The 57,671-nt window shown below is 37.1% G+C and carries 46 protein-coding genes (2 of these 46 running past the window's edge); 18 read left to right on the top strand and 28 right to left on the bottom strand.

The genetic code is table 11. From position 1 onward, the window contains the following. A protein-coding gene (locus tag EHQ70_RS06485) for an ATP-dependent Clp protease adaptor ClpS (protein ID WP_135584679.1) crosses the window boundary here: on the top strand, window positions 1-133 show its final stretch. The gene continues 152 nt to the left of window position 1, outside the view; 133 of the gene's 285 nt are visible here — the last part of the coding sequence; its start codon lies off the left edge, out of view; the stop codon is at window positions 131-133. Here EHQ70_RS06485 and EHQ70_RS06480 read toward each other — a convergent pair. Both EHQ70_RS06480 and EHQ70_RS06475 read right to left on the bottom strand, forming a co-directional pair. Then, window positions 117-1,340: a site-2 protease family protein gene (locus tag EHQ70_RS06480; protein ID WP_135584677.1), complete on the bottom strand. Its 1,224-nt coding sequence runs from the start codon at window positions 1,338-1,340 to the stop codon at window positions 117-119. The two genes, EHQ70_RS06485 and EHQ70_RS06480, sit on opposite strands and share 17 nt — an antisense overlap. A 39-nt stretch (window positions 1,341-1,379) precedes the next feature. Further along, window positions 1,380-3,440: an adenylate/guanylate cyclase domain-containing protein gene (locus EHQ70_RS06475; protein WP_135584961.1), complete on the bottom strand. Its 2,061-nt coding sequence runs from the start codon at window positions 3,438-3,440 to the stop codon at window positions 1,380-1,382. Window positions 3,441-3,486: 46 nt separating this feature from the next. On the opposite strand from EHQ70_RS06475, the gene EHQ70_RS06470 reads away from it, so the two are divergent. The 3 genes from EHQ70_RS06470 to EHQ70_RS06460 all read left to right on the top strand — a co-directional run bounded on the left by EHQ70_RS06470 (window position 3,487) and on the right by EHQ70_RS06460 (window position 6,892). Continuing rightward, window positions 3,487-4,806: a class I SAM-dependent RNA methyltransferase gene (locus EHQ70_RS06470; protein WP_135584675.1), complete on the top strand. Its 1,320-nt coding sequence runs from the start codon at window positions 3,487-3,489 to the stop codon at window positions 4,804-4,806. A 49-nt stretch (window positions 4,807-4,855) separates the two neighbouring features. After that, window positions 4,856-5,983: a SpoIID/LytB domain-containing protein gene (locus EHQ70_RS06465; protein WP_135584673.1), complete on the top strand. Its 1,128-nt coding sequence runs from the start codon at window positions 4,856-4,858 to the stop codon at window positions 5,981-5,983. A 66-nt stretch (window positions 5,984-6,049) separates the two neighbouring features. Further along, window positions 6,050-6,892, top strand: coding sequence for an HDOD domain-containing protein (locus EHQ70_RS06460; RefSeq protein WP_135584671.1), 843 nt, complete (start codon window positions 6,050-6,052; stop codon window positions 6,890-6,892). A 27-nt stretch (window positions 6,893-6,919) separates the two neighbouring features. Here EHQ70_RS06460 and EHQ70_RS06455 read toward each other — a convergent pair whose 3' ends face one another. The 7 genes from EHQ70_RS06455 to EHQ70_RS06425 are packed head-to-tail and all read right to left on the bottom strand — an operon-like array spanning window position 6,920 to window position 14,852. Then, window positions 6,920-8,155 carry an adenylate/guanylate cyclase domain-containing response regulator gene (locus EHQ70_RS06455; protein WP_135584669.1) on the bottom strand — a complete coding sequence of 412 codons (1,236 nt, stop codon included), beginning with the start codon at window positions 8,153-8,155 and terminating at the stop codon, window positions 6,920-6,922. Window positions 8,156-8,163: 8 nt separating this feature from the next. After that, on the bottom strand, window positions 8,164-8,979 hold the full coding sequence (locus EHQ70_RS06450; RefSeq protein WP_135584667.1) for an NADH-quinone oxidoreductase subunit B family protein: 816 nt from the start codon (window positions 8,977-8,979) through the stop codon (window positions 8,164-8,166). After that, window positions 8,976-10,406, bottom strand: a complete 1,431-nt coding sequence (locus tag EHQ70_RS06445) for a hydrogenase large subunit (RefSeq protein WP_135584665.1) — start codon at window positions 10,404-10,406, stop codon at window positions 8,976-8,978. The genes EHQ70_RS06450 and EHQ70_RS06445 overlap by 4 nt, the downstream gene beginning before the upstream one ends. Then, complete coding sequence (locus tag EHQ70_RS06440; protein WP_135584663.1) at window positions 10,394-11,611, bottom strand: proton-conducting transporter transmembrane domain-containing protein; 1,218 nt, start codon at window positions 11,609-11,611, stop codon at window positions 10,394-10,396. Before EHQ70_RS06440 ends, EHQ70_RS06445 begins: the two co-directional genes overlap by 13 nt. Further along, window positions 11,608-12,219, bottom strand: coding sequence for a formate hydrogenase (locus EHQ70_RS06435; RefSeq protein WP_135584661.1), 612 nt, complete (start codon window positions 12,217-12,219; stop codon window positions 11,608-11,610). The genes EHQ70_RS06440 and EHQ70_RS06435 overlap by 4 nt, the downstream gene beginning before the upstream one ends. A gap of 8 nt (window positions 12,220-12,227) precedes the next feature. After that, complete coding sequence (locus EHQ70_RS06430) at window positions 12,228-13,106, bottom strand: NADH-quinone oxidoreductase subunit H (protein WP_135584659.1); 879 nt, start codon at window positions 13,104-13,106, stop codon at window positions 12,228-12,230. Next, window positions 13,107-14,852, bottom strand: a complete 1,746-nt coding sequence (locus tag EHQ70_RS06425; protein ID WP_135584657.1) for a proton-conducting transporter transmembrane domain-containing protein — start codon at window positions 14,850-14,852, stop codon at window positions 13,107-13,109. It lies immediately after the preceding gene. 382 nt (window positions 14,853-15,234) lie between these two features. On the opposite strand from EHQ70_RS06425, the gene EHQ70_RS06415 reads away from it, so the two are divergent. The 3 genes from EHQ70_RS06415 to EHQ70_RS06405 are packed head-to-tail and all read left to right on the top strand — an operon-like array spanning window position 15,235 to window position 19,341. Then, entirely contained in the window at window positions 15,235-15,939 is a 705-nt protein-coding gene (locus EHQ70_RS06415; RefSeq protein ID WP_135584653.1) for an ABC transporter ATP-binding protein, read from the top strand. Further along, window positions 15,936-18,395, top strand: a complete 2,460-nt coding sequence (locus tag EHQ70_RS06410) for an ABC transporter permease (protein WP_135584651.1) — start codon at window positions 15,936-15,938, stop codon at window positions 18,393-18,395. The genes EHQ70_RS06415 and EHQ70_RS06410 overlap by 4 nt, the downstream gene beginning before the upstream one ends. A 37-nt stretch (window positions 18,396-18,432) precedes the next feature. Next, complete coding sequence (locus EHQ70_RS06405) at window positions 18,433-19,341, top strand: hypothetical protein (protein ID WP_135584649.1); 909 nt, start codon at window positions 18,433-18,435, stop codon at window positions 19,339-19,341. 8 nt (window positions 19,342-19,349) lie between these two features. Here EHQ70_RS06405 and EHQ70_RS18730 read toward each other — a convergent pair whose 3' ends face one another. Together EHQ70_RS18730 and pyrE are read right to left on the bottom strand one after the other, a co-directional pair. Beyond that, on the bottom strand, window positions 19,350-20,102 hold the full coding sequence (locus EHQ70_RS18730) for a hypothetical protein (protein ID WP_135584647.1): 753 nt from the start codon (window positions 20,100-20,102) through the stop codon (window positions 19,350-19,352). After that, window positions 20,102-20,659, bottom strand: coding sequence for an orotate phosphoribosyltransferase (pyrE, locus tag EHQ70_RS06395; RefSeq protein WP_135584645.1), 558 nt, complete (start codon window positions 20,657-20,659; stop codon window positions 20,102-20,104). Before pyrE ends, EHQ70_RS18730 begins: the two co-directional genes overlap by 1 nt. A gap of 271 nt (window positions 20,660-20,930) precedes the next feature. On the opposite strand from pyrE, the gene EHQ70_RS06390 reads away from it, so the two are divergent. Continuing rightward, window positions 20,931-21,572, top strand: a complete 642-nt coding sequence (locus EHQ70_RS06390; protein WP_135584643.1) for a TetR/AcrR family transcriptional regulator — start codon at window positions 20,931-20,933, stop codon at window positions 21,570-21,572. A 14-nt stretch (window positions 21,573-21,586) separates the two neighbouring features. Here the strand turns inward: EHQ70_RS06390 and EHQ70_RS06385 are convergent, their stop codons facing one another. Then, window positions 21,587-22,573, bottom strand: a complete 987-nt coding sequence (locus tag EHQ70_RS06385) for a cytochrome-c peroxidase (protein WP_135584641.1) — start codon at window positions 22,571-22,573, stop codon at window positions 21,587-21,589. A gap of 281 nt (window positions 22,574-22,854) precedes the next feature. On the opposite strand from EHQ70_RS06385, the gene EHQ70_RS06380 reads away from it, so the two are divergent. Beyond that, window positions 22,855-23,202, top strand: coding sequence for an LEPBI_I2431 family sigma-54 regulated protein (locus tag EHQ70_RS06380; RefSeq protein ID WP_135584639.1), 348 nt, complete (start codon window positions 22,855-22,857; stop codon window positions 23,200-23,202). Window positions 23,203-23,288: 86 nt separating this feature from the next. Further along, entirely contained in the window at window positions 23,289-24,221 is a 933-nt protein-coding gene (locus EHQ70_RS06375; protein WP_135584637.1) for an ornithine carbamoyltransferase, read from the top strand. 53 nt (window positions 24,222-24,274) lie between these two features. Here the strand turns inward: EHQ70_RS06375 and EHQ70_RS06370 are convergent, their stop codons facing one another. Beyond that, window positions 24,275-25,000, bottom strand: coding sequence for a hypothetical protein (locus EHQ70_RS06370; RefSeq protein ID WP_244288237.1), 726 nt, complete (start codon window positions 24,998-25,000; stop codon window positions 24,275-24,277). Between the two features lie 126 nt (window positions 25,001-25,126). Further along, window positions 25,127-25,567: a globin domain-containing protein gene (locus tag EHQ70_RS06365; RefSeq protein ID WP_135584635.1), complete on the bottom strand. Its 441-nt coding sequence runs from the start codon at window positions 25,565-25,567 to the stop codon at window positions 25,127-25,129. Between the two features lie 282 nt (window positions 25,568-25,849). Here EHQ70_RS06365 and EHQ70_RS06360 point away from each other — a divergent pair, with 282 nt between their 5' ends. After that, window positions 25,850-26,842 (top strand): HpcH/HpaI aldolase/citrate lyase family protein, encoded by a 993-nt coding sequence (locus EHQ70_RS06360; RefSeq protein ID WP_135584633.1) that lies wholly within the window; start codon window positions 25,850-25,852, stop codon window positions 26,840-26,842. Between the two features lie 486 nt (window positions 26,843-27,328). Next, window positions 27,329-29,155 (top strand): alginate export family protein, encoded by a 1,827-nt coding sequence (locus EHQ70_RS06355; protein WP_135584631.1) that lies wholly within the window; start codon window positions 27,329-27,331, stop codon window positions 29,153-29,155. A 75-nt stretch (window positions 29,156-29,230) separates the two neighbouring features. Here EHQ70_RS06355 and EHQ70_RS06350 read toward each other — a convergent pair whose 3' ends face one another. From EHQ70_RS06350 to EHQ70_RS06340, 3 genes are all read right to left on the bottom strand, one after another. Continuing rightward, entirely contained in the window at window positions 29,231-31,303 is a 2,073-nt protein-coding gene (locus tag EHQ70_RS06350; RefSeq protein WP_135584629.1) for a methyl-accepting chemotaxis protein, read from the bottom strand. Window positions 31,304-31,571: 268 nt separating this feature from the next. Continuing rightward, entirely contained in the window at window positions 31,572-32,705 is a 1,134-nt protein-coding gene (locus EHQ70_RS06345) for a FecR family protein (RefSeq protein WP_135584627.1), read from the bottom strand. A gap of 249 nt (window positions 32,706-32,954) precedes the next feature. Further along, a complete protein-coding gene (locus tag EHQ70_RS06340; protein WP_135584625.1) occupies window positions 32,955-34,250 on the bottom strand; it encodes a chloride channel protein in 1,296 nt (431 codons plus the stop codon). A gap of 111 nt (window positions 34,251-34,361) precedes the next feature. On the opposite strand from EHQ70_RS06340, the gene EHQ70_RS06335 reads away from it, so the two are divergent. Then, on the top strand, window positions 34,362-34,703 hold the full coding sequence (locus EHQ70_RS06335; protein ID WP_135584623.1) for an ArsR/SmtB family transcription factor: 342 nt from the start codon (window positions 34,362-34,364) through the stop codon (window positions 34,701-34,703). Continuing rightward, the gene (locus EHQ70_RS06330; protein WP_135584621.1) at window positions 34,696-35,184 is read left to right on the top strand and encodes an SRPBCC family protein; all 489 of its coding nucleotides are present in this window, start codon (window positions 34,696-34,698) and stop codon (window positions 35,182-35,184) included. The genes EHQ70_RS06335 and EHQ70_RS06330 overlap by 8 nt, the downstream gene beginning before the upstream one ends. A gap of 24 nt (window positions 35,185-35,208) precedes the next feature. On the opposite strand, the gene EHQ70_RS06325 is transcribed toward EHQ70_RS06330, so the two are convergent. The 5 genes from EHQ70_RS06325 to xerA all read right to left on the bottom strand — a co-directional run bounded on the left by EHQ70_RS06325 (window position 35,209) and on the right by xerA (window position 41,723). Beyond that, window positions 35,209-35,988, bottom strand: coding sequence for a lysophospholipid acyltransferase family protein (locus EHQ70_RS06325; RefSeq protein ID WP_135584619.1), 780 nt, complete (start codon window positions 35,986-35,988; stop codon window positions 35,209-35,211). 93 nt (window positions 35,989-36,081) lie between these two features. Further along, a complete protein-coding gene (locus tag EHQ70_RS06320) occupies window positions 36,082-38,238 on the bottom strand; it encodes a PAS domain S-box protein (RefSeq protein WP_135584617.1) in 2,157 nt (718 codons plus the stop codon). 151 nt (window positions 38,239-38,389) lie between these two features. Beyond that, complete coding sequence (locus tag EHQ70_RS06315) at window positions 38,390-39,832, bottom strand: nitrilase-related carbon-nitrogen hydrolase (RefSeq protein WP_135584615.1); 1,443 nt, start codon at window positions 39,830-39,832, stop codon at window positions 38,390-38,392. A 44-nt stretch (window positions 39,833-39,876) separates the two neighbouring features. Next, window positions 39,877-40,566, bottom strand: a complete 690-nt coding sequence (locus EHQ70_RS06310) for a TetR/AcrR family transcriptional regulator (protein ID WP_135584613.1) — start codon at window positions 40,564-40,566, stop codon at window positions 39,877-39,879. Between the two features lie 221 nt (window positions 40,567-40,787). Next, window positions 40,788-41,723: a site-specific tyrosine recombinase/integron integrase gene (gene xerA, locus EHQ70_RS06305; RefSeq protein ID WP_135584611.1), complete on the bottom strand. Its 936-nt coding sequence runs from the start codon at window positions 41,721-41,723 to the stop codon at window positions 40,788-40,790. A gap of 301 nt (window positions 41,724-42,024) precedes the next feature. Between xerA and recA the strand changes: the two genes are divergently transcribed. Together recA and EHQ70_RS06295 are read left to right on the top strand one after the other, a co-directional pair. Then, the gene (recA, locus tag EHQ70_RS06300; RefSeq protein ID WP_135584609.1) at window positions 42,025-43,188 is read left to right on the top strand and encodes a recombinase RecA; all 1,164 of its coding nucleotides are present in this window, start codon (window positions 42,025-42,027) and stop codon (window positions 43,186-43,188) included. Window positions 43,189-43,367: 179 nt separating this feature from the next. After that, complete coding sequence (locus tag EHQ70_RS06295; RefSeq protein WP_135584607.1) at window positions 43,368-44,411, top strand: hypothetical protein; 1,044 nt, start codon at window positions 43,368-43,370, stop codon at window positions 44,409-44,411. Between the two features lie 26 nt (window positions 44,412-44,437). Here the strand turns inward: EHQ70_RS06295 and EHQ70_RS06290 are convergent, their stop codons facing one another. Continuing rightward, on the bottom strand, window positions 44,438-45,265 hold the full coding sequence (locus tag EHQ70_RS06290) for an aldo/keto reductase (protein WP_135584605.1): 828 nt from the start codon (window positions 45,263-45,265) through the stop codon (window positions 44,438-44,440). 76 nt (window positions 45,266-45,341) lie between these two features. Next, window positions 45,342-47,729 (bottom strand): ATP-dependent Clp protease ATP-binding subunit, encoded by a 2,388-nt coding sequence (locus EHQ70_RS06285; protein WP_135584603.1) that lies wholly within the window; start codon window positions 47,727-47,729, stop codon window positions 45,342-45,344. A 223-nt stretch (window positions 47,730-47,952) separates the two neighbouring features. Between EHQ70_RS06285 and EHQ70_RS06280 the strand changes: the two genes are divergently transcribed. Next, the gene (locus EHQ70_RS06280; RefSeq protein WP_135584601.1) at window positions 47,953-49,884 is read left to right on the top strand and encodes a SpoIIE family protein phosphatase; all 1,932 of its coding nucleotides are present in this window, start codon (window positions 47,953-47,955) and stop codon (window positions 49,882-49,884) included. Here EHQ70_RS06280 and EHQ70_RS06275 read toward each other — a convergent pair. From EHQ70_RS06275 to EHQ70_RS06260, 4 genes are read right to left on the bottom strand one after another with little or no spacing between them, the layout of a single operon-like run. Beyond that, on the bottom strand, window positions 49,881-52,052 hold the full coding sequence (locus tag EHQ70_RS06275; RefSeq protein WP_135584599.1) for an ATP-binding protein: 2,172 nt from the start codon (window positions 52,050-52,052) through the stop codon (window positions 49,881-49,883). The genes EHQ70_RS06280 and EHQ70_RS06275 overlap by 4 nt on opposite strands. Window positions 52,053-52,096: 44 nt before the next feature. Continuing rightward, complete coding sequence (locus EHQ70_RS06270) at window positions 52,097-54,022, bottom strand: hybrid sensor histidine kinase/response regulator (protein ID WP_135584597.1); 1,926 nt, start codon at window positions 54,020-54,022, stop codon at window positions 52,097-52,099. An 8-nt stretch (window positions 54,023-54,030) separates the two neighbouring features. Further along, entirely contained in the window at window positions 54,031-54,897 is an 867-nt protein-coding gene (locus EHQ70_RS06265) for a patatin-like phospholipase family protein (RefSeq protein WP_135584595.1), read from the bottom strand. Between the two features lie 37 nt (window positions 54,898-54,934). Further along, window positions 54,935-57,445 (bottom strand): cation-translocating P-type ATPase, encoded by a 2,511-nt coding sequence (locus EHQ70_RS06260; protein ID WP_135584593.1) that lies wholly within the window; start codon window positions 57,443-57,445, stop codon window positions 54,935-54,937. A gap of 54 nt (window positions 57,446-57,499) precedes the next feature. Here EHQ70_RS06260 and EHQ70_RS06255 point away from each other — a divergent pair, with 54 nt between their 5' ends. Beyond that, window positions 57,500-57,671, top strand: partial view of a C69 family dipeptidase gene (locus tag EHQ70_RS06255; protein WP_135584591.1) — the 5' portion only. It continues 1,175 nt past the right edge of the window; the window shows 172 of its 1,347 coding nt (coding positions 1-172); it begins with the start codon at window positions 57,500-57,502; its stop codon lies off the right edge, out of view.

The following is a 57,671-nucleotide window of genomic DNA, read 5'->3' as shown; positions in this document are numbered from 1 at the left end:
AGATGCCAAAAAAATTGCGATGGAAGCGCACACCAATGGCAAAGCTGTTTGTTTCCAAGGTAGTATGGAAGAATGTGAAACTGTTGCCGAGAATATGACCAATGCCAACCTAACGGTCATACTTGGTGTATAAAATCATTCCAAAAAGTATCACTAAGAGATAAGTCTTTTTCGTTGAGCCGAAAAAGTTTATTAAAAATATACAAAACTTCATATTTAATTTCATTCTTATGGATTTTAATTAGATTTTTATACTTACCAAAGTTATGTAAATCATTCGTTCTTTGATAAGCAAAACACAAAAAAATATAACTAACAATATTTAAATCCTCACCGAAACTCAATTGATTCATGAGTTTAATGGATTTCTGGAGTGTGGAAATCCCTTCTTTAAATTTTTCGTTTTGGATTAATAAACATCCATACGTGGATAAAGCGATGGGATCATTTTTACCCAACTCTACGGCCATTTTAGAATATTCTTCTCCCTTAGGATCTCCCGTAAAAAAAGAGCTACATGCGATTTCGTTATAGGCTAACTTTAAATAAAAATTATTAGGAATTTTATAATTCAATACACTGTATGCAATTTCCGATGAAGTTTCAAATTCCAAAAGCATTCTTTTTGCCGAGGACTTTAATATGTTTAAATAAACATTTTCTGGATATTGACTTAACAAAGGTTTTAATAACTCAATATATTCGTTCGGATCATCTGCAATCTTGGCTTTAGGTAAATTGTAGGAAATATATGCGTCTTCCTTTATTTCGTTTATAAATTGGTTTCCTTTTGAAGCCAATTTATATAGAAGCATTCCATCGCTGTCAATATTTAAGATACTGAAGGAAACGTTTGTCGGAATCAAATTCTGAATGACAAGGAATAAATTGATTAGGTAAAAAACAATAATGTAGCCGTAAAGGTATTGATTTTCATAAAGAATATTGATTAAGAAAAATACAAAGAAGAAGAAAAAATTTAATAAAATCCCGCCGGAAAGATATAAACCGTAATTTAGCTTCGTTAAGTCTTTCATTGAATGATAGTCTAAATACGTAAAACCTCCATCAATTGCGTTTGTAATCGATACCGACGTCTCAAAAATTTTAAAATTAAGTATATTTTTTTTACCATTCCCAATGATAATCCGATCTACCTTGAGGTGAGAGAGTTTCGCAAATAGGAGATGGCCAAATTCATGAATATATATGGAAATGTATAAAAATAACAATCCTGCGAATAAATGAGAAAGGGAAAAAATATTTATATATGTTCTCGCAATATAGATTCCAATGAATAAGCCAAAAACAATATAAACAATAAATTTAATTTTTCCCATATTTCCTTTAGTTCAAAATCATAAACTTACCCTTTAAACTCAAATCCCTGGCCTTGGTTTAACCTTAGTAACAAAGTACACTTTGACCGGCTCTGCTTTCCCTTTAAGTGTCAGTTCCTTGATGTCTTCATATTCAATGTATTCACTCCCACCGGCCGCAAGAAAGGCGGCTTCCGAAACAGCTACTTTTCCTGGAATACCATGACTTTCTAACCTTGCCGCTGTATTAACAGCATCACCGATAACAGTGTAGTCCATTCGTTTGATGGATCCAATGTTACCCACAATGGCTTCTCCAAAATTAACACCAATCCGCAATCGGAAGGTTCCCGGCGGAAGGCCAAGGTCACGATTGATTTCTTCCATTTTTTTCTGCATATCCACAGCACAAGCAACAGCTTTATAAGCATCTAGTTCTGTTTGTTTGGGTGCGCCCCAAAATGCCATAATGGCATCCCCGATGAATTTATCTAAGGTAGCAGAATAATGAAAAATCAAATCCGATAAGGATTCAAAAATTGTGTTTAGGTTTTGAAGGACAACTCCTGGTGGATTTTTTTCTGCAAAAGTGGTAAATCCAACAATATCGGAAAATAAAGTAGCAATTTCTCTTTCCTCACCACCTAACTTAATATTGTCGGCAACAATGGTTTCCATTACAGCAGGAGAAAAATAACGAGAAAGTCTGTCTTTTTCTTCTCTTTGTTTTTCCACAAGCCTTCTGGAATCAATCATGTTCTTTACGATGGATAAAGCCACAGACACTGAGAAAGCAGCAAAAGCGTAATCCTTTAAAAAAGTATGGCTCGGATACCATTCCCATTGCATTTCCACAAAGATATCATTTAGAATCAGAACGATAAAAGCCAAAAATCCAAGAGAAACCGTTCCCATAGACGGAACTTTTCTTCCGAGGAAAATGATATAAAACAGTGCTCCGCCAAGGACAATCGTTACGAAACTCCAATAGAAAAAAAACTTAGATAGGAAAAGGAAATTTGGGGTAAACAAAACAGCTACAATTGAAAGAACACCAGCGATGTCTATATAACGGTTGGTGATTTTGATCCAACCTTGTCTAACATGTGCAAATCGAACGATAAAATTAAAAAGTAAATGTACAAGGCCGATCCAAGCGACATACTCTATTTTTTTAATCCAAAATCCGTCACCAACTACGGAATAAATAATTTGACTCTGAAACAAAGTATTCAGTGCCATAAAAATGGAACCTAATGCAAAGTAAACGGTAGCATCATCTTCGTTTCGAAATAAGAATTGCCAATATAAATAAAAACTACCAAGTAACAAAGTAAGTACGATAACAAAAATCTTTTTGAAATCATTCCAATACTCTGCTCGTTCCGAATATTTTACAGAAGATACATAAAACTTATCGTGCGACAAACCTGGACTCAAAGGATACTTTGCATAAACTCTGACAGCAAGGATATTGGGTTCATCGGTTTTTAAACTATCGATTGGGATTTGGTAAAAACGAACTTTATCGCTATACAGAGATTTGTCTTCTAACTGAACGTTCTCTTCTGTATCCAAATGAAGGCCAGTCCCACCAATGAACTTTCCATTCCAATAAACAGCATCCGCTTGGCTGATTTGTCCGAGGCGCACCGTTAAGTTTCGCGATTTGAATCGAGTTCGGATGTCTTCTTCGGTAATTCGAATTTCCGTTCGGTACCAAGCATATCCTTTGTAAGATTCCAGATATTTGGAAAAGTCAGGAAAATACAATTCTCCATCCCCATCTTTCACCTTGTCCCAAGCGGTTTGGACTTGGAATCCAGAGATCCATCCATTTCGAACAGATTCCCCCAACTGGATTTGGGCATGTGCAAATCGTAGTGCTCTCGTTTGTCCGTTTTCTTCATCTAAATATACATCATCTTCATTCGTTTCTGCCACGAGGGGAGAATCTCCCGGTTTAAAACTCCACTTGTGGACCGACTGGCCAAAAGAAGTTTCTGATCTAAGATCCAAAATTTGGTTGGTGAGGAGGACCTGTGCGGTTACGGGTGAGAGAAATCCCGCAATGAAAAGGAATGTACACAGGTAACAAAAGAGTCTTTTCGAAAAAACCATGTCGGAAATCTTATAAAAATCAAAAGGAACTGGCAAGTATAAAACAATGGACAAAGTCATTGTGGAAAGTTTAGATTCTGATTTTTCAGGAATCATCACGGCACCTAACGGAAAAAAGGTGAACGTTTTTTTTGCCTATCCTGGCGATGAACTTCAAGTCGAATATGTCAAACGTAGACCAAGGCAAAGGTCTTTACGAATTTTAGAAACCATCCGTAACCATGATTGGAAACTCGTCCAATGCGATGTGTTTGGAGAATGTGGGGGTTGCACTGGCCAACACATAGATTACAAAAAACAATTAGAACTTAAATTTTCACCCATCCTCGAATCTTTCCAAAAAGATTTAGGAATATCCGTCACTCCTCTTCCTTCTCAACAAATTTACAAGTACCGATCGCGAATGGATTTCTCTGTTTTCCCTGGTCCTATCATCGGACAAAGGCAAAGGGGAAACTTTCGAAAGGTTGTTCCCATTACCTCTTGTTCCATCCAATCCGATTGGGCGAATGATGCCCTAAAAGATGTACAATCTGTACTAAACCAAATGCCAGAAGTGATTTGGGACAGGAGAAGCGAAGAAGGAGGACTCAAATACCTCACCATTCGTAAGGCACAAAATACAGATGATGGAATTTTAATTTTTACCTTTACCGATGGATATGAATCACATCCATCTATGGAAAATTTTCGTAACCTATGTTTGGAATCCTTAAAACAAAATTCATTATTATTTTGTTATAACAGACCTAAGTCGGAGGTTTCTGCTTTTGGAAGACCTGAAATCTTAAGAGGTAAGTCTACTTTTACAGAACAAGTTTTGGGAGAAACCTTTCAAATTCCTTTTGATTCTTTTTTCCAGCCGAATCCAACGGGGTTTTTACCAATCCTTTCTTTTATCAAAGAAAGATTGCCTAAATCAGGAAACAATCTCATCGATTTATTTTGTGGAAATGGTTTCTTCTCTTTGTTATATGGTGATTCTTTTAAAAATATAGATGGATATGAACTGACCGAATCCTCTATAACAATCGCATCTGCAACCTTTGAAAATCGTTATCCAAACAAATCCCATTCATTCCAAATCGCAAATCTATTTATGTCCACAGAACTTCTGAAACAAAAAGAAAACGCCACTTTGATTTTGGATCCTCCTAGGGCCGGTGCTGGGAAATTAGTAACTCAATGGATTCGTGATTTTGGGCCAGAGTTTGTATTCTATGTCTCCTGTAACCCTTACTCCCAAAAGGAAGATGTATCAACCTTCCTTCCGAATTATGATTTTGTGGATGGAATCCTAATTGATCCCTACCCGCACACTCCCCATACAGAATCGGTGCTTTTCTTTCGAAGAAAGACAGTATAAATCCCTTCACCAATTTTGAATTTCCTCCGAAATTAGAAGGGAGGGTACTATGAAGATTCAAAAATCGATTTTATTTTTATGTTTGGCCATCTTATGGCAAATCGGTTGTGCGAGTGTGATGGTAACCAACTGGACACCAGAAGATTCAGGTTTTAAAACAAAACCAGTTCGTGTATTACTCGGTTATGCGACCGATGAAGAAGTGTTTAAATCGACGGGTGAAATCATTGTTCGAGATGCAAACGACCTTACGATAAAAAAAGTTTACGACTTTTTATCTTTAAACCCCACGGCATTGAAAGCACCAATTTCCATTCAAAGCAATTCAGAATGGATCGAATACAAAGGTGTGAGTTACAGAGGCACAATTCTTCTCAAACCCATTGATGGAAAAATATTTATTATCAATTTAGTTCCTGTGGAAGCCTATTTATTATCAGTTGTTCCTTCTGAAGTAAGTGCTTCTTGGCCTAAAGAAGCGCTCAAAGCACAAGCGATTTGTGCTAGAACTTATGTTGTAAGAGAAATGTTAAATCGCAAAAAACTAGAGTTTGATGTAGATACTTCTACCAATACCCAAGTATACAAAGGAAAAAACAAAGAACATCGTAATACTTCGGAAGCAGTTTTTGAAACAGAAGGTCTTATCCTCATTCACAAAGGCCAACCGATCCAAAGTTTTTTCCATTCCAATGCTGGAGGTTATACGGAAGACCCAGCTAATGTTTGGGGAAGTCCTGTAGAATATTTAAAACCAGTTCCATCTGAATATGATAAAGATGGAGAGCAATATTCCTGGGAAGAAAAATGGAAAACAGATTTTATAAATACCAACTTACGCGATTTAGGTGTAGGTGAGATCCAAGATATTATTGTGAGTAGCCGATTCCCCTCTTCTCGTGTGAATGAAATAGAAATCATCGGAGCTTCTGGATCTAAAAAAATCAAAGCTACTGAGTTTCGAAAAAAGTTGGGAGCCACCAAATTAAAATCTACACGATTTGGAATTCGAAGAGAAGAGTCTGGTGAGTTCTATGTGAAAGGACTTGGCTCAGGACATGGAGTGGGAATGTCACAGTGGGGAAGTTTTGCCATGGCAAAAAGTCAGTTCAACCACAGGGAAATCCTACAACACTACTTCAAAGGAATCGAATTTGCAAGGATTGTAGCTAGGTAGTTTTTCCCCGTTTTTCGGTTTCCCTTTGTTCCTGGTTTAGGAATCTGACTTTAGGTTCCTAATCTTATGGCTACAGTTGAAGAATACCTCTCCCAAATCAAAGACCTGACGATTGTTCCGCCGGTCTTACTTTCCGTACTTTCCCTAGATGATGATAACGAACTCTCCTTTGGGGAATTAGAAAAAAAAGTCCAATCAGACCAAGTGTTAGTAGCAAGACTTTTGAAACTTGCGAACTCACCATTTTTCTCTAGAGGAAATCCTGTAGCTAACATGAAACAGGTGATCACTCGTCTGGGGTTCAAAACCGTTCGAAGTATGGTAGCGATGTCTATGACAGACTCGTTGTTTAGCCAAGGTAATTATAAAAAATTTAGAGATGAAGTTTGGGATCATTCTGTTGCCAAAGGAATTTTTGCACAAATTCTTTGTGAAGAAAAGAAATTCAAAAAAGAAGCAGAACTTGCCATCACTTGTGGGCTTATGCAAGATCTTGGAAGAATCGTACTCAATACGATTGATAGGACAAAATACATAGAAGTGTTAACGGAATTCCAAACCTCCGATGTTAGTTTGATTTCCTTAGAGAAAAAATTCTTTGGAGTGGATTCCTATGAAATGGGAAGTGCTGCGGCCAAACTTTGGAAAATGCCAACCATCATCATTTCTTCGATTGAGGATCTTTCCAAACCAGTTGCAGAACAATCAGCTCTCGGACAAATCATTGGATTTGCTGGTGTGATTGCAAAACTAACTGGTCATGGCAAACAAGAGCCAGGAACGGTAGAAAAATTAGAAGAATACAAATTGGCTCTTAGTCTTGAAATAGAAGACCAAAAAGCATTTTTAGCAGCGAAAGACGAAAAACTGAAAACAAACGAATTGTATCAGTTTTGTAGTACACTTTAAAAGTTTTTCCGGGAAACTAAACTTATCTTACGAGAAGGGTTTTACACTGAGAATTCTGTGTAACCCTTCTTTCCCCTTAATTTTTACAGGTTCCAATTCTTCATAACGGTATTTGTTCGCGTAATCTTCTGGAAGAAAATTATACAAACCTTCTGATACATATACATGCATTGGTTTGGCGATAGACTCAAGCCGGCTTGCCATATTCACAGTGTCACCAACGGCTGTATAAGATAGTTTTTGAAAGGAACCCACGTTTCCTACAATGGCTTTTCCCGAAGCCAATCCAATTCCTATCTGCGGAGTGAATCCATAAATCTGCAACCACTTAGGTTGCCAAAGTTCAAACACTTGCACCATTTCCACAGCACAATCCAATGCATTTTGTCTATGATCTTCTTGAAAAACAGGAGCACCAAACAAACACATAATGGAGTCACCGATGTATTTATCAATCATACCACCGTATCCCAAAATAACTTCTGTCATCGCGGTAAAATATTCATTTAAAAAAGAGATTACTTGTTCTGGTTTCATTTTTTCAGAAAGAGTCGTATAACCACGAATATCCGAAAATAAAACGGAGACTTCTTGTTCTTTTCCTTTTTGATCCAGAGAAAGAGTATTATTCATCAAACTTTCAACAATGATGGGGTCAACATACATACCGAAAACGTTTTGCATTTTCTTTTTTTCGGTTTCTAAATTCAATTTTTCTTCATATTCTTTTTCCAATTCCTTTTTGAACTTTTTAACCATCGTGTTCAAATCTTGGATTTCGGATTGGTTCATTCCATATAAATCTTGGAATCGTTTCAAACTATCATCCATTTGAATGGAAACTACTTTTTTACGGTATATCTCTCGGAACAAATTTCTAAATCGATGTTCCAAAACATTTTTCTTTAACCGCCGTTTGCTGAAATATTCATTAATTCCTAGTTGGAAGGCGTGGATAGGAAGTTGTTTTCCTTCGGCTTTTGTAAACACAACTACTGGAAGTTCAGAAGGGCCTGCAAGATCCATGATTGATTCTAAAACAGATTCAAGTGGATCTTCCAATTCTGGAAATTGGATTTCAGTGATTAGTAAATCATACTCTGCTTTTTTGATTTCCTCGGCGCCGTTTTCAAAAACAGAACGCCAAGTGAGTTCGATATAATCCCCAAACCACTCCACAAGTAGTTGGGAAATGGTATCATAAGATTTTTTTTGCGGTTCTAAGACCAGGACACGAACGATTTCTTCTTTTTCTAAATCCACGCGCCTTATTATTCATTCTCTAAAATTTTGTGAAGCGCCTCTTGAAACCGGAAGGAAAATCTTCCCATTAAAAGACGAAAACCTTGTAAAATCACGTCTGGTCTTGGGGGATCTCCTGAAATATAAAGATCTGGTTCCGCAGGTCGGTTCCCCATGGGAAATAGTCCCCCACTCACCGCTTCCGTCCCGCAGGCAATGAGTGCCTTCGGTTCTGCCATCACTTCCCAAGCTGTCTCCAGTGGACCCACCATATTCTTTCCGACAGGCCCTGAAAAAACAATAGCATCCGCATGTTTGGGACTTGCGACACAACGAACCCCTTCTCTTTCGGAATCAAAAACTGAATTAAAAGAGGCATTCAGTTCCGATTCCACAGTGTTGTTTCCTGCAGCGGCAACCTCTCGGTATAGGAATCCTCTTTTTTTGGTTAATTCTCGGAACTTCTCTTGATTTGCAGTCAGTGAAGAAGGTAAGTCGCTTACTTTTTCCATTCGCCCAGAAATGTAAGTGACTTTCAATTCATCACGACTTAAGGCAAAGGTATAAATAAAACCAGAGTTCCTAAGTTTTCCATCCGAACACTCTGTACAAAGTCCACATTGCAAACATTTACCGTAATCAAATTGAACTTCTGTTTCCGATACAATTCGAATTGCTTTTGTAGGACAAACTTCTGCCGATGAGGATAAGGATTTGTTTCCCTCCTTCAACTTTGCCGTAGGAACGGGAATTCCGCGACTTGTAGGATGGATGGGAGAAGCTGTATTAAAATTTAATACATTTTTTGGAAAAACAAAACTTTTTAGTTCATATAAAAAATTCATAAATCAAACCCAACATAACTAAGATTAAACGATTTATTGTTCAAAGGAAAATCACCAACTTGTTCTCCACGAACAGCGAGTTCAAGTGCATGCCAATTTAGAACCGATGGATCACGGATATAAGAATTTTTTACAAATCCATTGGTATCAAAATCTAAAGAAACAAGAACTGGGCCTCGCCATGCTTCCACACTTGCCGTATAAATTCCCGCTTTTGGTTTCCATTCTTTCCACTGACTTGGTTTGCCAGCAGAATCATTTTCCGACCATAAAGATTCAAAGTCCAAGTCATCCAAATGTGATTCGATCCATTTTAAGGATTGTTCAATTTCCGTATAACGAATGTACATACGAGCCCAAACATCTCCATTATAATGATGATGTTCTTCCTTTAGTGGTAAAGGAACCCAACCTGGATAATCAGGATTCCCGATTCTTAAATCATCACTGACTCCGGCCATTCGAGCCACCATTCCCGAAAAGCCATGTTTTTCTACATCCAGTTCGGAAATAAAACCACAACCTTGCATTCTTTCTTTTAAAGTAGAAACAGAAAGGGCCCGTAAAATTTGAGGACGAACTTTCTTAAAATAAACCTTCTTTAAATTGAAAAAAGCATCTTTTGCTTGTTTGGCGGATATACGTCCATTGACACGAACTCTTCCTGGACGAACTGCAGCTTTTCCAAATCGATTTCCAGTCCATGTTTCCATAAGACCAAGGGCAGCCCCTCTATCTGTGACACAGACACCATACAACGGATAATATCCAATATCCTCCGAAATACCACCCAAGTCACCGATATGAACAGCAATTCGTTCTAATTCAACGAGAAAGGAACGAAATAAGCTAATATCTTTTGAAATTGATATTCCATACATTTCTTCGTAGATTTTACTAAAAGCGGTCGCATAACCAACACTAGTATCACCTGAAATTGTCTCTGAAAACGGCATAACTTCCAATACAGATTTACCAACCATTTTTTCTCGGATGGCTCTGTGTTGGAAACCCAATCGAATGGTTAGGTGACGAATCACTTCTCCTTCCACCACAAAACGAAAATGTCCAGGTTCAATGATTCCCGCATGGATTGGACCTACTGCATGAGAATAATTTCCTTCATGAAAAGGAACATGTAGTCCATGATAACTCAGATCCCTCACAACACCGGTTTTTTGATGGAGAGAGAGAGTTTTTCCTCTGTTATCAGATAAATAATCTTCTTCTTTTAATTCAGAATAATCTTCAAGACCCATATCCTGTCCAAAGGCATGACGGACAAGCCAAACTGGATACTGAGGATCTAACAAAAAATCAATATTACTTTTTTTAGATTTTACTTCTTCCCGAATCATTTTTTGATCGCGGATGACAAACTGGTGATAAACACCATCAAAATTAGTAAGGCCTGTTATCTTTTCCATATATATTCTGCCAATAAATAGGTTAAACCATATGTACCAACACATACAGTGAACAAAAAACTAAACCAAAAGAATACCAAACGAGTTTGTAATATTCCGTAAACACCCGGTTCAAAATTGCGATTGGGCAACCGAACAAGAGGTAAAACTTTATTGAGTGCAATAAAGAAAAAGACAGCACCTACAATTGGAAAAAGAAACAAAAAGAACATTTTCTGTTTGATGGCGATTTCAATAACTTTTAAATCCAAAACAAAAACTGGAGACAAAGGAAACACAAAGGCAACCAGTAGAGCCAGTAAATACATATACAACGCTTTATGACTGAGAGAAGATGTTTCTAAAATCTGAGAAATATTCCTTTTACCAGCATCCATCCGCAAAATTCCCATAGAAAGAAAAACTAAAAGTTTTACGAGAACCGTTGTTGATAATAAAAAATAAAACATATCATCAGTTACATCTAACCATAAAAACAAAGTTAACATCCCTGTATGGAAAAGAGCAACTTTTGCTGATATTCTACGAATGTCTTCACGAGAAAATAAAATCAATGTAGAATAAAGGATGGTTAAAATTCCAATAAAAAGAATTCCGTTGGCTGCATTGATCGCATGGGGATTAATTTCCCTTTCTAACTGAACGAGTGGCCGAATGGCAAGAACCACACTCACTGGCACAAAAGACGCAATCAATGAAGAGATTTGGCTTGGACTCTCAGCATAAGTATCCCCTACCCAAAAATGGTTTGGCACAAGTCCCAGTTTTCCACTGTATCCATAAACAGTTAGCAAAATCCCAGTTTCAATCAAAAGTCCACTTTGACCCACTAACCCTTGTTTTAGAGAATTAAAATCTAAATTTTCCAAAGGAGTTGATGCAAAAAGTAAGATCACAATTCCTAAAAATGCTAAACCAAGTGCAAAGGAGTTGATTAACAAAAACTTCCAACCAACGTGAAATGAACGTTCTGTTCCACTAGAGGAAATCAACAAAGCACCAAATAAGGTTGAGGCTTCTATCAAAATCCATTTCAGAACAATGTTGTCAGTAAACCAAGAATAGAATAATGAAACAAAGAAACCAATTTTCAAAAGGCTCCAAAGCCAGATCCGAGTTTGTCCCTTAGTTGGTGCAAAGATCGAAACAAAAAAGATTACAAGAAAGGCAATGACACCTGAAAGATAAAATAATTCTTTCATCATAGTTTTCTCTCCTTGGTATGCATATGCGGAGAGAGTTGTAAAATTCCTCCAGAGACAATAACAAGAATAGCATCCAAAAAAGATCCAAACTCAAGTCCAACAGGAAGGCCTTTATCCAAAACCATGGTAAGGACAAAAATTCCATTTTCAAAAACACAAAATCCGGCGATGAGAGCAAGCCAGTTTCGCCTAACAACAAAACAAAGGATGCCAACATACACGAGTAAAATTACGTAAATGAGTCCAATTTTATGAACAGGAATAGAAAGAACAGAAACTCCTTCTGTAATTTTGACAGCAAGGACAAGCCCAAGCACCATAAAAAGCAAAGTTGCCAAGTATCCAAACCTTGGTGCTGTACTTTCGTTCATTTTGGATTTATTCGCAGTCCAGTTAAGAACCCAAGGAGTGAGAATTCCTTTAAACAAAACGACCATTACAATGAGTGAAATTGCATGTTTCCAATCTTCTTTATGAGTTTGCAAAACAGGGAAAACTAACAGAAATCCTTGTGCGCTCAAAAAAAATATAATTCGACTCAATCGGTTTTCAACCAAAACAACAACACCGGTGAGGAGTAACAATAGATAGATAAAATCGTATATCATAATCAACCTTAAGACAATTTAACCAAAGTTCCCAATATCAAAATTGCTATAAAAGTAAGCCCCATAAACTCAGGAATCCAAGTCCATTTCCTTCTGACACTATTTGATTCCCAAAACCCAAGAATGATCGCAAGTAGTATCACCATAGGTGCAATCATGAGTTCACGTGCAAAAATACCTAATCCTTCATTTTCAAATAACTTTGAATGTTCCAAAGCCAATTTTACCAGAAAAACAAGCAAGGTGGATAGTTTTATAGAACTTGCCAAATCAAATGCACCCAACTGTTTTCCCGATGCTTCCAAAATCATTGCTTCATGGACCATGGTTAACTCCAAATGAGTTCTAGGATCATCAAACGGAGGTTTTGCGAGTTCAGCCAAAATAGCAATAAAAGATAAAGAAAGAAAAAGTAATCCAATCAATGCCCCTTGTGGGCTCACTGAAATTTCTATATGAGATTGAGCAGCAAGGATCATTAAGATAAAGGTAGGTTCTGCCATCACAGAAAGTAAAATTTCCCTACCAGAGGCCATACCTCCAAAAGAGGACGCTCCTTCCATTGCAAAACTCACGTAAGCGAATCTATAAAGTGCAAGGAAAAAAGGAATCAGAATGAAAGGAGCCCATTCAAAAAGAACCACACTCCAAATCATTAACGCCGAAAACAATGCCACCCTCGGTGCCAAATGTGTAAAATCAGATAAATTAGTATGGGAAATCGGAGTTTTCCGTAGCGATTTATCAACTTCCCAAAAGAACTGAAGTAACTTTGGACCCCGCCTACCTTGTGCGAATGCCCGAACCTTCCGAATAATGCCCGTTAGCAAAAAAGGAAGTATCAGAAACAAGGATATTAAATAAATATAATATAATGTATTTTCCATCTATAGTCCCCCAAAATCGCCCAAAATCAGAAGAGAAAAAATAAAAATCAGAAACATAGAGGAAATTGCCAAATATTTACTAACGTCTTCATCTTTCGGATGATTGGTTGCTGAAACAAACCTTGTCCCTAATTTAAAAAAATATGTAATTCCTTTGATTAGGAATGTATCTATTTTGGATTCCCCAAGTTTATTTAAAAAATACCTACCGAGAGAATTTCGCAAAGGTTCCGAAAATACGGAAGTTGGAATGGAAAGTTCGTGACCACTATACCCTCCTCCACAATCCCAATTTTTTGTTTTTGGTTCCCCGTATCGTTTCAACTGATAACGGTCATACATGCGGAAAACAAAAATAGTCCCAACCGTAATATAAGAAACCAAAGATACTATCCAAAACCATTCACTTAACATTTCATCAACGAATGGACTTAACATTGGTAACCTTACAAAGTATGGTAATACTAATGGGAAAATAAAAATGACTAAAGCCAAACTAAACAAAGAAATGATTACCCATGTTCGTTGTTTTGGGCCAAATGGTTGGATATTAATATCTTTACTCGGAGTTGACAAAAACAAACTCATAAAGAGTTTTATATGCGCAAATCCGCCTAATACAATCCCAAAGAAAATAAAAATCATAGAAGGTAGAAGGAAAACGGAACGACCAATGGGAAGATCCAATATTCGAGCATTCAAATAAAAGTATGTTGCTTCCGAAACAAATCCCAAAGTGCCAGGTAGAACGGCATAACTAAATGTTCCGGCCCCAACTAACAAAGGAGATATACCAAGCAACCGACCAATTCCTTTTAATTCATCACTAGAACTTGAATTCTTGAGCCTAGCAACCATACCTATCGAAAACAATTGAAAGGTTTTAGAAAAACAATGATGAAACAAACTTAAGAAAAATAAAATTCGAAAGGAATTACTTAAATTCATAAGTTCCGCATCTACAGAAAACTGAAACATTCCCGCGATAATCAAACACAACCAAAGAAAATTGATCGATTCAACCGAACTATAGGCTAAAGAAATTTTAGGGTCTTTATGAAAGAAACTAGTGATTCCGCCGAAAAAAATCCCGAGAGCAGCAAGTGGGAATAAAATTTGATATATGATAGGATCTAACTGGTTAGGTAAAACATAACGATAAAAAAGTAATAAAGGGAAAACTTCCAAAACACCTGCAAACGAACCCAATGCATGTGACGGCCCACCTTCATTCACTTTAGGGATCCATAAATGAAATCCAGAAAATCCAGATTTAATCAAAAGACCAATTAGTAAAAGTATAATCCCTACGTTGTCACCATCGGGTAACATGACCCAAGCGGATAAAAATAAGGCGGCAATTCCAGAAGCCAACAATAAGGAACCTAAACTTTCAATTTGTTTTTTTCCAAACTCCGTTCCTGAATAAATTAGAATCGTCGAGAAGGATGTTACTTCCAAAGCAATGGGAAGAATGAGTGATTTGCCAGATAAATAACAAACACCAAGAGCAGACCAAAAAATTATATAACCAATGGTGACTTTATTTTTTTCCTTTGGTTCATACGACTGAACCAACATAAAAGAAGAAAAGCCGATATAAGCCTGAATGACAAGACCAACCAAAATCGGAAAATCAACCGACAAAACATCATAATTAGAGCATAAGAATATAACTAACGGAGAAAGCGCAGATATACCCACCAAAACAGACCTGAAGATTGAAATCCTTTCATCTTCTAACATAACTACCTCAAAAACTAAATTTTTAGAGAAAAAATAATGTTATGTGAAACTGGGTGGACCACGGCGGTCAGGAAATTTGAAAGAAATATAACTAGGAGAGCGATGTGTAGAAATTAGGGAAATAAAGGAAAAACTAACAGAAATGTAAACAGGTAGGGACGAAATGTGCAGGAAACTTTCTTCTTCCCCAGGAGATTCTTCCGAATTTTTTTCATTGGAAAAATTTTCACCAGACTCCGCAAACTCCACAACAGAAACCCAAGGTTGTGACTTCCCGATAATCGAAACTGATATTAGCAGAATGAAAAATATACGTGCTACCAATCAGTTTGACCTCTATCTTGATAATCCCTATGGTCTTATAAATGGGAAGTTATTTTTAATGGACGAACAAAAAAAAGAATCAACAACGAAAATTGCCATAAAAATGGAACATGTAGATAAAACCTTTAGGCAAGGTGAACTAACTTTTCCTATTTTGAAAGATATCTCCCTTGAAATTGCTGAGAAAAAACTAGTTACCCTTATGGGTCCGTCGGGTAGTGGGAAGTCAACTTTACTCAACATCCTGTCTGCAATTGAAACTGCAGACTCAGGTAAAATCGAAGTTTTTGGAAACCAGTTGTCCGAAACAACAGAACAGGAACTTACAAATTACAGACGCAAAACAATTGGTATAGTCTTTCAATTTTTTCACTTATTTCCTTATTTATCAGCACTTGATAATGTAGCTTTGCCTCTTCATCTCTCTGGACTCACAAATTCCGCTGCCAAAAAGAAAGCAAAAGAAACCCTTTCGTTAGTTGGGCTAAGTCACAGGCAAGAATTTACTCCTAAAGAAATGTCTGGCGGGGAAAAACAAAGAGTGTCCATCGCAAGGGCAATCGTCCACCAACCAAAGTTAGTTTTTGCTGATGAACCCACTGGAAATTTGGATTCATCCTCTTCCGAAATGATTATGAAATTATTCGAAACTTGTGTTAAAGAGTTGGATATATCTGTATTTCTTGTGACTCATAACGAACAAATTGGACAATCTGGTAACATAAATCTTCATCTGTTGGATGGGAAAATTCAATCAAAATGAAAAACGTTTTTTACGGATTTATCTTTGGATATTTTAAGGATCATATCCCAAAAATTGGATTATCAATCCTTGGAATTAGTTTAGGAATTGCTCTTTTTGTAAGCACACAAATCAATTCTTGGCGAGCCGAACAAACGGTCATTGATCAAATGATCGGCTACTCTTCCGAAAATTTTATAGGGCGTTATGTAACCAACAACCAAAACCAAGGAGCCTCTGAAGATTTTTTAAAATTACTCGATTCGCAAATATCAGAAAATTTAAAACTTGAACCAGAGTTACAAACTAAAGCGATTCTCACTCTACCCAATGGCCAAATCATTAGTCTTCCCGTTATCGGAAAAGATATTCTTCTTTCTCAAACCTTACTACAACCTCAAAACAGAAAGGATAAAATTCCCAAGTATCTGATCAGCCAGGCACTTGCTGACAAACTCTTATTGGCAGAAAACAAAGAAATTATATCTATCTGCGACAACGATATTATCATAAAAAACGAAGACTTTCATATCTTACCCGCCGATGGTATCTTCCTAGTTATGGACATTGCAAGATTACAATCAATTTGTAATCTCAACCATCACATAACTTCAATATGGTTGATTCAGGACAAAAACAATCATTTACCCAAAAATATCCAGCCAATTCATTCAGAAGATTGGACTTATGAATCAAAAGAAACTTTGATCGAACGTGCAGGAATTGCATTAAGTTCTTTAAAAATTAACCTAACAATTGTATCTCTAGTTTCTGTTTTAATTTCTTTTTTTATGGTATCCAATATGTTTACCGGAATTTATCTCGAAAGAAAATATGAATTCGGAATTTTATTATCGATAGGCACAAACAAAATCACCAATTTTTTATTATTTTTAACACAAGCCATTGTCATCGGATTTTTGGGTGGAGTGGTGGGAACACTATTCGGAATTTTCATTGCAAACACAAACCTCATCACAACGGTTAACACAATTACTGACTCCAATCAAATCCGATCCTATAGGGACATTCCACTCTCCATAATTTTTACAGGACTCAGTATTTCGATTTTTGGTTCCGTATTGGCATCCATTTACAATTCCTATAAAACAATCCAGATACTTCCCATTGATCTTATCCGAGAACGTGATCTTCAAAAAGAAAAACCATTTTTAGGACTTTCAAAAAGAACAAACTTCTTAATAGCAATTTTATTCATCAGTTTTGGAATTATCTTTGGGTTGATTCGATTTGCAAAACAAATGGCTCCCGGGATGGTTGGAGTCGGGTTTGTCATCATTGGTTTTGTTTTATTAATTTTTCTAATAATCCCTTTTTTAATTAGTATTTTAGACAAAACTCTTTCTAAGTTTCATTTTTCCCCAAGTATTGAAATTGGGATCAAAGAGATTGGAACCGAACCATGGAAATATGGCCTCACGGCATCAACCATCATGCTATCAACTTCTCTTGTTCTCACGTTAACCAGTTTAACTGATAGTTACGAACATTCTTTGGTTCGCTGGGTTGATGCAGAAAACAAATCAGACTATTCATTAATTAATGAAAAAAAATTAAATTCGGGTGACCCAGGTGTTCCGGTTGCATTATTCGAATCCATGAAAGTAAACCAAAACTTTCAGTCTATAGAACCTTTCTATGTTGATTCCAAATTCATTGTCAACGGAAAGTATTTCACCTTACACGTATTAAATTTTGAAAACAACTATGACAAAAACCAATTGATCGTTTCAAAAAACCTTTGTTTTTTAGAGAAAATTTGTAAGGGGGATTTCGTAAAAATTAGTACAGACTTAAACTCTCAGGTCTCAGTAAGAATCCAAGACCAAAAAGAACATTTTTTCTCAGAAAGAGGAACGATAATGATGGATTATTCCTTTTTTCAAAAGAACTTCAATTCAAAGTTCCTTAATTCCATTCGAATTTCGAAAAGCAGCCAACTAACGCACGAGGAAACAAAAACAATTCTTCAAAAATTAGCAAAGGAAAATGAATTAAAATATATAAATATTATTGAACTTAAAAAACTATATTTAGAGGGAATGAACCAAGTATTTTCAATCTTAGATACATTAAAAGTTTCAGCTCTTATCATTTCAATCCTTGCCTTAACCACCTCACTGGTATATTTTATAAAAGAGAAATCAAAAATTTTAGCAGGACTCAAAGCAATTGGAATGGATTCGTTTCAAATGTTTCAGATGATTTATTCCCAAGCATTGTTCCTGGTTACCTTAGGTTTTTTTGCAGGTATATTCAATAGCCTCATCCTCTCCCCTATAGTCATTTTTGGAATCAATCGAAATGCCTTTGGATGGATTCTCGATTTCCAGTATCCGCTACAGTTTGTAGTAAAACTCCCGATTCTAATCCCCTTAATCACATTTTTTATTTGTCTTCTACCATTCTACTTTCTAAAACGAATGAAAATTTCAAAAGAACTAAAATATGAATAATTCTTTACCGAAAAAGCGCTACTCGTAACTTCTATTCATGGCCGGAAGTATCAAAGTTTGTTTGGAACTCGCAGATTTGATTCGAAAAGAAAATCTCGAATCAAGAGAAAAAATCCCAACATCAGATACACATTTACGAATATGGTCTTCTCAACTGTCGAGAACAGAGGAAGACTTAAGAAAATTACTTACAGCATTAAGAGACAGCCATCATATTTTTATTGTGTCAGTGGTTGCTCCCGATCCGAACTTATTTGTTTATGGAGAAGATGCTTACGTTTTTGCAGAACCATTCATTCTAAACGAATTAAAAAAACACTCCGAAGATAACCTGGAAAAACTTTACGAGGCGAGTAACTATAAAAGAAAATCTGCATTCCAAATCACAAGAGAGTTATTTCCTAAAATCAAAGAATTCAACAACACTCCCCTAGGTAGATCTATCAACGTCTCTGTGATGTTAGAAGAATTCCAAAGGATGCTTACGGCTCAAAGTTATGAATACACTGACCAATGGCGCCGAAACAAACTTCAAGAAATTTTTAAAGATGAAATTAACGCTGCAGAAGAACTAGCAAACACAACTTCGACCAGAGATTTTGACCCCACTAAACGTGCCGTAGACCAACTAAAAGAACAAGGTCCAAAAGAAAAAATTGATCAAAACTGGGTGAAGGCAAAAGAAAACTTTTCTACCGAATTTTTATTGCGGGTTCATTTTAGAAAATATGAGTTTGATATTGTTAAAAAATTAATCCAATCGGGAAAACTGAAAGATGAAAAAGACATCAAATACGTTCGTGACACTCTCCAATTGATGGAGAACCGATTAGAAGAAGACAACCTTTTGAAAAGATATGCAACAGAGATGATCGAACTCAGAAGATATGCCCAAGCAAAATTAAATATGCTTAGGCAAGGCGTTGGCTCAAAACAAGAAAATTAATTCTAAAATTAGCTTTTAAGCCAGCCCGATTTATCTAACTGAATATATACTTGGAAGAAAAACACTACTAAGCTGATAAAAATCATTCTTCGTTTCAATGAAAACTGGCTAATTGTATGATTTTGTTTTTCTGGCAAATAAAGAAGATAAATGATTAAATTTATATTAAAAAATAAACCTAAAAACTCTGGTGAAAGTATTGGTAATTTCTCTTTAATAACCGGTATGTACATTCCAATGAGTACGAACAAACTAGGAAAAAAGTATATCGGTGTTTTTAGATTCCATAATCTATCTTCCGTTAAATCAACAACTCGTTTGAGACCAGACTCTTTTTCTAAAGTAGAAACAAGTTCTTCCTGTAATGCAACATTCACAATAGGGTGAATTTTTTCTGTTGTTTCCAAAACTACACGATCATATCCACGAAATTTATCGGTGGTAATCGACTCTAGGTCTTTAATTCGAATTGTCGCACAATTTCCATTTGCGTCGAATTGTTTAAGCGATCCACCTTCGAGCTCAATTCTTCCAGAGGAAAGGATTTCAACTTGTTTAAGAAAGTTTTTCCTCAAAAACCAAAAAAACAAAGCCAACATCGGAAGGAAAATAGTAAAAAATTGAACTCTTCCTTCTTTTGGCACCTGTAAACTGTTATATGAAACAAAAATTACGAAAAGGGCAATCACCACCCACGTTCTTCTTAATAATTTGTTTCTAAACAAATTTACATCGTAATGAAATGTCTTTTGTATACTCATTAAAAAAACTCACTTTTGCGAAAGATTGACTCCATTTGAATTCCAGAGTTTTCTAAGTTTTCTGCACCACCCTCTTCCCGATTCAATATGCAGATACCTTTCGTCACTGAAATTCCAACTTCTCTCAAAACTTGGACTGCCTTCAGAGTAGATCCACCTGTAGTAATTACGTCATCAACGACCAAACAAGATTTTATTTCCTTCCAGAACCCTTCAATTTGTTGGCCAGTCCCATGACCTTTTGCTTCTTTCCTTACCACCAAAGGGTAAACGAGTTTCCCTTTCTTCTGATAAGCTAAAGCAATTGAATAGGCCAAAGGATCTGCGCCAAGAGTGAGTCCCCCCACTGCCTGGAATTCGACATCCAGTTTCGGAATGATTTCTTCTACAAAACACTCAGCTAATATGGCCAACCTTTCCGGATGGAGAGTGATTTCCTTACAATTTAAATAATGTTGGGATTCTAGGCCGCTGGCGAGTCGAAAAGGAGTCTCTGAAAAGCGATATACATACGATTTCATCCACTCAAAGAGTTGATCACGATACTTTTGGGACATATTCCAATTATTTTTCCAATTCCGCCTCGGGAAGTATAATTTTATCTTGAAGAGATTAAATAACTGACTAAAAAAGGTAAGTGACTTACTTTTTACAGTCACTTTCGAATGTAAGTGAGTTTATAAAGAAAGCCACTATATAAAGTAAGTCACTTTCAAAATAAAGCGACTTACCTAATTTCTCTCTCAAAATTTCATCCAAATTCCCGATTTGATCTAAATTTGATCGAAGGGAACTGATTTTGGACCAAAACGGAGAAGGAAAACCTCTATGGAAATGATCACAATGAGAATCCCTCTAAGGGAACGAAAGAAGCAAACCATTCAGACTTCAGTTTTGGAAGCGGCAAAGGAACTATTTCAAAGAAAGGGATACTCGGCTGTCACCGTATCGGAAATTGCCGACCATGCAGATATTTCCGTAAAAACACTTTTTACTTACTTTCGATCCAAGGAAGATCTCGCCTTCCAGGATGAAATATTATTTTGCGATGAACTCATTCAAAGCCTACTCGGGAGAAAAAAAGGGGAAACGCTATTCGAAGCATTCAAACAATTCCTCTGGAATTTAATCCAATCGATCGACCCCGAAGATCTAGTGGATTCTTTGCCTGGTTTTCATCCGTGGATGGATAGTCCTGAGTTAGAACAAAGATATTTATTACTTTGGGAACATTATGAAGTGAGACTAGCTGACGCCTTACAATTAGAAACTGGTGGCGGGGAATTCAACCCAGTTTTGAGGGTGGTTTCTGGTCAAATGGTGTCCGTTATACGGATATTAGGTTCAAAGGCTTTTAAAGACTATTTAAAACCAATCCCAATTGCACTTAGACACCGTGCTTTGGAAAAATGGTTACTTGGATCCTTAGAAATGGTATCTGGGATCCAAGCTTATTCCAATCAATACTGATGATTCAGTATTGATTAATCAACGCGTGTTTTATCTGCTAAAGTGCCAAGGAAAAGAACTATTTTTTTGGTCTCTTCGTCAGAAAGATCCATTCCTAATTGATGGAAAGCCATCTTTTGAACAGCTTCATCTAATGTTTTCACTTGACCGTCATGAAAATATGGTCCAGTGAGTGTAATATTTCTAAGGCTTGGTACTTTGAAGAAAAACTTATCTTCCGACTTTTTAGTTACATTATAAAGTCCAAGGTCAGCTGTTTTGTATTCATTTACTTGACCAATCTTTCTGTAAGAATTTGCTCCAAGTAAATTTCCAGAATGACAAGATGTACATCCTGCTGCTAGAAAACTTTTGAATCCCTCTTGTTCTTCTTTAGAAATACTTTTATAGTCACCATTGATAAAATCATCAAATCGAGAAGTTGTCACAAGTGTTCTTTCGAATGCCGCGATCGCACCTGCTAAGTTTTCGTAAGTCACTGGAGTTTTATCACCAGGAAATGCTTTTGCAAATAGGGTTGGGTAGTCAGCATCTTCATTAATTCGTTTTAAAACTTCTTTTTCTGAAGGCATCGCCATTTCCACAGGATTGAGGATCGGTCCTTTTGCTTGGGCTTTTAAGTCTGCCGCACGGCCATCCCAAAATTGAACAAAGTGAAAACCTGCATTTAAGACAGTAGGAGAATTTCTATCTCCATTTTTACCGAAAGCCCCAGGGGAAGTGGATAGATTGTCCACACCAGCGCCCTTACCTTCCACATTGTGGCAGGAATTACAGGATTGGGTTTCATTTAGAGATAACTTTTTCTCGAAATAGAGCTTTTTCCCAAGGGAAATTAGTTCTTCTGTATCATTTTCGGAACCAGGCATTTTTGCCGGTAACGCACCGATGATTTGTTTTGCTTTCACTTGCAAATCTTTGGTTTCTTGCGATGGCCCACAATTTGCGAGCGATACGAATAGAAGGGAGAGAAGAAAAGGTGTAAATATTTGTTTGAGCATATCGATCCTCTAGACGGATAGTCCCAGAATTTAGGCGGAATCGGCAAGTTAGAAATATTATACAATGAGTCTAAAATTAGAATCATATTAATTGTATCCAAACTGAACAATTTGAATGGTTCTAACCCAAGTGCAGACCCAAAAAAGATCAGGGAATCATCAATTTACGGCAAATGGATGTCCCATCGGTTAAATCTCGGTGACAAACAGGAAAAACCAACCCACTTTCAATATTGGCACGATTTATGCTTATAGTTTCTTGAGAATTTTAGGAGCTATTTATGTTGAATACAAGAAGAACTGACCGCATTGAATCATTGGATTGGGACGATTTGGTTTTGAAACTTTTTTCAATCAATGAGAACCCTGAATTCCTAATCGCAAAAATTGGAAATATTTCGGAACTCGGTGTGAGCGGAAGTTTGGTTCAGGACATCCATCTCAAAGATCGTGATTATGTTACCGGAATCATTGAAAGTGATCTGACTCGATCCAGAATTTCCTTTAAAGGCAAAGTGGCTTGGATCAAAGAAACAAACCAAGGTTCGCATTTTGGAATCAAATTTTTGGAAGAATTGATTTTACCTAATTTTATCATCGCTAGATCCATCGCAGAATCAGCCGCCTAAGGGCAAAAAAATCAAGATTCAAAGTCGGATTCTTACGAGAATCTCTCGATTTGCGAGAAACTTAGTCCGATATTAATGGGGAAGCTATGTCCCAAGTCAAACATTTGATATCCTGGCAAGATTGGAGTGATGGAGAAATCCAAGAACTCCTAGAATTTGCAGTTTATGTAAAGAAAAACCGAGTTTATTTTTCCGGACATATGGCAGGCCGTTCGCTTGCGATGTTATTCCAAAAAACCTCAACAAGAACGAGGGTTTCTTTTGAAGCAGGAATGACAGAACTCGGGGGACATGCAATTTTCCTGGATTGGATGGCTTCCAACTTCCTTTTATCTGATATCGATTTCGAAGGGAAATACCTTTCTAGTAACGTTGCTGTCATCATGGCAAGACTAAAAAGACACGAAGACTTATTGGTATTAAAATCCGGTTCTACTGTTCCTGTTATCAACGGATGTTGTAATTTATTCCATCCATGCCAATCTCTTGCGGATATACTTACAATCGTTATGGACTCACCAAATGATTGGAAAAAGAAAAAACTTTGTTATATTGGCGTACATAATAACGTAGCAAACTCCTTGATTGAAATTACGGCTGCACTTGGAATCCACCTAACTTTAGTAACTCCTATTGCTTCTGATGAATCCATTGTAAAAGCATCGATCGAAAGAGCGAAACAAAAAGGAACTATATCATGGGAAACAGATGTTAAAAAAGCTGTTTCTGATGCTGACTATGTGTATACGGACACTTGGGTAGATATGGAATTCTTCAATGATCCGAAATTCCAAAAGGAAAAAGAAGAAAGAATCCAATTGATGATGCCCTACCAAGTAAATGCAGAACTACTTAAAAATACAAAAGCAAAAGTTATGCATGATATGCCGATTCATTCTGGTTATGAAATCACTAGAGAGATGGTAGAAAGTGATCGTTCGATTATTTTTACGCAGGCAGAAAACCGACTTGATGCTCAAAAAGCAATTATACTGAAACTTTTAGAAAACCACGGTTAATCCCACCTAAACTTGATAAAACGAATTATCAATTTAGGTAGGTAACTTTTTGATTAATTCTTCAATAAATAGATCTGAATTGATGAATTTGATTTAGAATCACTAGAAGATTCTTTTTCCCCAATAATAGGCAAAACGGAATTGGAATCTAAAGATTCTTTTGCTATCATTGATTTGATTTCATCATAGCGGCGTTTGAGAAGTCGAACCTGAAAACCAACATCACCCGTTGGATTCACTTTACCATACAAAACAATTTGAACTTTTTCTTCAGATTTTAAAATCTTTTGGCTTAGTGATACCAATTTATTCTCAGAATCACTTGTTAGTCGATGATCATCAGGTTCAAATGAAATGGTTTCGACTGGATCAGCATTCCCCACAGATTTCCAAAAAGCAAGTTTTGACTTTGTTAGATTTCCATCCCCTTCTCCCACTGATTTCATCGATTTTTCTACTTGGTCCCAAGGACAAGACCGAATGTAATCTGTAGATGAATTTAGGGAAACCAGAAAACCAATAGCTGTAATTCCAATGTCCCAAGGTTTTGCATAGGATTTTGTTTCAAATACATATTCGTTATTTGTAATATCAAAAGATTTTGTTCTATAGAACGGCAAAAGGAACAAAATCCTGTAAGTCCGAATTTCAGTCTCTGTAGGCTGGCACTCGGGAGTGGAGTTTACTTTAAGATGGGAACGAGTTTCTAGTGGAATTCCTTTCCATGCACAGGAAAGAAAGGTAAAAAGGAATACGAAGATGGAAAGTTTTTGAGCCATACAAATCCTAAAATCAAAGAATCTTGTTCATATAATGTTTGTAATGTTGAATTAGACAAGCAATATTTGAAATGTAAACTTAAGATAAACTAGTTTTATATTTTATTATAAACGAAATAACAACTGCTAAATTGAATCTTCAGCAGAATCTTTACGATTGATCATCCATCCACTAAACCCATCTAAAAAGTATAAAAAATCTATTTTATCATCGTGATCAAAATCAAATTTCTGCAAGGCTTCATCGTAACAACGAAACCAAACTGCCCTTTCTTTTTCAGAAATCGGAAATATGAAATGCCGCATCCGCATCCGAGCCGGACCCCATTTTTCGATATATATACTTGGGCCACCTAACACCTGGATCATAAAATCAGCCTGTTTTTCTTTAGCTAAATCCCAATCACCTTTAAACATCCATTTGATTTCTGAATTCGCCACCAGATCATAAAAATCAGAAACAAGTTTGCGAATTGCTACCTCACCCCATTTTTCAAAAAGGAATTTAACGTTCGGGCTAGGGGGAGGTGGTCCACCGGGGGGAGTGTAAATATCGTTCGGATCCAAATCGATAGTCAGTATCGCGAAAGGGACAGGAAGGGGAAGTCGAATTTTCGACCGGAGCCGAAGGCGGAGCCCGGACTTGCCCGGCCCCGAGGGACGAGGGGTTCGCCCCCCAAAATCCAAAATAAATCATCTAAGTTTCTATGGGAACCAGCTGTAAAAAGTAACTGACTTTCCTTTTGTGATTTCTAAGAGGAGAACCTCCATTCGGATTTTGGGATTAATTCCTGGACGATAGGTAAAATTCGCAAAACTTGGTAAAAAATTCCGAAAAAGGTATACTAAATGGCACTGACTCACCCGCAATCCGCACTCTTTGCAGGAGAAAAACCTTTCCCTATCATCCCTGCTTGTGAACACTTCGCTGGATCTGAAAAACTCATCACGAAAGCTCTCGAGTTACAAAATAAACTCGGTGGACTTTTCGATATCACGATGGACTGCGAAGACGGTGCCCAAACGGGGAAAGAAAAAGAACACGCAGAAATGATTGTTCGCATTCAAAATTCTGAACTCAACAAACACAAAATGAGTGGTGTTCGTATTCATGATTATACTAACGAACATTGGCGCGGTGATGTTGATATCATTGTTCCAGGTGCAGGAAATGTAATTGCTTATATCACCATTCCAAAACCGACAAAAGCAAGTCAGGTAAAAGAACAAATCACTTACATCCAAGATGCTTGTAAAAAGGCAGGGATCAAACGCGAAATTCCAATCCACGTTTTGATTGAAACTCACGGTGCATTGAATGAAGTATTTGAAATTGCGGCTCTTCCTTGGTTGCAAGTTTTGGATTTTGGTCTAATGGACTTTATTTCCGGACACCACGGTGCAATTCCTGCATCTTGTATGAAATCACCTGGTCAATTTGATCACGAACTCCTTCGTCGTGGAAAAGCAAACCTAGTAGCAGCTGCTCTTATGAACGGTGTGATTCCGGCTCATAACGTAACTCTTGACCTTAAAAATATCTACCAAACATATGCAGATGCAAAACGTGCACATGATGAGTTTGGTTTCTTACGTATGTGGTCCATTTATCCTGCACAAATCCAATCGATTTTGGATGCAATGGCTCCTAACTTTGCTGAAACTCTCACTGCTTGTGAAATTCTCATCAAAGCTCAAGACGCAGAATGGGGACCAATCCAACATGACGGGGATTTACATGACCGTGCGACTTACCGTTATTTCTGGGAACTAGTCCAAAAAGCAAAACTCACAGGACAAAAACTTCCAGAAGAAGTAGAGAAGAGATTCTTTTCTAAATAGTAGAAACAAATAAGATCGGACTGGATTTGGTAAGCAGGTAACCTTGGTGACTTGGTTTACTTTTACAGTCCGATTCCTTTTTTACTCCCTTACTTTGGTAAGGGAGTTTATTTGGAAAGTGACTTACCTTTTTCACTGGCTCACATTGGAAACTGACTCACTCCAAACTCATTTCCTCAATCTTCATCAAAACCAATCTCTTTCTCTTCTCATTCGCTTCATTGACCAACCGCTAATTCAATAAACCCTGAACCAATCTTATCTCCTTCGCTCGCTTCCCTTGTTTCTCATTGTTTTTCATTCTTTATGGAACCTGGAAACTACCCCCAAAATGATCCGTATGCTCACCAAAGTCTTCGTTTTTCCCTAAAAAAAGGACTAAAGCAAACAGGAAAGCAGACAAATTTCCGTTTTTACGAACATATCATCTAATATGTTGATTTTTTGTTTGCAATACTGGAATTCGATTGGTTATTGTCCTAAATTATGAACAAGCGAATATCTAAACCCCACTCCTCTCTTTCCCTTTTCATCTTCCTTACCTTACTCGTAAGTACGGGAACTGCGATTTATAGCCAGGTGGCGGAACCAACGACAACTCCCAAAGTAGAGGCCGTCGTGGAACCTCCCCCTCCTCTTCCCCCACAACCGAAAGAGGAAAAAAAGGACGGGTACACCAGTCCACAAATTGGAAATCTTTCAGGAGAATATTTGCGAACCTTGCAAGTGACGAGCAAACAGAGAAAGGCTCTTCAAGAAAACAAAGGACTATGGTTTGCCGATAAGTTTCGCGTTGGATTTGGTATTCGTCCAAAAGTGGATTCGTTAAATAATACGGACTTTGATAAATCTACGCCTGACAATAGAAACAATGCCTTAACTCAAACTCAGTTTTATCTTTTAGGTGACATCAATGAAAATGTTCTATTCAAAATAACGTTACAAGACGTACGCCTTTGGGGAGGTGAAGTTGTCTCCAATGGAACTGCCGATCAAAAGTATGGAGCCATCGCAAATGCCGGCACAACAATTGATACAAGCAAACAAAAGGACGTTGCGTTAAATAATTTCACAGGACTTCGTGAAGCATTTTTAGATTTAAAATCAACAAACCAAAACTTTCGACTACGAACAGGACGTCAGATCTTAGAGTTTGGTGACGGGCGAATTCTTGGTTCCAGAAACGATAGTTTGAATGGTAACTCATTTGATGCCCTTCGATTTACTGGTAAAATCAGTAGCCATACATTAGATTTGTTTGGATCAGTAATCGGTGCAGAAAATAATTCAAACAGTATTGTTTCAAATAACTCCACAAAATTAGGTGGAATTGGTGATTCTTATTATGGTGGTGCACATTATAATTGGAAAGTTGCTGATTGGTTGGGTGTTGACTTATACAACTATAGTTTATTCAAACAACAAAGAAAAGCAACTGCACCTTCCCCACTATCGGAAACAAGAAGTTATCGTGGAGACGACCAATTGAACACATCAGGTTTTCGATTCACAAATAGAACCAAAAACAATGCATTACCTGATGTTACCGGAATCGATTGGATGGTAGAGGCGGCTTGGCAAACAGGATTTACTGGCGAACGAGTCACACCGGATTGGTTAAATCAAAATGGAACATATACAACGAACCAAAAAACAGGAGAACCGCCTCCTTTGTCTGAAGCAGTAAGATACAAAGCAAATATTGTTGCTGTACAACTGGGATACACTCCCGTAAAAGAATTTCGGATTGGAGTACAATATGTCCAAGCATCGGGAGATCCCAATCGAAATGATTCTAGTGTAGGAACATATAATCCTTTATTTGCAACAAGACGTATGGCCGGTGGGTCTTTGCCATTTGCTGGTAACGGAAACTCAGGACTTGTTTTTTGGCAAAATATTAAAGACTATTCCCTACATTTAAAATATGAAACTTCAAATTATGGAACGTTTATTTTAAATCCACACTGGTATTACAAGGTTAAATTGCAAGATGGGTATTATGATAATAACAACTATGTAAGCGGTAGCAAAGCTACTGGTGAAACTGCTTCCACAGAAGACTATGACAATACAGATGCATATAACGTAAATAAACCTAAGTTAGGAAAACTTGTAGCAACTGAAATTAACTTTATCTATATCATCACTCCATTTGAAAATGTATCCTTCTGGTTTGGAGCGACGGTGATTAAAGCTGGTGATGCCATTCGTAATCAAAAAAACAATCCAAATGAGCCGGATCCTCTGCATCGATACGATCTAAGTCCTACTGCAACTATGGCGACATTCCAAACAGTATTTGCGATTTAGAGGATAACAAATCAGTATAGAACAAAATTCCCTAATTTGGGTTTTGGTTCTATACTGATTTAATAGAAATTGAGTTTAGTTTAATTTGAACCTTTCTACTTGAGTGGAAAGATAAGAAGCTTGAGATGCGATTTCAGCAGATACGATGGTCAACCGGTCTGAACCAGTCGCAACGTCCTGGGTGCCATTAGAAATACTGATAATCGTTTTTGAAATTTCTTCCGTTGCCCTTTTTTGTTCGAAAACAGCATCTTCAATTTGGAGATTCAAGTTAGTAAGCAAATTTGAATTTTGAGCAATGTCTTTTGCATTGTTTTCTTGCAAAAGAACGGAACCTAATACCCGTGTTGCGGAAGTTTCAAATTCTTTTACACGACTGTTGAGTAAATTCAAAACTTGTGCTGCTTCCGTAACTTTTTTGTTTCCGTTTTCTACAGCTGAATTTGTAGATATGACAAGATCACCAATCTCTTTGACCGAAGCACCTGTCTGTAAGGCAAGTTTTCCAATTTCCTCTGCTACCACAGCAAAACCTCGGCCAGCATCTCCTGCACGAGCAGCTTCAATGGCAGCATTCAAAGCTAAAAGATTTGTTTTTTCAGAAATCTCTGTAATGATATCTAATACTTCACTGATTCGTTCTGCCTTTTCACCAATGTCTTCCATAGCCTTAGTGGATTCGTTCATAGCAGTTTCACCAACAACGGCATGTTCCCTGGATTCAGAAGCAAATTTAGCAAGGTATTCCATTTCCTTGTTAATATTTTGAACTTCTTCCCTTAGAGTTAACACAGATTTGTCGATCATTTTCATTTTCACAACAGCTTCTTCCATCGATTTACCAACATTTTCTGCTGATGCAGATAATTCTTCTACTGCCGCCGACGATTCTTCTGCAGCAGAAGCTTGCGTTTGAGAAGTATCGGAAAGATTTTGGGAAGTGGAAGCCATTGTGGAAGATTGGTTTCCTAATTTTTCCACTGTGTGTTTGATATCACCAATGATAGAAACCAAACTATTCTTCATTCGATTCATAGAATCCAATAAACTTCCGATTTCGTCTTGATTAATTTCTTCGGCACTAATAGCCAAGTTTCCATTTGCAATTTGCGAAGAAAATGCCATCGCTTTTTCTAAACGAAGACTGATTTGTTTTTTAAAAATAAAATTTAGGAAAAACAATACTACAAATAGAATTATAAAAGAAATCAACACAGAACTAAGGATTACTTTCGAAATTTGATCGCTAAAAATAGAGTCAGGAATACTGATCTGAAGAGCCCAAAACTGTGGGTCCTTACCGATATGAAATGGAGAAAAATAATGGGTGTAACCTGCATGTTGGATTGTAAACATTTTACCCAATTTTAAATTATCTAAATAATACTTTAAATGTTCAGGGTTTTCAATTTTTTTACCAAGTTTGGTTTGGTCTTGGCCATACATCACATACGTTCCGTTAGATGATAAAAAAGCGATATGTCCTTGCCCACGAAATGGGCGAGTGTCTCCGATTTTTTCCTGCAAAGTTCCTACATCTAAATCAATTCCAGCAGCTCCCATAAATTTTCCCTTAGGATAAATGGGAACAACAAGGGAAATCATTTGGATTTTTTTCCCGCCCGCCAAATACTCGTAAGGTCCAAATACTTTTGCTTTGTTTGTTTTTTTTACTTGAAGATAATAATCACCGGCACCTTCAGGATTATCATAGTCCACAAGTGGTTCTAAGTTGATTTTTCCATCTGCATTACGATGTAAATAAGGAATGAACCTTCCTGTTTTATCATGGCCTGGTTTTCCAATGAAAGCAGCATCTCTGCCTTCATAACCGTTCGGTTCGTAACAAAGCCAAATGGCAAAAATATCATCGTTACGTTCAAGAATTTCTCTCATACTACTGATCATTGATTCCCGAGGAGGAGAGGCATAAAATAAAGCAAAACGGAAACCACGAATTACACCCATCATTGCATTCAGGTGTTCCTGAATTTCAAACGACCATTTTTCTGAGGTGATTTTTGAATTTTCTTTGATTTCTGCGTTGAGGTCTGTGATGGTTCGGTAAATTTGAAAAGTAGTTAGTATCAAAAATCCTAAAAATAAAATAGCAGCGATAGATAACGAGACCCTTTGGCGTATACTCATAAGGATCGATCTTATGGTTAACAAATTATTTGTAAATATATTACCGCATCTAGCTGTGAAATCTGGTTTTCGGGAAAAAAGAAATTTTCAGTAATCACTGTATCCAAAGTGGTATAGTCTTCGTGATTATCCTAATCTATTTGCGATTCTCAAATCATTTCCGATAAAATTTCCCTGAATCTGTCTCATTAGGGTGATTTCGGAACCAAGAAAGCAACGATAACGGAATTTAGTGCAAGTAGAGCTAAATTCCGTTATATGACCACTGTTATTTTTTCGACTTTGTTTTGATCGAAAAGTTTCGATATTCTACGTATTCAATATCATCAACTGACAGTTGAAAAACGCCTTTTGTTGAATGAACAATAAAAATATCACCTAACTGAGCGACAACTGCTCCAGAAAGTACTTCCCCGTTTGCTTTGTGAATGGTTTCCAAAACACTGTAGTGGTTATGAATTTCTTCCTCGTTGTCTAAATTGGTTTTTACAGCATCAGAGGCGATTTTATTCAATGCCTCAATTCGTTTCTCTCCGTGTTCCTTCTCGATTGTTTGCGTCAGAACTTCTGAAGTAGCAGCATTTTGCGATTCAATTTGTTTTTGAATGGTTTCCGATGGAATGGAGACTAATGTTTCTGCTTCCGCTTTTTCTTGCGGCGAAACCACACTAGTTGCTTTCGACAATCCATGATCAAAATCGGTGAATCCAGAGAGTTCGTCCCCGGTCAAAGCATTACTAGCAACTTTGGCATTGATTAAATAGACAAGTTCGTTTAAGTTAGGATTGACTTCTAACTTTTCTCCTGGCTCTAACACAACCTCATTCTCTTCCAATGTTTTCACCAAACGACTATAACTTTCTTTCGAAAGACCTTCGTTGAGTTCGATTAGTTTGGGTGATGTTTTAAAAGCTACGGATACAGCACCTTCATAAACTTTTACTTTAGGTACGGAACCTTTTTCTAATTCAAAAGAAAAGACAGTACCACGAACACCCGCCACCATAGTAGGGGAAGTGACCGAGAGGTTTTGCCCTGATTTTAATTTGACTGATTTTACGAGTAGATTCCCCGCCCATAAGTGGATGTCGGTATTTGTTCTCGTTTTCCCTGCAATGTCACGAAACAAAACGTCTGAATTATCTTTAATGCGAATCACTTCGCCTCGGTAGGTTTGTAAATCCACCCTACCCAATTTAGAAACAATTCTGTCACCGGGGCGGACGACATCTCCAATCTTGGCCTTTGTTTCTTTACCTTGGGAGGTAATGAGAATGGTACCTTGGAGAAAGGTAACAACTGCTCCCGAGGGTTCATCTTTTTCAGGATTCGATCCAAACTGGAAACGATCACATTGTAAAGATAAGAGAATGATGGTAAGTAGTGTAATGTAGGTTTTCATATATTTTTCCGAATTTCCCCTGTAAAAAGAAGAACAATCCAGCGTAACTCGATTTTCAATTTTGTAAAAACAAAATTAGTTTTTTATGAAATTAATAGTATTTTACCTAATAATTGAGAATTAAACACAAGAATGTCACAATTGTTAGTTTATCGGAAGGACAATCGTTCACTGGCGGCAACTTTTTAGAACCTGGAGTTAGAGTGAATGGCCGACTGAGAAAAATTCAAACGAACCTTCTTCTAAATACTATTTTTTGAGGTCGGAAATTCTTTTCCCTAAATCGGAAGATTTACTGAATAGTTTTGTTTTTCCAACAATTTGCGATTGGTAAATGCTTGTGTGCCCAGAAGCAATATAAGCAATTCCTGCGGTTAGGAAAAAATAAATCCCAGATTCCCATCCAAATAATTCCATTCCCATAACGGCACAGGCTAATGGAGTGTTGGTGGCCCCTGCGAATACTGAAATGAATCCAATTCCTACAAACAAAACAAGATGTGAAGGATCAATATAACCGAATAAATTTCCTAGACCCGCACCGATAAAAAATAGTGGAGTGACTTCACCACCTTTAAATCCAGAACCTATTGTGATTGTTGTTACGATTAACTTTAACAAAAACGTTTCTGGTGGCAATTGGTTGACGAATGCTGATTGTAAAGTAGAAAGTCCTAATCCTAAATATACAGGGCTTAGTCCTAAAACAACGAACAATACAATAACAATACCACCCACCAAAGGTCGCACAGGTGAATATTGAATCCAATATTGAAAAACATTGGAGATATTTTGCAATACCCAGCTAAATAATTTTGCCACCCATCCAGATAAAATTCCAAGTATCACCAAACAAACAATAATGGTTCCATTAAAATCGAAAGGTATTTTTGGATAATTAGAATGATCAACTCCCCATAACAAACAAACCAAATGAGCCAAGTAAGCTGTAACGAGAGATAGAAAAATATATCTCCAACGGTAATTTCCAATTCGAATGACTTCGACCGAAAAAATAGCCGCAGCAAAAGGGGTCCCAAAAACAGATGCAAAACCAGCACTGATCCCTAATATAATCAATGTTTGTTGTTCTCGAATTGTAAAGGGAAGAACACGAACCAATTGATGAGCAATGGATCCACCCATCTGAACCGCAGTCCCTTCCCTACCTGCCGATCCACCGAATAAATGTGTAATGAGTGTTCCTAAAAATACAAAGGGAGCCATTCGAATCGGAATGATTGATGAGGGAGAATGAATTTCTTCTAAGAGCAAATTATTTCCCTTACTTACATTTTTTCCGTAATGAAAATAAAACCAACCAATAGCGAATCCCGCAAAAGGTAAAAAATAAACCAACCACGGATTTAATTCACGAAACCGACTTAGTTTTTCGAGCGACACCAAAAAGAAAGCGGATGCAGAACCGACGGAAAACGATATAAACCCGATCGTTCCGAACCATTTCAAAAGAAACGGGACGGACTTAGAAAGGGGAAATATCTCTAATCTGGCTTTATTTGGTTCGAGATTTGAATTTTCCATCAACTTACTTTTTCCAGAGATTGGATTTTGAGGCCAATGAAAACCAACTTTTCTACCAAGATTTAATACTTAGGTATTGACCTAAGTATTAAATTCCCTTATCATGGCAACATGGTCAAACGATCTTACAATATAGATGTTGTTTTGCACGCTCTCTCCGATCCAACAAGGAGACAGGTGGTAGAACGATTGGGCATTGGTCCCGCGAGTGTCAGCGATTTGGCTGTTCCGTTTTCTATGGCTATGCCCTCCTTCATGCAACATTTAGATATTTTGGAATCTTCTCAGCTCATCTATACCGAGAAGGTTGGAAGGGTAAGAATTTGTTATCTAAACCCGAATCCATTTTCAGTTATGGATTCTTGGTTACAGACACAAAAGTCTTTATGGGAAACAAGACTAAACCAACTAGACTCATTTTTATTAAAAACGAAGGGAAAAAAAAATGAATAAAGAATCAAAAGAATCTTTCAATCCGGAATTGGACTTAGTGTTAGAAAGGATAGTCGAAGTGCCCGTTGAATTGGTATGGAACGCTTGGACAAAACCAGAACAATTAAAACAATGGTTTACTCCAGTTCCATGGAAAACCATCGATTGTAGGATCGATTTACAACCTGGTGGAGAATTTTATACAGTAATGGAATCTCCCGAAGGAAATCAATTTCCAAATAACGGTTGTTTTCTGGAAGTAGAGTATTTAAAAAAGTTAGTTTTTACAGACAGTTTGCTTCCTGGGTATCGACCTTCTGGAAATAGTTTTATGACTGCCTTTGTTACAATGGAATCGCTTGGTAATGCTACAAAATACAAAGCGGTAGCAAAACACAAAGATCCAGAAACAAAAAAACAACATGAAGAGATGGGATTTTTGGAAGGATGGGGTACGGCTCTTGACCAACTTGTAGCATTTACGAAAACCTTACCTAAATAAAAAAAGAAACTAAAAATGCCGTCACTAATTCAGTACGGCAGTTTTTTCTATCGCTTCAATTTCTCTTTTTTTATCTTTCATTAGCGTTTCTGCTGCAGAAAGGTATGTTTCAAAGGTATTGTAGTCTTTTGCTTTGATGGTTCCACAAAATTGAAAGTAAACCTTCTGTGATTTTTTAAGATGTGAGTATTCAGGCAAACTAGAATAACCCATCATCCCACTGACAACAAATACATCTAAATCAACATTAAATTTATAAGCGATTTTCATAACCCCCGTTTGAAAGGGTTTGATTTCCTCTGTAAAAGTTCTTTCGCCTTCGGGATACAAAAAGATAGATCTCGTTTTTAAAACTCTTAATACATCTGTTTTAAAATTTCTAAAATTTGGTTTTTTCTCAGAATAAATAACGGCCTCCACAATTGTTTTGTGCATCATCAAAGGAATGATTTTGTATCTTTGGATGATATCGCCGCCTAAATAAGAAAGTTTTACATCTTTTGATTTTGATAAATATGGGAGGGCAACGATGAGTGGAACTTCCATCGCATTGGTATGGTTAGAAATTAAAAATCGATTATTACCGTTTGGATTCCAATCACCTTGTTCAAAATGTAAAGTTCTTCCTGTTAAAAAGAAAAAAGAACGATACCAAAAGTATCCTAAATAATTATTGATTCGATTGGAAGCTCGATCGAAACCAGTGATTTTAAAAATATAAGAAAAAGAGAGTCCGATAGGAAAAAGAATCACGAGGATTGGAATGGCATAACATAAAACAACAAAAAACTGGAGTTGGCCCATGTGAGAATAGGAGCCGAAGCCTAAGTATGGTAAACAATAATTCTAAAGTATCTCCCCGAAATTCAAAGAATCTTCGGGAAAAAATAGAACGTATCAAACACCTAGTTCTAAGAGAAATCTTGAGAGCGGTTGTCTAACGATGCTAATTTTACCTTCGATTTGGTCCACCAGCATCCCAATCAATTGTAAACCAAAACCAGGAGAGTCTTCAAAGGAAACAGATTCAGGAATTCCCACTCCATTATCAGAATATTCTAAATAGAGTTTTTTACCTTCACGAAATATTTTGAGTTCAATCACGGCACTGGTTTTTTCATTAAATGCATGTTTCATTGAATTTGTAATGAGTTCGTTCAGAATGATCCCCAATGAAGAAAGGAGTTTAGCATTTAATTCGATTGGTTCTTCCGTAATGTTCATCTTTACTTCTACACTTTTTGGGAAAATAGAAACAATCTCATTAAATATAGCGGGAAAATAATCTTGTAAAGAAACCGTATTGTCAGTCTCGGAATGATAAAGTTTATCGTATAAAACGATCATACTTTTGACTCGACCAGCAGCTTCATAAAGAATCGTCTGAACAGAACTTTCTGACTGCGCACGCGCTTGTAGAGTTAACAATGTAAAGATGGAACTCATATTATTTTTTACGCGATGATGGATTTCTTTAAGAATATTCTCCTTTTCGAGAAGTAGTTTTTGAATTCTGGATTCCGAAAGATTTCGAACACTCACATCTCTTAAGATTACAGTAAAAAGTTTTTCTTCTTTTACTGAAATCTGAGAAATGGAAGCCTCAATAGGAAACTCTTCCCCATTGGCTCTAAGTCCCCTGATCTGGCCAAGAGCCCCCATCGCCCTTCGACTCACACCCGTTTTAGAAAATGAATCAATATTACTATCATGTTGGCTACGAAAATCCATTGGGATCAATCGATCCAAAGGTTGGCCAATCACTTCCAAAGACTGATAACCAAACATCTTTTCTGCGGCACCATTGAAGAGAATGATCTTTTTGGATTTATCAATACTAATGATAGCATCCATTGCTGACTCAATGATTTGTGTAAGTTTGGCCTCTGATTCTTTGACATGCCTCATTGCATTCAATCGATCAGATATATCTCTCCCCACTGCAATATACCCAATTGGTAAATTACTTTCATCGTCCAAAAGCACTTGGTTTACTTCAATGTTACGCAAACTGCCATCTTTTGCATATTGAATTACCTCACCAATAAAACTACCATCCAGGTTAACTCTTTGCATCACTTGATCGCGAGAAAGATTTAGATAATCTGTTTTTAATACCTCTACAACAGATTTTCCCATTACCTCTTCCGCTTTCCAGAGATAGATTTTTTCTGCGGCTTTGTTCCAATAATTGATTTTATGATTGAAGTCGGTTCCAATAACGGCATCAAGTACGTTGTTAAGCATATTCGCCTGTTTTGCTATATGACTTTGAACATTGTATTCTGCAGTAATGTCACGAAAAACGAGTACAACACCTCTGGTTTCCCCGTTTAGATCTTTGATAGGAGATCCAGAATCAGAAATCTGATATTCGGATCCATCCCGAGAAAGTAACACGGTATGGTTTGCCAATCCGACGATTGAATTGGTTCGGAGTACTATGTCTACAGGGTTTTCGACGAGTGACCGCGTTTTCACATTCACGATTTTGAATACTTCTTTGATATCAAGTCCCACACCTTCGTCGTGAGTCCATCCAGTCAATTTTTCTGCAATGGGATTCATTCGAATGACTTTACCATCACTATCGGTTGCGATGACACCATCACCTATTGAATGTAAAACGGTTTCAAGATGTTCTTTTTTACTTTTTGTGAGCTCGTTTGCCTCAAAAAGTTTAAATGCCATTTTGATGGAAGCATCTAAAACAGTAAAACCAGAGTTTTTTACGACATATCCATAAGAGGTTATGGCTTCCGTTTTTTTAACAATATCAAGTTCTGTATGTGAGGAGAGAAATACGACTGGGATTTCTTTATGGTTTAATATTTCAGTAGCAGTTTGTGTTCCATCTAAACCCTTTCCTAAATCTATATCCATAAGGATTAAATCAAAAGGTTTTTCCGATTGGATGATTAATTGAATCGCATTTTCACCGTTATTAACGTGTGTTACATTATAACCGCCTTGCTCCAACTGTTTTTTTTCAAACATGGCAAGAATGGCCTCATCCTCAACGAGCAAAATGGATTTATCAGCGACTAAAGTCATCAAACCATCCTTTGCAAAATCCCAAAACCAACCGAGTCAGGAATTCACAAACATCAAATCTAAACAGAAACAAAATTTAATACAATCAAATATTTAGAAATTTTCTAGATTCTTGAATTTTCATTTTCACCTGTCTTTACACAAATCCCTGTTAGTTACGATTTTTTAGTACAAATACAGAGATCAAAATGCCGGAACATAAAAAATAGAGAACCCCGAGACCAACGACCCAATTTCCCAAATGGCGGTAGATTGTAAAAACCGGCGAAGTGGGAACAGAAGCGACTAATACGCCATCATTTTCTTCATAATAGTCGAGAGTTCCCTTGGCACGACCATATGCGTCATATATACCGGACAAAGCACCACGTGTGGAACGAACAACGGAAGTTCCATTTTCGATCCCTCGAAGAACGGCCATTTCCGTATGAAATGGATTGATTCCTTTCCAATCGGAGGCAGGAACCAAACTGATTCCTGTTCCTAATTCCCCATGTTTTTTGGTTAGTTGGAGGCTATCAAAATCATAACAAATTGCCACTGACATTTTCACTCCCTCTACATCGATCACTTTGATTTCAGAAGGAATATGGGAAACTGGTTCTCCCGGAGGAATGAACTGTTTAAAATAGATTTGGCGTGTTGACCCGTCCTTACCTATCCAATGCAATTGATTCTCCAGAAAAAATTCGGTGTCCCTGATAGGGACAACATAAGCGGCGATCAGTTCAATTTGGTTCTCTTTTGCTAACTTGGAAATTTTTTCCAAAAATACTTTCTCTTCCGTTCGTTGGACAATGACCGCACCTTCATTCCAAACAACAACTTTGGCACCTTCCTTGGCAGCTTGAATGGTTCTAGTGAAAACAAGATTTCTGTTCAATTGATTTTGTACCGGATCTTTCCAGATCGTTTGGATTTCCATTTTTGAGGTAACGGTTCCGACTTTAATACTTTTTCCTTCAATGGGAATTGTAATACGGAAAGCACCATAAAAATAGATCACCACTAATAATAGAAAACAAGTAAGGAGTGAATACAAAGAGTTCTTTGAAACTTTAGAATTGGAAATTAAATCAGATAAAGATTGTTCTATACTTCCATTTATCAAATAAATAATAAAACTAATACCAGTAGCTCCAAATATTGATGCCGATTGTAGTAAATGTAAATTGTTAATTTGGCTATTGGCAAACATCCCCCAAACACCTAACTCAGAACTATAACCACCAATCCATTCGATAATGGTAAACAAAAAGGCAAAACTAAGTATAGGCGAAATTTGTTTCGGAAATTTGATTCTAAGTTTGTTCCATACCCAAAGTAAAATTGTAAAAACAATTCCCCCTTGGGCTCCAGAGAGAATGGCGATCCCAATATGATATGGCTCAGAAACAATACGCATCGTAGAAAGAGATTGAATCAATATTAAGGAAAACAAAAGAACCCAAATTGAATGGCCTAAACGAATATATCTCAAGAAAGGAACCATGGCGATCCAAACAAATATTGGGACATTCCAGTTCATTCCTGTGAACCCGATAAAGATTCCGCCAATGGACAACAAAAACCATTTTTGATTTAAAAAATTCATTAATATTACCTTATATACTTATATTAAAGTTTTATTTTAATAAGTTAATTTTTGATTTTTCCGCCGGCACCTATCCACAAATAACGAAGGGAATCAAGCCAAAGTTTTTCTAAGTTTTGGTTCAATTGAAATGCAAGAATGGGGACTCCAAAAAAACAAGATCCCAAAATCATACCAAAGGATTTCCAATCTGTAGATTCGGGGAGTTCCTCATTTTGAGCAGCAATGGATATTGCATTTTGAAGAATCCCTTCGACCCCATCCGCATTCAAATCTTGAATGCCTCCGACATCAGGGAACAATAACACTCGTTCGGCTAATGTGAGTTTCGGTTGTGCTAACGGTTTTTTATTTTTGGCTTGGAACGAGATGATTTCCAAAAGAATTCTTGGATTTTTTTTGGATTCTTTGGCCGTATAACGAAATAATGCAGAAAGAATCCCGAAGCCCGAATCAGATAATTTCATTTCCTTAGCAAAAACAGATACTTGCAAACTCCAAATTTGAATGTAATGAAGGAGCAAATCTCCCTTTTCTGGAAAGTAATTATAAAATGTCGGCTCGGAAACCTCGGCAATTTCACAAAGGTCTTTGATTTTAATGGAATCGAAATCTTTAGATTCTAATTCTGTAAGGAATGCCAAAATCAAATTAGTTCGAGTTTTGGCGAACTTCCTTTCCTTAAGAGGAAAACGTAAAAGAGAATCCGTAGGATATTTATTTTTGGCAGACACAAATTAATTATAGTCCACATATTTTTTATGGTCAACTCTAATATTTTAAACTTTGATCACAAAACTATGAACTTATCTACAGAATTTTTCGAAAGGAGTGAATGGAGATTGATGTAATGAATTGGATGTGGTAAAGGGAAATCATTGGGCGGCGGGTCTAGTTCCCCACCCATACTCAGGGCGGGGAGATCCTATCCGCGCGCAAAACCCCAACCAAATTCCTATTTCTTCGCATGGGGATGGGCATTTCGATACACTTCTTTCAACCGGTCTCTCGAAACACTCAAATAGACTTGTGTTGATGATAAAGAAGCATGACCGAGTAACTCTTGTACGGCGCGAATATCAGCACCCGCGTTCAAAAGATCAGTAGCAAAGGTGTGTCGAAACTTATGAGGAGTGATGGCTTTTTCCATTCCCATCACAGTTCTGCGTTCTGATAAAATATAACGAATGCCGCGAGTGGTTAATTTCCCACCGCGTTGGTTTAAAAAGATTTCTTCAGGGCCGGATGTCCCTCTTTCTTCTAAATAATCTCGGAGTGCAATTTGTGCTTCCTCACCAATAAATACGAAACGTTCTTTACGCCTCTTTCCCATCACTTTAAGCGAAGTTAATTCATCGTTAAGGTCACTTAACTTTGCATTGACTAACTCAAATACCCGAAGTCCCGTGCTGTACAATACTTCCACGATGGCTTTGTCTCTCTTTCCAAGCACTTCGGCTTTTTCACCATCTTCATAATCCAGAATGTCTTCTGTTTCGATGGGTGTGAAGTTTTTAGGTAACTTCTTTTTTGTTTTAGGGAAACTAACTTGTAAGATGGGGTTGGCACCAATCTTTTCTTCTCTGAATAAAAATTTATAAAAAGTTCGTAAGGAAGAAAGTTTACGGCTTTGGGTTCGTTTGTCTTGTTTTTTCGCAGATTTTAAGTCAGCAAAGTAAGCCCTTACGTCCAAAACATCAACACTCAAGATGTCAATTTCCTCTTTCAAACAAAACTCAAAGAAAAATTTTAAATCGCGTAAATAGGCAAATAGTGTATGTTCCGAATAATTCTTTTCAATTTTGAGATAGGTTCGGTAACTTCGGAAAAGGTCAGCCATGGCTTGGGGAAAATGGTCGGGGATTTGGACTTCAAGAGCTGGCAGGGTCATACAGAGAAACTATCGGCAAAGTTTTCTTTCTCCTACGGCAAAAAAATACTATACAAGTACTTACATTTTGTTTAGTGTTGAAAACGACAAAAAAAGACATAATCCAGAAAAAATTCCCTCACCTTTCTAATTTGTCCCAGGTCTCATGCATACTGGAGCTAGTCCGGAAGAGAAAAAGAGTGGAATTCGGAAGGGATGGGTTCATCCTTGAGAGAGTCGGTTCACAAGAGTTTTTGGAACCAACTGACCTGATCCCCTACCTAGTCTTTCGGAACACCGATTTTAGGAGAACGTTTGATTCATGAAAAAAGAGAAAGCTGACAAGGCTCAAGAAAAAGAAACCGACCAAAGAAAGCAGGCAATTGACGCTGCCCTAGGCCAAATCGAAAAACAATTCGGTAAGGGTTCCATTATGCGCCTTGGTGCTGATACACGCATGGCAGAAATGAGCGTAGTATCCACTGGATCTTTGGATTTAGACATCGCCTTGGGGATTGGCGGGTTTCCTTCCGGTCGGATCGTAGAAATCTATGGACCAGAATCTTCTGGTAAAACAACACTTACTCTTTCTGCCATTGCAGAGACGCAAAAAAAGGGGGGCATTGCTGCCTTCATCGATGCGGAACACGCTCTAGATCCATCTTACGCTAAAAAACTCGGGGTCAATGTAGATGACCTGCTCGTGGCCCAACCAGACAACGGGGAAGAGGCTCTAGAAATTTGTGAGTCCCTCGTTCGATCCAATGCCATCGACCTCATCGTCATCGACTCCGTAGCCGCTCTTGTTCCTAAGGCCGAGATCGAAGGAGATATGGGAGATTCCCATATGGGTCTTCAGGCACGACTCATGTCCCAAGCCCTTCGTAAACTCACTGGAACCATTGCAAAATCCAATACGACTGTTATCTTTATCAACCAAATCCGTATGAAGATTGGAGTGATGTTCGGAAGTCCAGAAACCACTACAGGTGGAAACGCGTTGAAGTTCTATGCTTCCATTCGCTTGGACATTCGCCGTATCGAAACTCTAAAAGAGAAAGAAGAACCTGTAGGTAACCGCGTTCGAGTGAAAGTGGTTAAAAACAAATGTGCCCCTCCTTTCCGACAAGCAGAGTTTGACATCATGTATGCGAACGGAATCAACAGAGAAAGTTCTCTTATTGATCTAGCGGTTCGTCATGACCTCGTTGCGAAAGCAGGTTCTTGGTATTCTTACGGTGGAGAAAAAATTGGACAAGGAAAGGAACAAGTGAAAAACTTCTTTCTCGAAAATCCAGACATCGCATTTAAAATTGAAAACCAAGTTCGGGATCTCAATAGCCTCCCTCTCATGGACCAAGCAAAAATCCAAACTAGAGAAGTGAAATCCATTGAAAGGGATCCAAAGGAAACTAAAGAAACAAAATCAAAACAACCAGTTAGTTTCTCTACCGAAGCAGAAGGAGAAGTTGCTGTCGGAGAATAAAACCATTCGGCTTTCTTTTTAGGAACCATTGACCGGTTCGGGGTTTCCCGGGCCGGTTTTTTTTTGCTAAATCCCAAAAGGACCATCGGGCTTTTCTGAAAAATTATCAATCCACGACCTGAAAAAGGATGTCTGAAAACAGTCGTCGTAAAGATTGTTCTTAAACATTTCCGAAATCTATGTCAAAAAAACTCATCCTCATCCTTTTCATTTTATCTTACCAATGCCAAATCCAAGAAAAGAAAACAGAAACAGCTGTTAAAGAAACTCCTATTTATGATGAATGGGCAGGACTTACTGATTCAGACATTCTTCATAAAAATGAAATGAATCTCAGTTGGAATAAACTAACAAACACTAGAGATACCATCACTCAGTATCTAAAAGGAAAGGATTACCATCCGAATGTGAAAACAGTGGTTTATCCTTTTAGTGGAATTGATGTTTTAAATCTTTTTTCATTTTATCCCCAATGTGAACGTTATATCCTTTTTGGATTAGAAGATCCAGGTTACCCCAACACATACAACGCCCTCTCCGAAAAGGAAAAACTAATCGTAAAACAAGGGATACGAAACCTCTCCGATCATTTAGCTGGTAGGAATTATTTTACATATCGTAAAATGAAAGAAGAAACCAAGAAAAAAGAACTAAATGGAGCCTATCCAGTGTTTGTTGCTTTCCTTAGACGAATGGGAAAAGAAATCCTTGACTCCAAAGAGGAAGTGATTGTTGGAAAAGGAATTACTTACAAAGGTTTTACCCTTTCCCTTTACGATACAAAACTAAAAAAACAAGAATCACTTACGTATTTCAAAATATTCTTAATTGGAAATGAAGGAAATCCTGGAGATGGGTTGTATGAATACTTTTCAGATTTAACCAATGTAGGAATATTTACAAAGTCCGCAGAATATTTATTTCATGGTGAAAAAAGAAAATCGATCCGAGACCTTTTACTAAAAAATGCAGAATTTGTGGTTCAGGATGAATCAGGTTTTCCCATTCGTTTTTTTCCCGAAGACAACTGGAAACGATCCATTTTTGGAAGGTATGAAAAATCATGGAATTTATCTGGTGCTGTCATTCCAGAAACCCAACCGGAACTTAAAAGTTTAAGTGAATCTACAAACGATTCCATCTTACCTTTTCCTTTTGGTTACGGTTACTTAGGAACCAAGGACAACCGCCAATCGGCCGTCCTTGTTTTTTCTAAAAAATAAAATCGAAGCTTAATTACGAGGATCCATCACTCTACTGTGGTCGGATCCCAACAAGTTCGGAAGTTTTCGTTCCAACTAGAAATCTCTTTCATATCTGCCTCTGATAAAACAAAATCAAATACATCTGCATTCTCTTTGATACGGATCGGATTTTTTGATTTGGGAATCACAACATGACCCGCTTGGAGGGACCAACGAATCAAAATTTGTGCATTTGATTTTTGATAGTGGTTGGCAATCTGCGTGATTCGAGGGTCTTCCAACTTTTGCCCATGAGCAAGAGGGCTATAAGCTTCGATTAATATTCCTTTTTTTGCACAATATTCTTTTAGTTCGGCGTCCTGTAAAAATGGATGGTATTCCACTTGGTTCATCGCAGGGATCGTTCCTGTTTCCTTTAAAAGTTCCTCTAAATGAGAAACCATAAAGTTACTAACACCGATTGATTTTGTTTTTCCTTCTGACTTTATTTTTTCCAAAGCCTTCCAAGAATCATTTCGTTTTCCAGAAACTGGAAAGTGAATTAAATACATATCAACATAATCTGTTCCCAATTTACTCAAGGAAACATCTATCGCACGTAAGGCGGAGTCATACCCTTGATCGGCATTCCAAAGTTTGGTCACAAGAAATATATCACTGCGAGCCACACCACTTTCTTTGATCGCAGCTCCGACATCTGCTTCGTTACCATAGATGGCTGCTGTATCAATATGCCGGTATCCGAGAGATAAAGCAGACTTTACGGCTTCAAAACATTCTTTCGGGCGAGATTTCCATACACCCAGTCCCAACTGTGGAACCGAGACGGATTGATTGGACTTCAAAGTGGATGTAATATTTAGATTTGACATAGGGTGATCCTTAGACTAAAAACACCCAACCATGGTGAAACCATAGTTGGGTTCAGGTTCATAATTTTTTCGGAAATTAAGGTTTGTATCCGGCAAATTCGGGAATCGAAACAAATTGCAATAATTCCCCGTTCCAATCGGCTCTATATTTACCTTCAACCATCTTACCTGCAAGGATTTCTTTGGCCAAAGGTCGGTTTACAACTCGATTGAAAACACTAGCCAGAGGTCTTGCTCCAAATTTAGGATCAAACCCCTGTTCGCGCAAAATATGTTCCGTACTTTCCGAAAGTTCGATCACAATTCCTTTTACCTTCAACCTTTCGTTCAACTGACGAAGTTGTTTTTCGATTAATTTTTCCATGATAGAAGAATCTAACGAATGATAAGTCAACACGGCATCCAATCTTCCCAATACTTCTGGTTTAAAATCACCTTCAATATTTTTGGAATTGGTAGTCAGAATCACAATCGTATTCTTAAAGTTAATCGTTCTCCCTTTGTTATCCGTAAGCCTTCCATCATCTAAAATCTGGAGAAGGATGTCAGAGAAGTCAGGGTGAGCTTTTTCCACTTCATCAAAGAGAACCACAGAATATGGTTTTCTACGGATGGCTTCTGTTAGGATTCCCCCTTCGTCATAACCAACATAACCAGCTGGTGCACCGATGAGTTTAGCAACCGAATGTTTTTCGGAATATTCACTTAAGTCCAACCGAACCAAATTTGTTTCCTGATCGAACAGGAATTTGGCAATGGCTTTGGCTGTTTCTGTTTTTCCGACACCAGTAGGCCCTTTTAATAAAAAGGAACCAAGTGGTCTGGATTCCGAAGAAATTCCTGCATAGGAAGTAAGAAGTGTATCCGCAATTTCCCTTATTGATTCTTTTTGGCCATACACAACAGAATTTAAGTCTTCTTCCAAATGGAGTAAATTATCCTGTTTGGTTTTCAAAATTTTTTCTGAAGGAATTCCTGTTTGTCTAGCAATCACTGCCGCTATATGGTTCCTTTCAAGAATCCAACTGTTTTGAAAATTGTTTAATTCTTTTTCTAATTCAGGTAAAACTGCATACTTCAACCGAGAGGCTTCAGTATAATCTGCTCTTTGTTGAGCTGCATCCAAATCAAATTTCACTCGATCAATTTTATTTTTGATAGAAGCAATTTGTTTTAAGGAATTTACTTCCTTCTCCCAAACAACTTTCCCAGCTTCGAATTTTTTTTCTAAAACATCAATTTCCCTTAAGATTTCTTCGTTTTTCTTTTCTACTTGGGCAAAGATTTTTTTAGAACGAATTTCACTTTCCAGTTCCACAAGCTCAGTAGGCATTGCTTCAGCCGAAAGTTTTAACGCAGACGCTGCTTCATCTACCAAATCAATTGCCTTGTCAGGTAAAAATTTATCGGTGATGTATTGATCAGACAAAAGCACGGAAGCATAAATCGCTTCATCAGAAATTTTGATTCCATGATGGATTTCATGTTTATCACGAATTCCCATAAGAATTTCGATCGCATCTTCTTTACTTGGTTCATTGACAGGAACCGCACGAAATCTTCTTTCTAACGCTTGGTCTCCCAGAATGTATTTTTGGAATTCATCTTGTGTGGTCGCACCAATACAATGTAACTCTCCACGAGCCAGAGCTGGTTTTAAAAGATTGGCCGCATCCATCGCACCATCCGTTTTTCCGGCACCGACCAATTGGTGAATTTCATCGATAAAAAGGATCGCCTCACCTGCTTGGCCTTTGATGTAACGAAGTAAAGCTGTTAGTTTTTCTTCAAACTCGCCTCGATACTTTGTACCCGCCATCAGTAATCCCATATCCAAAGAATATATGGTTTTCCCTTTTAATACATCGGGAACTCGTCCCTTTACGATTTGTTCTGCAAGTCCTTCTACGATAGCAGTTTTACCAACACCGGCACTACCAACTAACACGGGATTGTTCTTAGATCTACGTCCCAAAATTTCCATTACAGAACGAATCTCTTTACTCCTTCCGATCACAGGATCTAGTTTTCCTTCACGTGCCAGATCGTTCAGATTTACGAGAAAGTTGGGAACCTCTTCATCGGTTTCTTTCACTTGTAAATCTTCATAATTGATTTTGAGTTCGGGAAGGACTTGTGGTAAAAATTTTAGAAAGTCTGCTTCTTTTAGCTCCTCCCTTCCATTTTCTGCCGCCCGCGAAGACGCCATCGTAAACCACTGGGACAGCTTTGGAGAAGTTCGAAGTGATTCAAAAGGAATCTCTCCAGAAGCCCGAGCTTGTTTTTTCAAAAACTCATCCACTGTAGATTTATACTTAATTAATGTTTTGCCGGAAACTGAGGTAGGCAGGGTCATAAACCCCCAAACCAAATGGTAAGGAGTGATTTCTGTGTTTTGTCTCCTCATCGCCTCTGTCTGCGCAATGTCCAAGGCACCCTGCACATTGGAATCATACTGTTTCATATAGTCTCCCCTACTTTAGCACTCTGGATGTTAGACTGCCAATTTTACGTTCTTCCTACAAGTTTTTTCATAGAAATTCACTTTCTCTCTCTCAATCTCGTCCTATAATAGTGCGAACGTTCGGAAACTCGCTTACTTTTTCCCAATTGCTGCCTGTTTCCGAGCCTCCCACCAGAAGTAATCTCGACCACTTAAGGATGGAAAAGGTTACCGGATGTTTTGAATGAAAAAAACCAAACTTTACTTTTTCCTTTTCTTTAGTTCCTTTTTTCTGAATTCCTCACTCTGGTCTTTTCCCTTATCCATTGAAGAATCTAAAAACTATCGAGACATTGGAAAGTATTTTGAATATGTAATTGTTCCTGAAAACGAATCGAGTTTGGATCGGATATTAAGAGAAGATACTGTTTGGCGACCGAATCCCAAAGCGACAATTTCTTTCCCACGTATTAAAGATCCAGTATGGATTAAAATCACACTCATCCATTATGGAAATTTACCTCATACATTCTTTTTACATTTTTCAAGCCCAGTCGTTGATGTATTTGAATTACATTCACAAGTAAAGGGGAACTGGATCACACAAGTGTCAGGAGAACAAGTCCTGCAAAGGAACAAACCTCTTTATTCACATATACCTGCGTTCCCGATTACGCTTTCTCCAGATGAAACCAGAACCCTCTATGTAAAAATCAATTCAGCAAATCCCATTTTCAATTTTGTATCAATTTATAATTCAAGGAGTTTCATCTCATTTTCAAAAAAACAAGATATCTTCTTCGCTGCATACTTTGGTGCAGGGTTTATGATGTTTCTTTTTAGTATCTTCCTAGCTCATACATTACGTTACAGAAAATTTTTCTATTATTTCTTTTACTTAGCTACTGTTCTTTTGATCAATTCGTTTTCCACCGGATTTATGCAGTACATTGAAATAGGGAATACACATACCTGGAAAAACTTTCTTTTCCCAATTACAATCTATCTAACATCCGTATTCGGATTGTTATTCACAATTGAATTTTTAGAAACTGAAAAGAATTTCCCTAAAGTCACAAAGCTAACAAAAGGATTTATTCTTTTATTCATCTCTCTTATCTTTTCCATTTTTTTTCTAGAACTTAGAAACTTCATTCAACTCGGAGTATTTCTTGTTATCATTCCGATTTTATTAACTTTAACAATTTCCATAATGGCCTTTTTTAAAAGTAAACGAAAACTAGAAGTAATCCTATTTTTGTTTGCTTTTGGCTCTATCTTGATTGGAGGCGCATTAAATACACTCACAGTCCAAGGTTGGATCAAACCGATTCATCTATCTTCATATTCTTTGGCTTTAGGTTCTGCTATTGAAGTATTCTTTTTATCAATGGCTCTAGTTCTAAAAGTTTCTGATTATAGAAAAGCTACTGAAGAAAAACAAGAACTTGACCTCCAATTAAAAATTGCCCAAAAACTTCAAAATGGTCTGCTACCACAAAAAAGAACCCATGCAAACGGACATGCTTTAGGATTTCGATACTCTCCTGCTTCTGATATTGGTGGAGACTTTGTTCAAATCATCGTCAAAGAAAACGAAATCGGATTATTTTTGTGCGATGTTTCTGGACATGGAATTCCAGCCGCTATGATTGCTTCCATGACAAAGGTATCATTACAAATTTGGGATGATTCTTTGGATAAACCTGTATATGCAGCAGAACGAATTCGGTTATCTTTACTCAGTTCTCTTGCTGGACATTTTCTTAGTGCTTTCTTTGTTTATATAAACCAAAAAGATAAAATTTTAAAAATAGCAAATGCTGGCCACCATCCCATGATTTATTTAGATCGGAATGGAAATATCGAACACATTACAAGTACAGGCAGAGCCATCAATGAGTATGTAGAATCTGGAATGATTGAAAAAACTTTGACTTTGCCTGATTCGGGGACTTTGATTTTGTACACCGATGGTGTCATCGAAGCAAGGAAAGCAAACGATGGAGAACTATTTGGTGAAGATCGTTTTTATCATTTATTACAAACCTTAGCAACCAAAAATCCACAGAGTATTTGTGATCAAGTGATCATAGAAGTAGAAAAATTTCAAAAATCAAAAAGATCAGATGATGATATTACAATCCTTGCAATTTCTTTGGAAAAAGAAATCTAATCAGGCATCCAGTTTAATAATTTCTGATACAAATCGTTTGGATAAAAAGGTTTGGATATAAAATCATCCATTCCTACTGAATGAATTTTTTCCTGAGTTTCTAATTGAGCAGATGCAGTCAGCGCAATGATTGGAATTTGGCTCCATTTTTCTGTTTCACGAATCTTTCTGGTGGCCGTGTAACCGTCAACATTTGGCATATGTAAATCCATAAGGATTAAATCTATTTTTCCTTTGGCTAACTTTACCAAAACCTCATCTCCATCAGCGGCTTCTTCAAACTCAATGCCCCAACGTTTGAGAAAACGAATCACAATCGAACGATTGATTTCAATATCATCAGCAATTAAAACTTTTTTTCCCATCAAGTCTTTAGTTTCTTTCAAAGAAAGGGCATGGTTAGCTGGATTCGCATGACCAATTTTACAAGGGAAGGTGAACAAAAATTTAGACCCTTTTCCCAGTTCGGATTCTAACTCCAGTTTTCCTTTCATCAATTCCACAAGACCTTTTGAAATTGCCAAACCAAGTCCAGACCCACCGTATTTTCTTGTAGTGTCCTGACTTGCCTGTGTGAATTTTTCAAACACATATTTGTGTTTGTCGTTAGCAATACCAATCCCAGTATCCTCTACCTCAAGACGAATGACCACGTCCTCTTCTTTTTTTGATATTAATAAAACACGAAGAGTGATGACACCTTCTTTTGTAAACTTAATCGCATTCGATAACAAATTATTGACTACTTGCAACATTCTTGTTGGATCAAAACGAATGTATTCTGGTATTCTTGGATCAATCTCTTCTTTGAAAGATAAAAGTTTTTCATTAGCTTTGATCGCAAAGGAAGTCGAAACTGAATTAATAAATTCTTTTAAACTAAAATCAATTTCTTCTATAATAATCATGTGTTCTTCGATTTTGTTAAAATCCAAAATATCATTGATTAATGTAAGAAGGGTTTCACTAGAGAAACGTAGGTTTTTTAAATATTCTACCTGTTCTGGTTTTGGATTTTCCTCCATAAGCAACAAAGAAAGCCCAATAACAGCATTTAGTGGGGTTCTTAATTCATGACTCATACTAGAAAGGAATTCGGACTTCGCTCGGTTTGCTTCTTCTGCTCGAACTCGCGAATCAATCAACTCTCTTTCATATCTTACCGTTTGAGAAATATCAAGGGAAACTGATCTGGATCGAATCATCTCATTTGTCTTTGAATAAATAGCAGTTGCAGAAAGATTTAAAAATATGGAACTTCCATCTCTACGTAAAACCTCAAATCGTAAGTTATCAACACTCCCAGTTTTCTTAAATACTGGAAAGTTTTTATAAAAGATCTCTCTACTTTCTTGTGTGAGTAACTGAGGCCATTTTATTTTTCCAACTAACTCCTCAGCTGAATAACCTAGCCATTCACATTCAGTATGATTGACCTTTACAAAATATCCATCTGAATCTAAACTATGGAACCCTACAGGTGAATTATGGTATAGGTCATCGATTTCAAAGAGACGACCTTCAACCCGTTCCTTCTCTATCAAAATTTGCGAATTTCGTTTTAATACATAAATCATCCATAAGATTAGTATGGATAAAACAAACAAAAAACTTCCAGAAACTGCAACCAATCGGATGGTGAACTTTCGGGCCTTTTCGCTTTCAATATTTTCTCTTTCTAACTTTTTGCTGAGTAAGTTTTTGACTTGTGTCCGAAAGACATCCATACGTCTTTTGCTTTCTAAAAAATCTGCTTTATGAAATATTTTTTTGGAATAGTCATTTATATATCCATTTACAAATTCAACTTTAGACTGATTCGCTTTGATAATAGACTCTAAATCCTCTTTATATATATCTTCACAATTAGCTCGAAGTTCAGCTTCTAGTTTTGGTAACAAAAAAAGGGAATTTTTATAAGGTTCCAAAAATACTGGATCACCAGTAAGAAGATATCCCCTACCACTAGTTTCCGCATCTTTTAAATAAGATGAATAATCGTTTAACAGAGCATTCCAACGACTTTTGCCTTCAAATGAATCACGATCCTTCCTACTTTCATATACCTGAAAGAAGAAAAAAAATGATGAAAAGAAAAGCAAAACAAGCAATCCCCATAGAAATCCTATGTAGAGTGACTCAAAGTGTTTTCTTAGGAAATAACTCATAGAATCATAGATAAATAACCGAATAACAGGAATTTGTCAATAGATTAAAGCATGGTTCGCCATGCGGGAAAGTACAAATCAAATTCAGTCCCCGCCCCCAAACTGGAGTTAACTAATATGGTTCCCCCCATTTTCACCATAATTCCATAAATGATGGGTAACCCAAGGCCAGTTCCCTTTCCTCCCTTTGTAGTAAAAAAAGGGTCAAAAATTTTTTCGATAATTTCGGGAGCAATTCCGGAGCCGTTATCAGCAAATCTCAATTTCCAATACTCTGTATTTTTCATAAAGCCAACGTGGAGCAGTTCCGACTTTTCGTAAGAAACTTTCGAAAGAGAAATTGTAATTTTTGGATTCGTTATTTCCTGTAATGCGAACACTGCATTTTCGTAAAGATTGGAAAGGATTTGGAAAATTTGAATTGGATCGGCATTTATATAAGCATGTTCACTTCCCAAATCCGTCACCAAGTCAATTTGATTTGTAGATACAACTTTCACCTCTTGTAAAACCTGTTGTAGTTGTTCCCGAAGATCCAATTGTTTGGAAACTGAATTATCAATTTTTGAATAAGTCAGAATTTGTTGGATTAAATTTCTGGCCCGATCTAATGACTTAGAAATCCCTTCTATAGCGGGTAAGGATTTTTTAATGGCTTCATTTGAATCGTCTTTGGACCATTCCGAATTCAGATAAGAAACATAAGCCAACATGGGAGTCAAAAGATTATTAAAATCGTGAGCAATGCCACCAGCGAAAGTTCCAAGAGCCTCTAACTTTTGAGACTGAGCATAAGCACGTTCCAAGACAATTTTTTCAGTGATATCTTTTGCTTCTAAAACAATATAAATAATTTTTCCAGATGGATCTGTAAGAGGATAAAAATCACAGTCAAAATACTTTTCCCTTCCATCCGACAAACTATAACTCACAAAAACTTCGAAACTTTGATTTTTTAGCGCAAGTTTCATTCCATAAGTTAATTTTTTAATCGATTCTTCGTCCGAATTAGAAAATACAGATCGAATTAGTTCCAAACCTTGAATGTCTGTTTCATCTCGTTCAAAGGATAATACAGCATTTCGGTTCATTCGAATGACATGACCTTGTAAGTCTAAAAGAAAAATAGCCTGTGATGAATTATTAAAAATACCCTTAAACAGTTGTTCGTTGACCTGAATCGAATGTTCCAATTCAGTAAGATCGGATATATCATGAATGGTCCCAAAAATACGAAACCGTGAATCTTCAAATCTTTCCGCTTCTAACCATAAATTAACTTTTTTTCTTCCAAGTTTCGTATTTAACGTTACAATCATTTCCTTCGAATGATTGTCTTTTAGAAGTTCTTCCCAGACTACTTTGATATGATCATGTTCGGGTTCATCAAGGAGTGCCCAAACTTTTTCCATAAGTGGAATTTCACCGAAGTCAAAACCTAAAATTCGATACAACTCCAAGGACCATAAGGTATTTTTTTCAGGAAAAATAACTTCAAAATGTCCTAAGTGAGAAATTTTCTGTGAACGTGTTAGAAGTTCTTCTCCATGGACTAACATATCCCAAGCTTTTTTTTGAGATAATTTCAACCGATAGGCTTCTAACTCTCGATTTACAACAAACGGCAGTTTGATAATAGATGATTTTGGTAAAAATTCAGCAGCTCCTAAGTTTAGAAACTCCGAGGCAGCTTCTTCTGGCAAAAATTCTGTAATCAAAATTACAGGTAAATCAGGATTAATTTCTTTAACACGAGTGATGACATAACGACCGTCAAAATCGGGAAGATAAAAATCAGTAATGACAATATCCCAAGTTTCATCTGAAATGCGTTGTTCGAACTCAGCTTTCCATTCAGCCCTTTCGGAAAAAATAGAGAAACCAAAGTTTTGAAGTACAGAGACAATTGCCTTATAAGATGCAAGTGAGTCTTCGACAATTAGCACATTGAGTTTCTTTTGGATGTCCATAATTTCGACTACTGATTAAAAAATCCAAACACAGGAAGTTCTAAATCACCTAAAATTTCTGACTTGTGACGATATGCGGTTCCACGTCCTTCGGCAAGTGCAAACTTTCCTTTTGAAAAATCACTAGGAGATAAATAAGGTGTATTTGTTTCTAAACGGATTAGTTTTTTTCCTTTTTCTTTTGCCAATAGAGATTTTAATTCTTCGGTTTCTGAATCTATAATTTGGACAGAAGCATCTAATGCTCGTTTCATGGTGTTGCGACTGAGTGGTCGATGATTATTGATTTGGTGGATGACAATGCGATCAATACTTGGATCTAAAATTAGTTCTTTGATCGGTTCTCCGTCACCAATGCCTCCATCCAAAAACTCTTGGCCTTGAAACTCTTGCACTTCATACAAAAATGGGAAGGCAATGGAAGCCATTACGGCATCGAGGACATTTCCTTCCGTGATGAGTTCACGTTTATTTTTAGAGAGATTAGAAACAGCAATTCCAAGTTTGATGGGTAAATCAGAAAATTTTTTGTTACCCAGGTAAGGATAAAGAATTTTTCTCGTGGCTTTTCCAGTCAAAACCCCGCTATAACCGTTGAGACCTTTTCGTAACAATCGACCAAACATTGTCAGAGAATTTCCTTCCCAAAAATCTTTTTTCTTTAATCCTAAAACCAAAGATTCAAAATCCACCATCTCACGACCCGTTGCATACAATGCTCCGATCATCGCTCCCGAGCTGGAACCCGTAACCACGGCTGGTCGAAAACCAATTTCCTGTAACCCACGCACAAAACCAGTATGGGCAAAAAAACCAAAAAAGGCAGATTTCAAACAAAGAGCAGAATACTTTTTAGGAAAGAAGAGTTCTATCATAAGCTTTTACTAAGTTTAGAAAAAGGCTCCATGTATGTCAGCCACGAAGCAATTTTGAAACCAAAAGTTTTGTCATATCATAAAACAAAACTCCGATAAAAGCAACTAGTACCGCTGATGAAAACTGCAGAAAATTGAGTGGTACAAATCGAAACATTGTATTCATTCCCGGCAAATACATAGAAAGGACCAAAACTCCAATGGTTCCTGCAAAAACGTATCGAATGATTGGATTGGGAATTCGCATCCGACTCCACATGGACTCGTGTAAAGAGCGATTGGCCAAAATTAAAAATAAATTCGAAAATACTAATGTAACAAATGTTGCTGTACTTACAACTTTTGGAGAAGAATTTCCCTTCAGAAACAATTCAGTGATCCAATAGGATGAAACTACGGACAATAAGGAAAAGGCACCTTGGATCAGGGAATTGATAAACAATTCATGATCTAATAGTGGTTCGGAGGTTTCCCTAGGTTTTCTTTTCATCAAATCGGATTCTGCAGATTCTTTTTCGAATACAATTGTACATGTAGGATCGATGACCATTTCCATAAATACAATATGGATTGCTGATAAAACGATAATAGGCCAATCAAAGATGATTGGGAAAAAAGTAATACCAACGATTGGGATATGAACTCCAATTAGATAACCTAAGGCTTTTTTTAAATTGTCGAAGATTTGGCGGCCAATCCGCACTGATTCTAAAATTGAAGAAAACGAGTCATCTAACAAAACAATGTCGGCAGCTTCGCGAGCTACATCAGTTCCTCTTTCCCCCATGGCAACACCTATATTTGCGGTGCGTAAAGCAGGTGCATCATTCACACCGTCCCCGGTCATAGCAACAATCTCACCATCCGCTTTTAACATCCGAACGATTTGCCATTTGTCTTCCGGACTGACTCTCGAAAAAATATTACATTTTCGAATGACTGATTTCATTTCCTCTTCATTTAAACTAGAAAATTCTTTTCCCGTATAAGCAATGTGCGAATCTTTTAATCCAATTTGATTTGCAATGTTTTTGGCCGTCTCTGGATAATCTCCCGTAATCATAATCACTCGAATTCCAGAATCATAGGCTGTTTTTACAGCCAAAGGAACAATCTCTCGAATTGGATCTAAGAATGCCAATAAGCCAAAAAACTGATAATCGATTTCTTTTCTATCTTCAGGAATTATATTCGATGGTAATTTTGATTTTGATACACCAAGAACTCTATATCCTTCTTTTGCTAGTTCATTTGTTTTCTTGGTCCAAAAATCTAATTCAGAATCATCAAACTTACACAAATCAAAAATTGCCTCCGGAGATCCTTTGGCATAACTTACATAAAAATCATTTTCTTTCAAAACTCGAACCATTGTTAATTGGTCAGGTGTTAAAGGAAAGTCTCGAACAGAAAAAAGTGCAGAATCTTTTACTTGGTTGTATAAAACTAAACAATCAGAAATGGCGATATCCATGGGATCAAAACTTGGATGTTTGGATGCAGAGTAAGCAATTTGAAGTAATGAAGTTGTTTCCTCCGAAAGATTTGATTTAAAATCCAGTTTCACAGTTTCAGATTTTGTAATAACGATTCCCACAGTCATTTTATTTTGTGTGATGGTTCCCGTTTTATCCGAACAAAGCACTGTAGCAGCACCTAAAGTTTCGATGATAGAAGAACGTCTGACTAAAACATTTTTAGTGCTCAATCGGTATGCACCCAAAGCAAAAAATATAGTCAATACCAAAGGAAGTTCCTCCGGCATAAGTCCGATGGCAAGTGTCAGACCAGAAAGTAAACCTTGTAACCATTGGCTCTTGGCGATTCCAAAATACAGAGCAAGCACTACACACAATGAAGCGGCTACGATAAATAAATTACGAACGAGCCGTGTAACCTCTACCTCAAGTAAGGTTCTACCCACAGTTTCATCGGCAATTTTCCTTCCGATTTTTCCAATTTCAGTTTGGTTACCTACCGCGGTCACACGGCAAACACCCTCTCCACTAACAACTAACGATCCACAATAAATCAGATTAGATTGAGACTTATTAACAGGAACAGATTCCCCCGTTAATAAGGATTCATCACAGGAAAACATTCGATCTGAAATTAGTTCAGAGTCAGCAGGAACACGGTCTCCTTCATTTAGAATCAATAAATCATCATAAACTACATCTTTTCCTTCAATACGAATGATCTGTTTGTCTCGGATGACATTTGTTCGTGGGCTTGCAAGCGAACGAAGAGCGGAAATTGCTGTTTCCGTTTTTTTCTCTTGGATGAAGGTGATGGTTACAATTCCAACAACGGAAAATAATAGAAGAATAGCTTCCCCTCGATCTCCCAAAAGCAAATAAACAACACTTATGGAAATGAGAAGCAAAATCATTGGCTCCGTCACAACCTCAAACAACATTCGGAGCATCCCTTTCTTTTGAGAGGAACTAATTTCATTCGCACCGAATTTAATACGATTTTCTTTGACTTGTTCTTGGGTGAGTCCCATTAGGATGAATTCTGAAATTTGTTTTGGTATCGAAGGCATATTCTTAATTGATTTGGTCTTGTATTTTAAAAGAATTCTGTTTAACATTCTAGAATGTGTGATACCTCCCTTGCCACTGAAAAATTTACCAATACCCAAAAAAGAATCTTTGCGAAAAACTCAGATAGGGAACCAAATGAAGCACAATCAATCCTGCATCTCCCTCGAATGGAACACGAAAAGGGATCTATATTAAAAACCACTTATATCGAAATTCCACAAACTC

The sequence above is a fragment of the Leptospira congkakensis genome (assembly GCF_004770265.1).
Lineage (GTDB): Bacteria > Spirochaetota > Leptospiria > Leptospirales > Leptospiraceae > Leptospira_A > Leptospira_A congkakensis.
This window is presented reverse-complemented; position numbering and strand designations above follow the sequence as displayed.

Excerpts from the sequence above, each read along its gene's own strand:
- EHQ70_RS06480 (WP_135584677.1), bottom strand. The coding sequence starts at position 1,340 with ATGGGAAAAATTAAATTTATTGTTTATATTGTTTTTGGCTTATTCATT.
- EHQ70_RS06475 (WP_135584961.1), bottom strand. The coding sequence starts at position 3,440 with ATGGTTTTTTCGAAAAGACTCTTTTGTTACCTGTGTACATTCCTTTTC.
- EHQ70_RS06470 (WP_135584675.1), top strand. The coding sequence starts at position 3,487 with ATGGACAAAGTCATTGTGGAAAGTTTAGATTCTGATTTTTCAGGAATC.
- EHQ70_RS06465 (WP_135584673.1), top strand. The coding sequence starts at position 4,856 with ATGAAGATTCAAAAATCGATTTTATTTTTATGTTTGGCCATCTTATGG.
- EHQ70_RS06460 (WP_135584671.1), top strand. The coding sequence starts at position 6,050 with ATGGCTACAGTTGAAGAATACCTCTCCCAAATCAAAGACCTGACGATT.
- EHQ70_RS06450 (WP_135584667.1), bottom strand. The coding sequence starts at position 8,979 with ATGAATTTTTTATATGAACTAAAAAGTTTTGTTTTTCCAAAAAATGTA.
- EHQ70_RS06445 (WP_135584665.1), bottom strand. The coding sequence starts at position 10,406 with ATGGAAAAGATAACAGGCCTTACTAATTTTGATGGTGTTTATCACCAG.
- EHQ70_RS06440 (WP_135584663.1), bottom strand. The coding sequence starts at position 11,611 with ATGATGAAAGAATTATTTTATCTTTCAGGTGTCATTGCCTTTCTTGTA.
- EHQ70_RS06435 (WP_135584661.1), bottom strand. The coding sequence starts at position 12,219 with ATGATATACGATTTTATCTATCTATTGTTACTCCTCACCGGTGTTGTT.
- EHQ70_RS06430 (WP_135584659.1), bottom strand. The coding sequence starts at position 13,106 with ATGGAAAATACATTATATTATATTTATTTAATATCCTTGTTTCTGATA.
- EHQ70_RS06425 (WP_135584657.1), bottom strand. The coding sequence starts at position 14,852 with ATGTTAGAAGATGAAAGGATTTCAATCTTCAGGTCTGTTTTGGTGGGT.
- EHQ70_RS06415 (WP_135584653.1), top strand. The coding sequence starts at position 15,235 with ATGGACGAACAAAAAAAAGAATCAACAACGAAAATTGCCATAAAAATG.
- EHQ70_RS06410 (WP_135584651.1), top strand. The coding sequence starts at position 15,936 with ATGAAAAACGTTTTTTACGGATTTATCTTTGGATATTTTAAGGATCAT.
- EHQ70_RS06405 (WP_135584649.1), top strand. The coding sequence starts at position 18,433 with ATGGCCGGAAGTATCAAAGTTTGTTTGGAACTCGCAGATTTGATTCGA.
- EHQ70_RS18730 (WP_135584647.1), bottom strand. The coding sequence starts at position 20,102 with ATGAGTATACAAAAGACATTTCATTACGATGTAAATTTGTTTAGAAAC.
- pyrE (WP_135584645.1), bottom strand. The coding sequence starts at position 20,659 with ATGTCCCAAAAGTATCGTGATCAACTCTTTGAGTGGATGAAATCGTAT.
- EHQ70_RS06390 (WP_135584643.1), top strand. The coding sequence starts at position 20,931 with ATGGAAATGATCACAATGAGAATCCCTCTAAGGGAACGAAAGAAGCAA.
- EHQ70_RS06385 (WP_135584641.1), bottom strand. The coding sequence starts at position 22,573 with ATGCTCAAACAAATATTTACACCTTTTCTTCTCTCCCTTCTATTCGTA.
- EHQ70_RS06380 (WP_135584639.1), top strand. The coding sequence starts at position 22,855 with ATGTTGAATACAAGAAGAACTGACCGCATTGAATCATTGGATTGGGAC.
- EHQ70_RS06375 (WP_135584637.1), top strand. The coding sequence starts at position 23,289 with ATGTCCCAAGTCAAACATTTGATATCCTGGCAAGATTGGAGTGATGGA.
- EHQ70_RS06370 (WP_244288237.1), bottom strand. The coding sequence starts at position 25,000 with ATGGCTCAAAAACTTTCCATCTTCGTATTCCTTTTTACCTTTCTTTCC.
- EHQ70_RS06360 (WP_135584633.1), top strand. The coding sequence starts at position 25,850 with ATGGCACTGACTCACCCGCAATCCGCACTCTTTGCAGGAGAAAAACCT.
- EHQ70_RS06355 (WP_135584631.1), top strand. The coding sequence starts at position 27,329 with ATGAACAAGCGAATATCTAAACCCCACTCCTCTCTTTCCCTTTTCATC.
- EHQ70_RS06350 (WP_135584629.1), bottom strand. The coding sequence starts at position 31,303 with ATGAGTATACGCCAAAGGGTCTCGTTATCTATCGCTGCTATTTTATTT.
- EHQ70_RS06345 (WP_135584627.1), bottom strand. The coding sequence starts at position 32,705 with ATGAAAACCTACATTACACTACTTACCATCATTCTCTTATCTTTACAA.
- EHQ70_RS06340 (WP_135584625.1), bottom strand. The coding sequence starts at position 34,250 with ATGGAAAATTCAAATCTCGAACCAAATAAAGCCAGATTAGAGATATTT.
- EHQ70_RS06335 (WP_135584623.1), top strand. The coding sequence starts at position 34,362 with ATGGTCAAACGATCTTACAATATAGATGTTGTTTTGCACGCTCTCTCC.
- EHQ70_RS06330 (WP_135584621.1), top strand. The coding sequence starts at position 34,696 with ATGAATAAAGAATCAAAAGAATCTTTCAATCCGGAATTGGACTTAGTG.
- EHQ70_RS06325 (WP_135584619.1), bottom strand. The coding sequence starts at position 35,988 with ATGGGCCAACTCCAGTTTTTTGTTGTTTTATGTTATGCCATTCCAATC.
- EHQ70_RS06320 (WP_135584617.1), bottom strand. The coding sequence starts at position 38,238 with ATGACTTTAGTCGCTGATAAATCCATTTTGCTCGTTGAGGATGAGGCC.
- EHQ70_RS06315 (WP_135584615.1), bottom strand. The coding sequence starts at position 39,832 with ATGAATTTTTTAAATCAAAAATGGTTTTTGTTGTCCATTGGCGGAATC.
- xerA (WP_135584611.1), bottom strand. The coding sequence starts at position 41,723 with ATGACCCTGCCAGCTCTTGAAGTCCAAATCCCCGACCATTTTCCCCAA.
- recA (WP_135584609.1), top strand. The coding sequence starts at position 42,025 with ATGAAAAAAGAGAAAGCTGACAAGGCTCAAGAAAAAGAAACCGACCAA.
- EHQ70_RS06295 (WP_135584607.1), top strand. The coding sequence starts at position 43,368 with ATGTCAAAAAAACTCATCCTCATCCTTTTCATTTTATCTTACCAATGC.
- EHQ70_RS06290 (WP_135584605.1), bottom strand. The coding sequence starts at position 45,265 with ATGTCAAATCTAAATATTACATCCACTTTGAAGTCCAATCAATCCGTC.
- EHQ70_RS06285 (WP_135584603.1), bottom strand. The coding sequence starts at position 47,729 with ATGAAACAGTATGATTCCAATGTGCAGGGTGCCTTGGACATTGCGCAG.
- EHQ70_RS06280 (WP_135584601.1), top strand. The coding sequence starts at position 47,953 with ATGAAAAAAACCAAACTTTACTTTTTCCTTTTCTTTAGTTCCTTTTTT.
- EHQ70_RS06275 (WP_135584599.1), bottom strand. The coding sequence starts at position 52,052 with ATGAGTTATTTCCTAAGAAAACACTTTGAGTCACTCTACATAGGATTT.
- EHQ70_RS06270 (WP_135584597.1), bottom strand. The coding sequence starts at position 54,022 with ATGGACATCCAAAAGAAACTCAATGTGCTAATTGTCGAAGACTCACTT.
- EHQ70_RS06265 (WP_135584595.1), bottom strand. The coding sequence starts at position 54,897 with ATGATAGAACTCTTCTTTCCTAAAAAGTATTCTGCTCTTTGTTTGAAA.
- EHQ70_RS06260 (WP_135584593.1), bottom strand. The coding sequence starts at position 57,445 with ATGCCTTCGATACCAAAACAAATTTCAGAATTCATCCTAATGGGACTC.